54 protein-coding genes (1 of these 54 cut by a window edge) are annotated in these 56,548 nt (G+C 62.3%); 16 read left to right on the forward strand and 38 right to left on the reverse strand.

Features of this window, described 5'->3' with window-relative positions:
* Positions 1-1,254, reverse strand: a 1,254-nt coding sequence (locus VEZ38_RS13640; RefSeq protein ID WP_324894269.1) for a DEAD/DEAH box helicase, incomplete at its 3' end; no start/stop codon positions are given.
* A 112-nt stretch (positions 1,255-1,366) separates the two neighbouring features.
* Between VEZ38_RS13640 and VEZ38_RS13645 the strand changes: the two genes are divergently transcribed.
* Positions 1,367-1,648, forward strand: a complete 282-nt coding sequence (locus tag VEZ38_RS13645; protein ID WP_324894271.1) for a YusU family protein — start codon at positions 1,367-1,369, stop codon at positions 1,646-1,648.
* On the opposite strand, the gene VEZ38_RS13650 is transcribed toward VEZ38_RS13645, so the two are convergent.
* Entirely contained in the window at positions 1,635-2,423 is a 789-nt protein-coding gene (locus VEZ38_RS13650; RefSeq protein WP_324894273.1) for an SDR family oxidoreductase, read from the reverse strand. The genes VEZ38_RS13645 and VEZ38_RS13650 overlap by 14 nt on opposite strands.
* Before the next feature lie 58 nt (positions 2,424-2,481).
* Positions 2,482-2,940 (reverse strand): chemotaxis protein CheX, encoded by a 459-nt coding sequence (locus VEZ38_RS13655; RefSeq protein ID WP_324894275.1) that lies wholly within the window; start codon positions 2,938-2,940, stop codon positions 2,482-2,484.
* An 88-nt stretch (positions 2,941-3,028) separates the two neighbouring features.
* Here VEZ38_RS13655 and VEZ38_RS13660 point away from each other — a divergent pair, with 88 nt between their 5' ends.
* On the forward strand, positions 3,029-3,976 hold the full coding sequence (locus VEZ38_RS13660) for a hypothetical protein (protein ID WP_324894277.1): 948 nt from the start codon (positions 3,029-3,031) through the stop codon (positions 3,974-3,976).
* On the opposite strand, the gene VEZ38_RS13665 is transcribed toward VEZ38_RS13660, so the two are convergent.
* Positions 3,973-5,262: an MFS transporter gene (locus VEZ38_RS13665; RefSeq protein ID WP_324894279.1), complete on the reverse strand. Its 1,290-nt coding sequence runs from the start codon at positions 5,260-5,262 to the stop codon at positions 3,973-3,975. The genes VEZ38_RS13660 and VEZ38_RS13665 overlap by 4 nt on opposite strands.
* Before the next feature lie 125 nt (positions 5,263-5,387).
* On the opposite strand from VEZ38_RS13665, the gene VEZ38_RS13670 reads away from it, so the two are divergent.
* Positions 5,388-6,290, forward strand: coding sequence for a LysR family transcriptional regulator (locus tag VEZ38_RS13670; RefSeq protein ID WP_324894281.1), 903 nt, complete (start codon positions 5,388-5,390; stop codon positions 6,288-6,290).
* 16 nt (positions 6,291-6,306) lie between these two features.
* A complete protein-coding gene (locus tag VEZ38_RS13675; RefSeq protein WP_324894283.1) occupies positions 6,307-7,113 on the forward strand; it encodes a histidinol-phosphatase in 807 nt (268 codons plus the stop codon).
* A 1,283-nt stretch (positions 7,114-8,396) separates the two neighbouring features.
* Here the strand turns inward: VEZ38_RS13675 and VEZ38_RS13680 are convergent.
* The 13 genes from VEZ38_RS13680 to VEZ38_RS13740 form a co-directional block, all read right to left on the reverse strand.
* Complete coding sequence (locus VEZ38_RS13680) at positions 8,397-9,239, reverse strand: sugar phosphate isomerase/epimerase family protein (RefSeq protein ID WP_324894285.1); 843 nt, start codon at positions 9,237-9,239, stop codon at positions 8,397-8,399.
* 24 nt (positions 9,240-9,263) lie between these two features.
* The gene (locus VEZ38_RS13685) at positions 9,264-10,343 is read right to left on the reverse strand and encodes a Gfo/Idh/MocA family oxidoreductase (RefSeq protein WP_324894287.1); all 1,080 of its coding nucleotides are present in this window, start codon (positions 10,341-10,343) and stop codon (positions 9,264-9,266) included.
* 144 nt (positions 10,344-10,487) lie between these two features.
* Positions 10,488-11,816 (reverse strand): MFS transporter, encoded by a 1,329-nt coding sequence (locus VEZ38_RS13690; protein ID WP_324894289.1) that lies wholly within the window; start codon positions 11,814-11,816, stop codon positions 10,488-10,490.
* Positions 11,817-11,898: 82 nt separating this feature from the next.
* The gene (locus VEZ38_RS13695) at positions 11,899-13,884 is read right to left on the reverse strand and encodes an alpha-galactosidase (RefSeq protein ID WP_324894291.1); all 1,986 of its coding nucleotides are present in this window, start codon (positions 13,882-13,884) and stop codon (positions 11,899-11,901) included.
* A 27-nt stretch (positions 13,885-13,911) separates the two neighbouring features.
* Complete coding sequence (locus VEZ38_RS13700) at positions 13,912-14,817, reverse strand: carbohydrate ABC transporter permease (protein ID WP_324894293.1); 906 nt, start codon at positions 14,815-14,817, stop codon at positions 13,912-13,914.
* 20 nt (positions 14,818-14,837) lie between these two features.
* Positions 14,838-15,725 (reverse strand): ABC transporter permease, encoded by an 888-nt coding sequence (locus VEZ38_RS13705; RefSeq protein WP_324894295.1) that lies wholly within the window; start codon positions 15,723-15,725, stop codon positions 14,838-14,840.
* A gap of 90 nt (positions 15,726-15,815) precedes the next feature.
* Positions 15,816-17,510, reverse strand: a complete 1,695-nt coding sequence (locus tag VEZ38_RS13710) for a hypothetical protein (RefSeq protein ID WP_324894297.1) — start codon at positions 17,508-17,510, stop codon at positions 15,816-15,818.
* Positions 17,511-17,747: 237 nt separating this feature from the next.
* Positions 17,748-19,172 (reverse strand): response regulator, encoded by a 1,425-nt coding sequence (locus tag VEZ38_RS13715; RefSeq protein WP_324894299.1) that lies wholly within the window; start codon positions 19,170-19,172, stop codon positions 17,748-17,750.
* Positions 19,169-20,878, reverse strand: a complete 1,710-nt coding sequence (locus VEZ38_RS13720; protein WP_324894301.1) for a sensor histidine kinase — start codon at positions 20,876-20,878, stop codon at positions 19,169-19,171. The genes VEZ38_RS13715 and VEZ38_RS13720 overlap by 4 nt, the downstream gene beginning before the upstream one ends.
* A gap of 105 nt (positions 20,879-20,983) precedes the next feature.
* Positions 20,984-22,282 carry a DUF4038 domain-containing protein gene (locus VEZ38_RS13725; RefSeq protein WP_324894303.1) on the reverse strand — a complete coding sequence of 433 codons (1,299 nt, stop codon included), beginning with the start codon at positions 22,280-22,282 and terminating at the stop codon, positions 20,984-20,986.
* A gap of 173 nt (positions 22,283-22,455) precedes the next feature.
* Positions 22,456-23,223 carry a succinate dehydrogenase iron-sulfur subunit gene (sdhB, locus tag VEZ38_RS13730; protein WP_324894305.1) on the reverse strand — a complete coding sequence of 256 codons (768 nt, stop codon included), beginning with the start codon at positions 23,221-23,223 and terminating at the stop codon, positions 22,456-22,458.
* Between the two features lie 21 nt (positions 23,224-23,244).
* Entirely contained in the window at positions 23,245-24,999 is a 1,755-nt protein-coding gene (sdhA, locus tag VEZ38_RS13735; RefSeq protein ID WP_324894307.1) for a succinate dehydrogenase flavoprotein subunit, read from the reverse strand.
* 33 nt (positions 25,000-25,032) lie between these two features.
* Entirely contained in the window at positions 25,033-25,692 is a 660-nt protein-coding gene (locus VEZ38_RS13740; RefSeq protein ID WP_324894309.1) for a succinate dehydrogenase cytochrome b558 subunit, read from the reverse strand.
* 234 nt (positions 25,693-25,926) lie between these two features.
* Here VEZ38_RS13740 and VEZ38_RS13745 point away from each other — a divergent pair, with 234 nt between their 5' ends.
* Complete coding sequence (locus VEZ38_RS13745; RefSeq protein WP_324894311.1) at positions 25,927-26,826, forward strand: LysR family transcriptional regulator; 900 nt, start codon at positions 25,927-25,929, stop codon at positions 26,824-26,826.
* Positions 26,827-26,940: 114 nt separating this feature from the next.
* Positions 26,941-28,632, forward strand: a complete 1,692-nt coding sequence (locus VEZ38_RS13750) for a CPBP family intramembrane glutamic endopeptidase (RefSeq protein WP_324894313.1) — start codon at positions 26,941-26,943, stop codon at positions 28,630-28,632.
* Between the two features lie 86 nt (positions 28,633-28,718).
* Here the strand turns inward: VEZ38_RS13750 and uvrC are convergent, their stop codons facing one another.
* Both uvrC and trxA read right to left on the reverse strand, forming a co-directional pair.
* A complete protein-coding gene (uvrC, locus tag VEZ38_RS13755; RefSeq protein ID WP_324894315.1) occupies positions 28,719-30,686 on the reverse strand; it encodes an excinuclease ABC subunit UvrC in 1,968 nt (655 codons plus the stop codon).
* 151 nt (positions 30,687-30,837) lie between these two features.
* Positions 30,838-31,152 (reverse strand): thioredoxin, encoded by a 315-nt coding sequence (gene trxA / locus VEZ38_RS13760; RefSeq protein ID WP_324894317.1) that lies wholly within the window; start codon positions 31,150-31,152, stop codon positions 30,838-30,840.
* 188 nt (positions 31,153-31,340) lie between these two features.
* On the opposite strand from trxA, the gene VEZ38_RS13765 reads away from it, so the two are divergent.
* Positions 31,341-31,478, forward strand: coding sequence for a YqzM family protein (locus VEZ38_RS13765; protein ID WP_324894319.1), 138 nt, complete (start codon positions 31,341-31,343; stop codon positions 31,476-31,478).
* Positions 31,479-31,576: 98 nt separating this feature from the next.
* Here the strand turns inward: VEZ38_RS13765 and zapE are convergent, their stop codons facing one another.
* From zapE to VEZ38_RS13785, 4 genes are all read right to left on the reverse strand, one after another.
* A complete protein-coding gene (zapE, locus tag VEZ38_RS13770; protein WP_324894321.1) occupies positions 31,577-32,527 on the reverse strand; it encodes an AFG1/ZapE family ATPase in 951 nt (316 codons plus the stop codon).
* 75 nt (positions 32,528-32,602) lie between these two features.
* Complete coding sequence (locus tag VEZ38_RS13775) at positions 32,603-34,123, reverse strand: hypothetical protein (protein ID WP_324894323.1); 1,521 nt, start codon at positions 34,121-34,123, stop codon at positions 32,603-32,605.
* 116 nt (positions 34,124-34,239) lie between these two features.
* Positions 34,240-35,124 carry an alpha/beta hydrolase gene (locus tag VEZ38_RS13780; RefSeq protein WP_324894325.1) on the reverse strand — a complete coding sequence of 295 codons (885 nt, stop codon included), beginning with the start codon at positions 35,122-35,124 and terminating at the stop codon, positions 34,240-34,242.
* Between the two features lie 124 nt (positions 35,125-35,248).
* A complete protein-coding gene (locus tag VEZ38_RS13785) occupies positions 35,249-35,545 on the reverse strand; it encodes a YuiB family protein (RefSeq protein WP_324894327.1) in 297 nt (98 codons plus the stop codon).
* A gap of 141 nt (positions 35,546-35,686) precedes the next feature.
* On the opposite strand from VEZ38_RS13785, the gene hemQ reads away from it, so the two are divergent.
* Positions 35,687-36,430: a hydrogen peroxide-dependent heme synthase gene (gene hemQ, locus VEZ38_RS13790; protein WP_324894329.1), complete on the forward strand. Its 744-nt coding sequence runs from the start codon at positions 35,687-35,689 to the stop codon at positions 36,428-36,430.
* 71 nt (positions 36,431-36,501) lie between these two features.
* On the opposite strand, the gene VEZ38_RS13795 is transcribed toward hemQ, so the two are convergent.
* Together VEZ38_RS13795 and VEZ38_RS13800 are read right to left on the reverse strand one after the other, a co-directional pair.
* Positions 36,502-36,765 carry a hypothetical protein gene (locus VEZ38_RS13795; protein ID WP_324894331.1) on the reverse strand — a complete coding sequence of 88 codons (264 nt, stop codon included), beginning with the start codon at positions 36,763-36,765 and terminating at the stop codon, positions 36,502-36,504.
* A gap of 3 nt (positions 36,766-36,768) precedes the next feature.
* Complete coding sequence (locus VEZ38_RS13800) at positions 36,769-37,962, reverse strand: NAD(P)/FAD-dependent oxidoreductase (RefSeq protein WP_324894333.1); 1,194 nt, start codon at positions 37,960-37,962, stop codon at positions 36,769-36,771.
* A 357-nt stretch (positions 37,963-38,319) separates the two neighbouring features.
* Between VEZ38_RS13800 and VEZ38_RS13805 the strand changes: the two genes are divergently transcribed.
* Together VEZ38_RS13805 and VEZ38_RS13810 are read left to right on the forward strand one after the other, a co-directional pair.
* On the forward strand, positions 38,320-39,318 hold the full coding sequence (locus VEZ38_RS13805; protein ID WP_324894335.1) for an NAD(P)/FAD-dependent oxidoreductase: 999 nt from the start codon (positions 38,320-38,322) through the stop codon (positions 39,316-39,318).
* A gap of 51 nt (positions 39,319-39,369) precedes the next feature.
* A complete protein-coding gene (locus VEZ38_RS13810) occupies positions 39,370-39,630 on the forward strand; it encodes a hypothetical protein (protein WP_414694721.1) in 261 nt (86 codons plus the stop codon).
* Positions 39,631-39,672: 42 nt separating this feature from the next.
* On the opposite strand, the gene VEZ38_RS13815 is transcribed toward VEZ38_RS13810, so the two are convergent.
* Positions 39,673-39,816, reverse strand: a complete 144-nt coding sequence (locus tag VEZ38_RS13815; protein WP_324894337.1) for a sporulation histidine kinase inhibitor Sda — start codon at positions 39,814-39,816, stop codon at positions 39,673-39,675.
* Between the two features lie 303 nt (positions 39,817-40,119).
* Between VEZ38_RS13815 and VEZ38_RS13820 the strand changes: the two genes are divergently transcribed.
* Positions 40,120-40,347, forward strand: coding sequence for a hypothetical protein (locus tag VEZ38_RS13820; protein WP_324894339.1), 228 nt, complete (start codon positions 40,120-40,122; stop codon positions 40,345-40,347).
* 114 nt (positions 40,348-40,461) lie between these two features.
* Here the strand turns inward: VEZ38_RS13820 and VEZ38_RS13825 are convergent, their stop codons facing one another.
* Entirely contained in the window at positions 40,462-40,815 is a 354-nt protein-coding gene (locus VEZ38_RS13825; protein WP_324894341.1) for an iron-sulfur cluster assembly accessory protein, read from the reverse strand.
* Between the two features lie 188 nt (positions 40,816-41,003).
* On the opposite strand from VEZ38_RS13825, the gene mqnE reads away from it, so the two are divergent.
* Both mqnE and VEZ38_RS13835 read left to right on the forward strand, forming a co-directional pair.
* The gene (gene mqnE, locus VEZ38_RS13830; RefSeq protein ID WP_324894343.1) at positions 41,004-42,104 is read left to right on the forward strand and encodes an aminofutalosine synthase MqnE; all 1,101 of its coding nucleotides are present in this window, start codon (positions 41,004-41,006) and stop codon (positions 42,102-42,104) included.
* Between the two features lie 81 nt (positions 42,105-42,185).
* Positions 42,186-43,247, forward strand: coding sequence for an NAD(P)/FAD-dependent oxidoreductase (locus VEZ38_RS13835; protein ID WP_324894345.1), 1,062 nt, complete (start codon positions 42,186-42,188; stop codon positions 43,245-43,247).
* A 1-nt stretch (position 43,248) separates the two neighbouring features.
* On the opposite strand, the gene VEZ38_RS13840 is transcribed toward VEZ38_RS13835, so the two are convergent.
* Complete coding sequence (locus VEZ38_RS13840; protein ID WP_324894347.1) at positions 43,249-43,512, reverse strand: YuzB family protein; 264 nt, start codon at positions 43,510-43,512, stop codon at positions 43,249-43,251.
* A 73-nt stretch (positions 43,513-43,585) separates the two neighbouring features.
* Between VEZ38_RS13840 and VEZ38_RS13845 the strand changes: the two genes are divergently transcribed.
* Complete coding sequence (locus VEZ38_RS13845; RefSeq protein WP_138193078.1) at positions 43,586-43,831, forward strand: NifU family protein; 246 nt, start codon at positions 43,586-43,588, stop codon at positions 43,829-43,831.
* A 71-nt stretch (positions 43,832-43,902) separates the two neighbouring features.
* Here VEZ38_RS13845 and VEZ38_RS13850 read toward each other — a convergent pair whose 3' ends face one another.
* From VEZ38_RS13850 to VEZ38_RS13875, 6 genes are all read right to left on the reverse strand, one after another.
* Positions 43,903-44,697: an SDR family oxidoreductase gene (locus VEZ38_RS13850; protein ID WP_324894350.1), complete on the reverse strand. Its 795-nt coding sequence runs from the start codon at positions 44,695-44,697 to the stop codon at positions 43,903-43,905.
* A gap of 35 nt (positions 44,698-44,732) precedes the next feature.
* The gene (locus VEZ38_RS13855; protein WP_324894352.1) at positions 44,733-45,428 is read right to left on the reverse strand and encodes a Cthe_2314 family HEPN domain-containing protein; all 696 of its coding nucleotides are present in this window, start codon (positions 45,426-45,428) and stop codon (positions 44,733-44,735) included.
* Positions 45,429-45,431: 3 nt separating this feature from the next.
* The gene (locus VEZ38_RS13860) at positions 45,432-47,219 is read right to left on the reverse strand and encodes a UbiD family decarboxylase (protein ID WP_324894354.1); all 1,788 of its coding nucleotides are present in this window, start codon (positions 47,217-47,219) and stop codon (positions 45,432-45,434) included.
* A 70-nt stretch (positions 47,220-47,289) separates the two neighbouring features.
* The gene (locus VEZ38_RS13865) at positions 47,290-48,225 is read right to left on the reverse strand and encodes a COX15/CtaA family protein (RefSeq protein ID WP_324894356.1); all 936 of its coding nucleotides are present in this window, start codon (positions 48,223-48,225) and stop codon (positions 47,290-47,292) included.
* Positions 48,226-48,473: 248 nt separating this feature from the next.
* Complete coding sequence (locus VEZ38_RS13870) at positions 48,474-48,827, reverse strand: thioredoxin family protein (RefSeq protein ID WP_324894426.1); 354 nt, start codon at positions 48,825-48,827, stop codon at positions 48,474-48,476.
* 13 nt (positions 48,828-48,840) lie between these two features.
* Positions 48,841-50,373, reverse strand: coding sequence for a copper amine oxidase N-terminal domain-containing protein (locus VEZ38_RS13875; RefSeq protein WP_324894358.1), 1,533 nt, complete (start codon positions 50,371-50,373; stop codon positions 48,841-48,843).
* Positions 50,374-50,524: 151 nt separating this feature from the next.
* Between VEZ38_RS13875 and VEZ38_RS13880 the strand changes: the two genes are divergently transcribed.
* Complete coding sequence (locus VEZ38_RS13880) at positions 50,525-51,733, forward strand: DUF2515 family protein (protein ID WP_324894360.1); 1,209 nt, start codon at positions 50,525-50,527, stop codon at positions 51,731-51,733.
* A gap of 7 nt (positions 51,734-51,740) precedes the next feature.
* On the opposite strand, the gene VEZ38_RS13885 is transcribed toward VEZ38_RS13880, so the two are convergent.
* From VEZ38_RS13885 to VEZ38_RS13900, 4 genes are all read right to left on the reverse strand, one after another.
* Positions 51,741-53,450, reverse strand: a complete 1,710-nt coding sequence (locus tag VEZ38_RS13885; protein ID WP_324894362.1) for a polysaccharide biosynthesis protein — start codon at positions 53,448-53,450, stop codon at positions 51,741-51,743.
* Between the two features lie 73 nt (positions 53,451-53,523).
* On the reverse strand, positions 53,524-54,252 hold the full coding sequence (locus VEZ38_RS13890; RefSeq protein WP_324894364.1) for a ThuA domain-containing protein: 729 nt from the start codon (positions 54,250-54,252) through the stop codon (positions 53,524-53,526).
* Positions 54,253-54,288: 36 nt separating this feature from the next.
* Complete coding sequence (locus tag VEZ38_RS13895; protein ID WP_324894428.1) at positions 54,289-54,774, reverse strand: DUF456 domain-containing protein; 486 nt, start codon at positions 54,772-54,774, stop codon at positions 54,289-54,291.
* Positions 54,774-55,514 (reverse strand): Cof-type HAD-IIB family hydrolase, encoded by a 741-nt coding sequence (locus tag VEZ38_RS13900; protein WP_324894366.1) that lies wholly within the window; start codon positions 55,512-55,514, stop codon positions 54,774-54,776. The genes VEZ38_RS13895 and VEZ38_RS13900 overlap by 1 nt, the downstream gene beginning before the upstream one ends.
* A gap of 159 nt (positions 55,515-55,673) precedes the next feature.
* On the opposite strand from VEZ38_RS13900, the gene VEZ38_RS13905 reads away from it, so the two are divergent.
* A protein-coding gene (locus VEZ38_RS13905; RefSeq protein WP_324894368.1) for a sensor histidine kinase crosses the window boundary here: on the forward strand, positions 55,674-56,548 show its 5' portion. 463 nt of this gene lie beyond the right edge of the window; only the first 875 of its 1,338 coding nucleotides appear in the window; the start codon lies at positions 55,674-55,676; the stop codon falls past the right edge of the window.

Here is a 56,548-nt window from a genome sequence, read left to right on the forward strand (position 1 = left end):
GCCCGCGCCACGCGGCGCTCCCGCGCCTGCGCCTGCGCTGCGCGGCTTCGCCGACGCGACGCGCGCCACCGGCGCCTGCGCCGGACGGCGCTCGCGCAGCTCGCCGGCGCGCAGCCGCTTCTCGGCGATTTCGACGCCGAGCTGCTCGGCGAACTTCGCCGCGATGAACGTTTGCTTCGGCGACAACACGAGCACCGACTCGCCGGGACGGCCCATGCGGCCCGTACGGCCGGCGCGGTGCAAATACCGCTCGGCATCGAGCGGCGGATCGACGTGGATGACGTGCGTCACGTCCGCCGCGTCCAGCCCGCGCGCCGCGACGTCGGTCGCGAGCAGCAGCTTCAGCTTGCCGCTGCGGAACCGCCGCATGACGGCCGTCCGCTCGAGCTTCGGCTGATCGCCGTAAATCGCCTCGACCTCAAGGCCGTGATGGCGCAGCTTCGCTTCCACCTCGGCGATGTCCTCCGTCTGGTTGACGAACAGCATCGCGGCCCGCGGCTGCAGCGTCCGAAGCAGACGCCGCACCGTATCGATCCGGTCGCGCTCGTCGGCGACGACGTACGAATGGCTCACCGTCTTCGGCAAGCGGCTTTCCTCTTCGTCCGCCGATTCCGCCTCGATCCACACCGCGTTCTTCGTCCACTTCGCGACGACCGCCGCGGCCGCCTCCGGCATCGTCGCCGAGCAGAACACCGTCTGCTTCGCCGCCGGCAGCGCCGCCAGAATGCGCTCCGCCTCGCCGCCCGCGCCGACCGCGAACGTCTGGTCCGCCTCGTCGACGACGACATAACGGACGTCCGCGACCTTCAGCTTCTTGATCGACAGCACCTCGAGCAGCCGGCCCGGCGTGCCGACGACGAGCTGCGGATGCGTCTTCAGCTTGTCCAGCTGCCGCTGCAGCGAAGCGCCCCCGATGAGGGCCGCCGCGCGCAGCTTCGTGCCTTCCATCAGCCCCTGCGCCTCGCCGAAAATTTGCATCGCGAGCTCCGCCGTCGGCGTCACGATCAGCGCCTGCAGCTTATCGACCGCCGGATCGATGCGCTCGAGCGCCGGCAGCAGGAAGGCCAGCGTCTTGCCCGTGCCCGTGCGCGAGCGGATGACCGCGTCGCCGCCGCCGAGCAGCGCCGGCACGCCGACCGCCTGAATCGGCGCCGGCGTCGAAATGCCCCGCGCGGCCAGCTTCTCCGGCCAAGGTCCCTTCAATCCGAGCGCGGCGAAGGTCGCGGGCGCGGTGTCGTTTTCCAAATCGTGCATGAAAATACCCCCAAGTTCTAAGAAATCGTCGACTTTGACACCTTTCGCCGCGGTGCGATAGACTGGTTGCAAGTCCGAATCCGAACGCACAAGCGAAAGGAATGAACCGTTCATGAAGCTGCTCGACGACCCCGCGCTGCGGCAATCGTTCGAAGCGTTACTAGAAACCTACTCGGAGCTGCTCGTTGGCGACACATCGCCGGAGACGGTCGAGCAGGTGAAGCTGTGGGCGCTGTATAACCACATCCATAAGACGATGCCCGCGCTGGCGAATCACTGGAACGCCAATCACCCGGAGGCGAAGGCGGCCGTCCGCGAGCTGTTCGAGGACATCAAGGAACGTAACCGCCTGAGACGCGAGCGCCAGCCGAACGATCCGACTACTTCAAATTAAGAAAACGCGCCGCGAACGCATTCACGAGCCCGATCGGCAGCGCCTGCGACGCGCCGGCGGCGACGCCGAGCCAGCTCGGCACGTTCACCTCGGCCTTGCGGCGCGCCAGGCCGCGCAACGTCTCCTGCGCCACGCGCTCCGGCGTCACCATCATCCAGCGCACGCCGTTCACGTAGCCGCCGCTCGGGTCCGCGATGTCGAAGAAGCCGGTGCTCACCGGCCCCGGGTTGACCGCCATGATATGTACCCCGCTGCCGTGAATTTCTTGGCGCAGCGAATTCGTAAAGCCGAGCACCGCATGCTTCGTCGCGGAATAGCCGGCCGACTTCGCGGTGCCCATTTTGCCGGCGATCGACGCGACGTTGACGACGCTCCCGGCCCGGCGCTCGAGCATGCGCGGCAGCACCGCCTTCGTGCAGCGCACGACGCCGAAATAATTGACGTTCATCATCGAGGCGAACGCCTCCGGCGTTGCGTCGACGACGCGCTCGAACAAGCCGAAGCCCGCGTTGTTGACGAGCACGTCGACGTCGCCGAAGCGCGCCCGCGCCTCCGCGAAGAAGCGCCGGACGTCCGCCTCGTCGCCGACGTCCAGCGCCATCGCGTGCGCGCGCGGCCCGATCGACGCCGCCAGCGTCTCCAGCTTGTCGACGGAGCGCGCGGCCAGCACGACGTCCGCGCCGGCCGCGTGCAGCCGCTTGGCGATTTCCGCGCCGATGCCGCCCGACGCGCCGGTCACGACCGCCGTCTTTCCTTCATAGGTTCGTATCGTCATTGGAAAGATATACCTCCCGATAAAAACAAAAAAAGCGAGGAGCCCTCGCTTTGAATGATTACGCGATTAACAGCTGAATGTCAAGTTCGCCGATGCCCTCCATCGTAAGCGGGATCGAAAGCACCTTCGTCGCTTCGATCGCGGCGCCGTCCGTCGAGCTGAAAATTTTCGGCGGCGTGATGTCCACGCGAACGCCTTTATTGTACAGCATCGTGCTGGCGTTGCCGCTGATCATGTTGGACAGTTCGGAGATCGCGCTGTGCCCCATCTCGCCGAGCTCCTCGAGAACGTAGCCGCCCATCATCGCGGATACCATCTTCAGCGCCACCGTCTCGTGCAGTCCGTAGATGATGTCGCCCGTCATCTGCCCGGTAAGTCCGATATGGATCCACAAATATTCGTCTTGCTTCGTGATTTCCTTAATGCCGAACTCGCCCGCGGACGGCTTGACGCCGGCCACTTGCTCGATGACGATGCGCGCAGATTCCAGGAAAGGGTGGACGTATTCGTGGTTCATGCGTTGCGACCTCCATGCGATTCCAAATCCAGGTGATTTCGTTCTATTATAACCGACATTTTCCGACAAGTATAGGAGGAGATTCGAGATGCCTAACGTGTGGACGCATTCGATCTACGGCGAGCTCGTGCTGGAGCGGCTGGGGATTCGGGACCGGATCGAAAAGGACCCCCTCGCCGGCCCCCTGTTCCGCTTCGGCTGCCAAGGGCCGGACCCGCTGTTTTACCATCGCTTCTACCCGTGGACGAAGGCTGCCCGCGCCGCCTCCGACCGGCTCGGCGGCCTGCTGCACCGAAGCCGCTGCGGCGCGTTCCTGCTCGCGATGTTCCGCGCGTGCGAAGGCGCGGCGCCGGACGACCCGAGCGCGGTATACGCGCTCGGCTGGCTCGCGCACCATACGCTCGACCGCGTCGCGCATCCGTACGTGTTCGCGCGGCAAGGTTCGCGCAAATACGACCACCAGCGGCTGGAGACCGCGATCGACACGCATCTGTGCGAGCGGCTGCGCGGCATCGACACGCGCCGCGCGCCGGTGCGGCCGACGCTCGACGCCGGACGCCGGCTGCCCGCCGCGGTCGCGTCGCTCGTCGAGGACGCCATCCGCGCCGCCTATCCCGAGGAGGACACGCCGCTCCTGCGCGGCCTGTGGCAGCAAAGCTACGCCGACATGCTGGCGGCATTCTCGCTCTTCCACGACCCGACGGGCGTGAAGCGGAAGCTGCTCGCGGGAGCGATCGAGCCGTTCGTGCCGGGCCGGCGCGACGAGCACGCCGACCCGATGAACGAGCGGCGCGCGACATGGTGCCCGCCCGCTGACAAATCTAAGACGTCCCAAGCCTCGTTCTGGGACGTCTGGGAGCTCGCGCTGGACGACGGCGAGCGCACGATCGGCGCCGCCGTCGCGTGGCTCGACGCGAGCCGCGCCGCGCGTTCGGCCGCCGGCGACGCGTCCGCGCGCGAAGCCGCCGCTTGGCGCGCGTTCGCGGACGCGCTCGGCGACCTCTCCTACGAGACGGGGCTCGCCGCGGAGCGCTAAGCGCCCGCGACCGACGCCGCTTCGCGTTCGCCCTTTTCCAAATTCGTGATCCGCAGCATGACGATGCCCGCGACGAAGAAGAAGATCAACGCGAGAATGCCGAGCCGGCTGTTGCCGATCATGTTCACGTAGCCGAACACGGCCGGGCCGACGACGCCGGCGAATTTGCTCCAGACGCTCATGAAGCCGAAGTATTCCGCCTCCCGTCCGACCGGGATGAGCCGCATGTAAATCGACCGCGCGAGCGCTTGGCTGCCGCCCTGGACGAGGCCGACCATGACCGCAAGCAAGTAGAAATGAAGCGCCGACGTCATGAAGTAGCCTAGAATCGTAATTACGACATAAACGAGCAGCGTCGCGTATAAAGACGACTTCGCGCCGAACCGCCCGGCGAGCCGGCCGAACAGAATCGCGCAGGGGAAGCCGACGAACTGCGTAATGAGCAGCGCCCCGATCAGGTGCGCCGTGCCGATGCCGATCGTCTCCCCGTATACGGTCGCCATGCGGATGATCGTGCCGATGCCGTCGCTGAAAAACCAATACGCGATCAAATATTTGAGGAGCTCCGGATACTTACGCAGGTTGCGCAGCGTCCCGCCGAGGCGGACGAACGCGCGCTTCACCGCTTCGCCGGCCGCGACCGCCTGCGCCGGGCGCCGCTCCGGCACGCGGCGGAACAGCGGGATCGAGAACAGCGCCCACCAGACGGCCACCGACAGGAACGAGAGCCGAATGCCGGTCAGCTCCGTGATGCCGAACCATTCCGGCTGTTGGATCATCATCAGATTGACCGCGAGCAAAATGCCCCCGCCGAGATAGCCGTACGCATAGCCTTGCGCCGAAACGCGGTCCCGCTCCTCCGCCTTCGTAATGCCCGGCAGCAGCGCATCATAGAAATTTAGCGAGCCGCTGTGGCCGAGCACGCCGAGCAGCGTGAGCGCCATGGCGAACCAAAGCTGGCCTTCCCCGACGAGCGCGTACAAGGCGGTCGCCGCGACGCCGAGCGCGAGGAATGCGCCGAGCAGCCTCTTTTTCGAACCGGAGACGTCCGCGATCGCCCCAAGAATCGGGGATAGCAGCACGAGCAGCAGCATCGCCGCCGATTGCGTGTACCCCCAATACGAAGCCGCGTCGTCTCCGACGAATTTGCCAGGCACGCTCATGAAGAAAATCGGCAGCACCGCCGCGACCATCGTCGTCGAGAACGCCGAATTCGCCCAATCGTACATCACCCAAGCCCGTATCGTCTTTTTCCGTCCCGCGTCCTGCTCTTGCGTCTGTGCCATGGGTACCCTCCGCCGACCGATTTGATAATGCTTACATTGTACAATGCCCCGCGCGGACCGGACCATCTTTTTCTTTATTAATCTTTTGTAATATAATTGTGATTGGCCGAGAGGGGGCGTTCCGCATGAATTTAAACCAATTGGAAACGCTGATTACGATATCCAAGACGATGAGCTTCCGGAAAGCCGGCGAGGTGCTCAATCTGACCCAGCCGGCCGTCTCCGCCCAGATCAAGAGCCTCGAGGACGAATTCGGCGCCGTGCTCGTCGACCGGAATCAGCCGGTGACGCTGACCGACGCGGGCGTGCTCTTCCTCGAGCAAGCGGAGAAAATTCTCGCCATCGTCGACGAGCTGAAGATGAAGCTGAGCGATATTAACGCGACCCCGCAGGGGCATATCCGCCTCGGCACGACGACGTCGATCGCCATGCAAATCTTGCCTCGCGTGCTGTCCTATTTTAAAAATCAATACCCGCTCATCCAGACGTCCATCCATACGATGCCGTCGCTCCAAATCATGACCAGCGTCGAAAACGGCGCCGTCGACATCGGCATCGCCTACCTCGTCGAGAAGACTCCTAGCCTCGTCACGTCGACGCTGTACTACGACACGTTCGAGCTCGTCGTCTCGCCGGAGCATCAGTTCGCGAAGCATAAGCATCTGCCGATGTCGGCGCTCGCCGACGTCCCGTTCATCATGCTTTCGCCCGACACCGTCGGCCGGCGCTTCCTCGACGGCGTGTTCGAGAAGCACGGCATCGTGCCGAAGATCGTGATGGAGCTGTCGAGCGGCGAGGAAATCAAGCGGATGGTCGAGTTGAACATGGGAGCGGCTGTCATTTCGAAAATGGCGATCGCCACCGAGCTGCGCCTCGGCACGCTGAAGATGATCCAGGTGAACGAGCTGGAAATTTCCCACCCCGTCGGCGTCATTACGAAGACGGGCCGGTATTTGAACTCCGCGATGAAGCAATTTCTCAGCGATTTGAAGGGAATGCCGGAGACGCAGTTCGTCGGTTCCGAATAAGGAGGATTTTTGCGGCATGATGTTCGACTTGCATACCCATCACGAGCGTTGCGGCCACGCGGCCGGGACGATCGAAAACTATATCGAGGCCGCGCTCGAGAAGGGCCTCTCCGCCATCGGCATCTCGGACCATTCGCCGTACTTCGGGGAGAAGCACGACCACCCGAACCCGGGCATCGCGATGGCGGCGAGCGAGTTTCCGAACTACGTCGCCGAGGTGCTGCGGCTGAAGGAGAAGTACGCGGGGCGCATCGAGGTGCTGCTCGGCGTCGAATCCGACTTTTTCCCGGAGCATGCAGAGGCATATAGACGCGTATACGAGAAGTACCCGTTCGATTATATTATCGGGTCCGTGCATCAGGTCGAAGGCGTATCGATCTTCAACCGGAACCGGTGGAAGAAGCTGACCGCGGCGCAAAAGCAGAAGACGAAGGAGCGGTACTACGAGCTCATCGGCTGGTCGGCGAAAAGCGGCATGTTCGACATCCTCGGCCACATCGACGCGATGAAGGGGTATTATCCGGCGTTTTCGGACATCAAGACGGAAATGGTGGACGCGACGCTGAAGCTGATCGGCGAATACGACATCGCCATCGAAATCAACACGTCCGGCAAGACGAAGGACGTCGGCGGCTGGTATCCGGCCGACGACATGCTCGAGCGCGCGAAGTTTTTCGGCGTCATGCCGACGTTCGGCTCCGACGCCCACGTCCCGGAGCGGGTCGCCGACGACTGGGAGCAGGTGCGTGCGAAGCTGAAGGACATCGGCTTCCGCCAATGGTGCTGCTTCCGCCGCCGCGAGCGCGTCCTCGTGGACCTATAGCCATCGCCTCGCAGCCCCCGCAGGAGCGCACTTGCCTCCGCGGGGGCCTTTTCGTTTGCGCTCATCCGCCCCCGCCCGCCTCGCGCGCTTGCGCACCTAATACCCGCCTCGCGCCCAGCCGCGCTTTACCGCTGCCCGCCGAACCCGCCGCAGATCCGCCCTCCGCCAAACCACCCGCAGTTCCGCCCCCGCCTGTCAACCGCCTAGCCACGCCTTACCGCTGCCCTCTCCGCCTGCTGCCCCGCGCCTGTCCCGCGCTACCAATAGCCAACCGCTCCCTGTCCCGCGCTTGTTCGCTATTCGCAAGACCCGCCGCAGGTCCGCCTTTCGCACAAACTGGTAACACCCTTCCCTCTTTTGCGGTACTCGCTTCCCTCTTTCCGGGTACACCGTTCTCACTTTGCAGCGATGCTGGCCGGAGCGCCATTGGCAACGCTGCGCACTACTACCGCAACCCGCCCGCACTTGTCCGCTGTCCGCCAGACCCGCCGCAGATCCGCCTTTCGCGCAAACTGGGAACACCCTTCCCTCTTTCGCGGTACTCGCTTCCCTCTTTCCGGGTACAGCGTTCCCTCCTCGCAGCACCGGTGACCGTCCCCCCCGCGCCCGACCGACCCGAACTAACGCCGCAAAGCCGCACGTGCCTACCGAACGTCAACTGCCCCGTACCCTGCCAACCACCACCTGCCCGCACTTGTCCGCTGTCCGCTAGATCCGCCGTAGAACCGCCCTCCGCCCAAACTGGGAACACCCTTCCCTCTTTTGCGGTACTCGCTTCCCTCTTTCCGGGTACACTGTTCCCACTTTGCAGCGATGCTGGCCGGAGCGCCACTGGCAACGCCGCGCACTACTACCGCAACCCGCCCACACTTGTCCGCTGTCCGCTAGATCCGCCGTAGAACCGCCCCCCGCCCAAACTGGGAACACCCTTCCCTCTTTTGCGGTACTCGCTTCCTTCTTTCCGGGTACAGCGTTCCCTCTTCGCAGCACCGGCGGCCGCCGGCCGTTGCCCCGCGCCCAACCACCGTAAAGCCGGACAGTTCGGCTTAGAGTCGATGGGACATCGGGATCGGCCCGCCGCACGACGGCGAATACGTCCGGATAAAAAAAAGGGGACCTGGCCGCCGAAGCGTCAGGTCCAAAAAATATATTTCAAAAAGGGGGTCTTGCCATTTATAATACAGCCTCTATATTAGAGCCCCGTAACGGCAATGTTACGCTTTGATGACAAATGTCAAAATCCAAGCCCCCGCCGGGACAATTACCGGTTGTAGGCGCCTACGTTACCGCAGCCCCGCCGCGGCGAAGGCGCGCTCGAAGCCGGCCTTCGATCGCTCGAGGATCGACTCGACCGGATCGGTCGGCGGAGACTGCGTCAGCACCTCCTGCGTCACCGCGCCGGCATAACCGGTCGCGGCGAGCGCGCGGAGGAAGCCGGGCAAGTCGATGACGCCCTCGCCGGGCAGCGCGCGGTCGTTATCGAGCGCTTCCGCCGGCGAGGAGCGCGCGTCGTTCAAGTGCACATGCACGATCTGGTGCGCCTGCAACGAAGCGATGTCTTGGACGGACAGCTCCGTCGTGTACCAATGGTACGAGTCTAGCAGCAGACCGACGTTCGGCAGCTGCAACGCGTCGATCAGCTCGAGCGTCTCCTGCTGCGTCCAGATAAACGGATTCGCCCAACGCGTTCGGAGGTGATGCGGCCCGACGTACTCGAGGCCGAGCCGAATGCCGTACGCGCCCAATATTTGCGCGCACAGCCGCAGCCGGCTGACGGCCAGCGCCATGAAGCGGGCGGACGGCAGGTCCGTCGACGGCAAAATGTACGTGCAGCAAGCCGTGCAGCCGAGCAGCGACGCCGCTTCCGCTTGCTCGCGCAGCTTCGCGAGGCCGGCGCGGAACGCCTCGTCCGTCGTCCGCCATTCGACCGGCAAACCGAACGAGGATAGGGCGAGGCCATGCTTCTCCAGCAGCGCGCGCGCGCCGTCGAGGCCGTACGCCGACGCGAATTGGTACGGTTCCAGCAGATCTACCGTCTCGAAGCCGTATTTCGCCGCGAGCGCGAGGAACGCTTGATCGTCCCCGACGTTGCCGAGGCCGGCGCGGGTGAGGCCCATTTTGATCATTGTGTCCAGCTCCTGTCGGTTGTCTTAATAGTTCCAGTCCAGCTTCACTTCGTTGCCCGTGCGGGACGACTCGTAGATCGCCTCGAGGATCAGGCTGTTCGTAAAGCCGCTCAGCGCCGACGTAATCGGCTCCTTGCCTTCGCGCACGCACTCGAGGAAGTGGCGGCTGAGCCGCTGCCGCGCGCCTTCGTCGTTCTCCGGCACCGACAGCTCCGTCTCGAGCGGACGATCGAATTTCTCCGTCAGCAGCTTGCCGCGCGAGCCGCGGTAAGACGCCCCGCCCTCGCTGCCCATGAGATGAAGGAACGGCGTGCTGTCGGTGTCCATATGGACCGCCCAGCTCACTTCGAGCGTGAGCGACGAGCCGTCCTCCATCTTGATCATCGCCGTGGCGAGGTCCTCGACGTCGTAGACGCCGTTCCAGTCCGGCTTGCCCCACGTGCCGATGCCTTTCTTCTTCGGGCCGAACTCCGCGTACGTCGCGCCGTAGACGGACACCGGCTTCGGGTTGCCCATCAGGTACAACGCCAGGTCCAGCATATGGACGCCGATATCGATGAGCGGGCCGCCGCCGGATTGGTCCATGCGCGTAAACCACGTACCCCAGCCCGGAATGCCCTTGCGTCGGTACCATCCGGTCTTCGCCGTATAGATGCGCCCGAGCTCGCCGCGGTCCGCCTGCGCTTTAATTTGCATCGGAACGGACTCCCAACGCATCTGGTGCGACATCATCAGCGTCTTGTCCGAATCGCGGGCCGCCCGCATAATTTGTCTCGCCGCTTCGGCGTTGATCGCCATCGGCTTCTCGAGCAGCACGTGCTTGCCGGCCTCGAGCGCCTGAACCGCGATGGGCGCGTGGAACTGATTCGGCACGCAGACGACGACCGCGTCCACGTCGGTTCGCGCGATCAGCTCCTCCGGCGACGCGGCAACCGCCGCGATGCCGTGCTCCTTCGCCCGCGCCTCCGCGAGCGGGAGGTACGCGTCGGTCACCGCCGTAATTTCGCACAAGTCGCCGAGCTTCGAAAATTCCTGCATATGTACGTTGCCGATATTGCCCGCGCCGATGATGCCGAGCCTGATTTTGTTCGAGCCGCTGCTCATTCGTATTCCCCCTGGGTGAATTTGTCGCTATCATCATGGTAACCGAGCCTTCGCGAAATCGCTACCGTTCGTTTCGCGAAACGTCTCATTTTTTCGGAGAAAACCGCCGCCCGCCTATCTCTTACAAGACGTTCGTCCGTACGTTCAAAGTGACGAAGGGCGTCTCCCCTTCGGCGTACCGGCAGGCGAAGCGTCGGGGGGAACGGCGGCGGCCGCCCGCCCGGTCGGCTCGCCCCCCGGGTCCCGCTTAATGATCCAGGCGAAGTTGAACTGCAGCAGCGCCGCGCCAAGCAGGACGACCGCGATCCACGGGCTCCGCAAATCCGATGCGAACGCGAGGATCATGCCGAGCGCGGCGACGCGCCCGGCGTTGAGGAACGTCTCGCGGGCGACGATCGATTCGACGCGCAGATGCCCCCGAAGCGGAAGCCTGCCGACTAAGCGGTAGCTGTACGCGGAGAACGAATTGACGAGCAGCGGGATGAACGCGTAGTACGATATCGCGAAAACGCCGACGGTCCACAGGCGGATGCCGAAGAGCAGCATCGTGCCCGCGCCGGCGACGAAAGCCGCCGCGCCGAACACCGCATACCGCCGGGCAAGCTCCGGCACGCCGCGCCGGGTCAGCGCGTAGCTCGTGCCGATCGTCAGCCCGAGCAGCCCTACGCCTGCGTAGCCGACCCAATCCTCGCGCCCCAGCACGGAGAACAGCAGCAAATTCGGCAAAAACAACAGCAACCCTTGATAGGTCCCCATAAAAAACCAACCGTACAAGCTATGCCGGAACGGCCGATCCTTGCGGAAAAGCAGCGGCAGCATGCGAAGGTAATACGCACGATGATGGCTGGCGGCCTCCTTCAATCGGAAGCTGCCGATCGCCGCCGCGACGAACATGACGAACGCGGTCGTAAAGACGAGCATGTAGCCCTGCAGTCCGTCCGCCAGCCCGATCAAGAAGCCGGCCGCCGCAGGGCCGGCGAGACCGGCCAAGTTAAACATGATCGAATTGAACCCCAAGTACCGGATGCGGTTCGCATCGGTCGAGACGTCGTTCATCAGCGTCAAGTATCCGAGCCAATATAAAGCGCCCGCGGTGCCGCCGAGCAGCGCGAACGCGTAATAATAGTCGGCGACGCGGGCGCCTGCGACGATGACGAGCAAGTAAAATAACGCCGTCAGCCCGATGCCAAGGCGATAGGTAAACAACCGGTCGCGCGTCTTCGCGAATTTGCCCGCGACAGCGAACGCGAGCGGGCCGACGGCGAACGAGAGGAGCGAGTACAGCGCGTTGACGGCGAGGCTCTCCGTCAGCCGCCACAAATACAGCGTTAAGAAGACGCCCGACATCGAGGCGCCCAGTTGGAAAAAGCTATGCAAGGCGATCGTCGTCGCGGCTTCCCTCGACAATCGCTTCTCCGGCGGCACGGCGAGCCGCATCGCGCGAAGCCGAGTCCATCCATTCAGGTAACCCATTGCAGGCGAACACCTCGGTTTCTAACGGGGTCGGGAAACGACTCCCATTATAACAGAAAGAGGCGCCTTGCGGCGCCCCGTCTTACGCTCCGACGTCGATTCTCTCGAACCAAAACAAATCGCAAGCTTCTTCCGGGAGCCCCTCGAACGAAAGCCCTTCGTCCATCAGCTCGGCTCCCGTCCGTTCGCCGATCGCCCCGCGGTCCTCGCTGCGCACGGCGTACGTCGCGTCGGTCCGCAGCCCCGCGAACCGGATCGTCCGCGTCGGCTCTCCGCCGTTCAGCCGGAAGACGAACGCGAGCGCGCGGCCTCGGGACCGCTCCGTATATTGGAACGCGTTCCAGCGATCGCCCTGCCCCGTGCGGAGCGTCTGGCCGGTCAAGCGGCGCATCTCGGCGTTCGCGACGAACGGGCGTACCGCCGACTTGTACCGTTCGATGTGATGCCCGAGCCGCTCGCGCGCCCAGGGCTCCAGCTCCGGCAGCCGGTACGACACGCCGAACGCGTTCAACATGTTCGCGCGAATGAGGTAGTCGAACTTGTGCAGCGGCATCTCCGGCTTGATCGGATCCTTGTCGACGAAATTGTCGTAAAACACCAAATTTTGCGACCAAGTGAAGTGAAAGATCGCGGAAGGATGCAGCAAGGACGCGGCTCCCCAAAACAGCTGAAGGTGATGCTGCGTATAGTCCGGGTCGCTCAAAAACGCCAGGTGCGTATGCTTGGCGAGCCCGAGGTCGATCCGCAGGCCGCCGGAAGAACAGTTCTCGAGGATGACGCGCGGGTATTTCTCGCGCACGCGCTCCAGCAGCCGGTAATACCCGCGGACGTGCTCGTACAGGCCGTCCCCTTCGCCGTGCCCGTGGTCCGTCCGGTCGCAGCCCGCGCCGGGGTCGAGATTGAAGTCGAGCTTGATCCAATCGGCCCGATAGTCGCGGATGAGCGTCTCCAGCACGCCGAACGCCCACTCCGTCGACGCCGGACACCCCATGCACACGTACCCCGCCGGCTCGCCGTCGCGCATGGCCGCCAGCTCGGGCCGCTGCGCCGCCAAATCGGACTTCGCGCCGAGCGCTTCGATTTCGCACCAGATGCCGAATTTGAGGCCCTTGGCATGTACGTAATCGGATAGCGCCGCGATGCCGGACGGGAAACGCTTCGTGTTGATTTTGTGCCAGTCCCCGCGCTTGAGGTACCAATCCACGGGCTGCGTATCGCTCCAGCCGACATGCGCGTTGCACGACTCGTCGGGCTCCCCGAACCACCCGGCGTCCAACGTGCACACCTCGATCCCGAGCGCGGCGGCTTCGTCGACGTTGGCTTTGAACACGTCCTCGGTAATCGCGGTGTCCTCGTACGGCCACCAGTGGTTCCAGGCGACGGGCAAGCTTCGCGCCGTCTCGCCGGACGGATACCAATACCGCTTCCCCCAAGCCCCGAGCTCGGCCCGCACGTCCTCCAAAGTCCCCTGCTCCCATACGGAATAAATCGCCGGCGCGCTCTCCATCGATTGCCCGGGTTCAAGCGTCTTATGGAACGCCCAATCGCTGAGGCCGCCGCTGACGCGATACGCCCCGCCGACGGCCGGCTCGAACCGGGCGATCCAATTGCCCGACCAGGCGAACGCCGCGATCGCCGCCATGCCGCCCTCGCCGGTCAGACCGAACCAAGGCGACATGCCGCGCGCCGAACGCCCCGACGTCGACTCCAAAATTTTCGTGCCCGCCAGCCGGCCGCGCGCCGGGGTGAATTCGTTCCCGCCGGTAGACAGGAAGTACGAAAGCTCGTACGCGCCCGGGAGCAGCACGCCGCGGATGGAGTCGAACCGGGACAACGTAATCGGGGCGTCGGAGCCGTTTTCCAAAATCGCGTATTGCCGAACGACGTTCATCCCCGGATACCGCACGCGGACGAGCCGGACGTCGACGCGCCCTTCTTCGTCGACGTACCGCCGAATTTCCTCGATTCCCCCGTCCGCCCCTAACGCTTCCTCGGTTTCCCGCAAACGAAAGCCGTCGAGATCGGACCGCAGCCGGCCGTCGAGCTCCACCGTAAACCCTTGCCACATCGCGGATCTCTCCTCTGCACGTACCCGTTATTCTTTGACCGAACCGAGCGTGAGCCCCGTAATGAAATATTTTTGAAGAAGCGGATAGACGAGAAGGATCGGCACCATGCTGACGAGAATTTTCGCCGAGCTGACCGTCTTGTCCGACAGCTTCGCCAGCTGCTCGATATCCTCCTTCGTCATGTTCGGGTCCATCATGCCCATCTGGACGACGATTTGGTTCAGATACGTTTGCAACGGGTAATTTTCTTGGCTGTTCATGAGGATGAGCCCGTCGAAAAACGAGTTCCAATGAAAGACGACGCCGAACAGCGTCACCGTGGCGAGCGAGGGCAGCGACATCGGCAGGCTGACGAGCGCCAGCGTCTGCCACGGCCCCGCGCCGTCGACCTCGGCCGCTTCGTCCAGTTCTCTCGGCAGGTTGCGAAGAAAGTTCATCAGGATGATAATGTTGAAAATTTGGACTGCGGACGGAAGCACCAGCGCCCAGATCGTATTGATCAGATGCAGATCCCGGATGGTGAGATACCAGGGAATCATCCCTCCGCTGAACATCATCGAAAACACCAAAATCCAGACGTATACGGCGCGAGCGCGAAAATGCTCGGGCCTTCGCGACAACGCGAAGGCGGCTAAGACGGTCAGCGTCAGGCTGATCGCCACGCCGAGCGCGACCCGCTTCACCGACACGAGGAACGCGGCGTAGAAATCTTTATCCCCGGTCACAGCGTCGTAGGCCGCCCCGGAAAACTGCACCGGCCACAAAAACACCTTGCCCGCCGCGACGGCCGTCTTGTCGCTGAACGAAATGGCGACGATGTGGACGAGCGGCAGCAGCGTACAGAACGTTAAAGCGAGCAGGACGACGAAAATCGCGGCCTGGGCGACGTCCGGGCGGGAGCGCCGGACGCCGGCGGTTTGCAAACGCATCATGACGGCTCTCTCCCTCCGAATTAAAAGATGCGGTAATTGGCGAATTTGGAAGCTAAGACGTACGAGATCGAGATCAGGATAAAGCCGACGACGGACTTCAGCAGACCGACCGCGGTCGCAAGTTCGTATTGAAAATCCTTAAAACCTGCCCGGTAAACATAGGTATCGATAATATCGCTCGAGTCGTATACCAGCGGATTGTACATGTTTAAAATCTGCTCGAAGCCCGCGTTCAGCACGTTCTGAAGGTCGAGCGTCAGGAGCAGCACGATCGTGGCGGCGAGCGACGGCAGCGTAATATGCAGCAGCTTTCTCCATCGCGTCGCGCCGTCCATATCGGCCGCTTCGTACAACGTCGGGTCGATCGCCGTCAACGCGGCCAGATAGATGATGGCCGAGAAGCCGAATTCCTGCCAGACGTGCGTGCCGACGAGGATGCCGGGGAACCAGGCGTTGCTGCCGAGGAAAAACACCGGGTCGACGCCCATGGAGGCGAGAAGATGGTTCAGCGCCCCGTCGAGCGCGAAAATGTTTTTGAAGATGCCGGCGAGCAGCACCCAAGAGATGAAGTGGGGCAAATAAACGATCGTTTGCACGGACCGTTTGAAAAATCGGCCGGTCCACTCGTTCAGGAGGAGCGCGAAGCCGAGCGCGAACAATTGGGTGAGCGCGATCTTCATGACGGCGATCGACAGCGTATTCGCGAAGATGCGTTTCACTTCCGGAATTTGAAACATGTATTCGAAATTTTCCCACCCGACGTATTCGGAGCCCCAGATGCCCTTCCCGGGGTTGAAGTCTTGGAACGCGATCAACACGCCGAACATCGGATAGATGCTGAACACGGCGAGCAGCGCCATCGTAGGAAACAGCATCAGATGATAATGGAACGAAGCTTTGCGTTTCATGCCGGATCCCGCCCCCTCTTCTCCGCGAGAACGGGGAAAGCGCCGCGCTGGGCGGGCGGCGCTTTCCGTACGTTCCCGTAACGGGCAAACTTACTTCATCGTCTCGGCGATTTCGTTCAAGATGTCCTCGCCGCCCATGCGTTTCCATTCCTCGGCGAACGTCTCGAAATAATCGAGCGGCTGCTCGCCGGTAATGATTTTCAGGAACGCGTCGGTTTCCAGCTTGTCGAGGTTCGTTTTCTTCTTCTCCATCGCGCTCGTCGTGCCGAAGAAATCCCCGTACACCGGCTGGATGTCTTTCTCGACGATTTCGCCCGCGCCGAGCATCCGGGACACCGGCTCGCCGTACAAGTCCGGCGTTTGTTTGAGCGCCTCGACGCCCTTCTTCCAGTTGTCCGCGACGACTTTATAGTTATCGAGGGTCGCCTTGCCCACCTTCGGCGGCTCCGTCCCTTCGAGCACCGCCTTGATGCCGATGTGGTCGAGCACGACCGAGTCGGCGCGCCACAGCGGAATCGGAATCGGCACGGATTGCCAGCTCGGCAGCTGCAAGCCCGCGTACGGGTCGCCCCCGAGCGGCGTCGGATCGTCCAGCTGCATCGCGTAATACGCGTTCATCGTCTTTACGAGCGCCTCCGGGTATTTGAAGCCCTTCTTCAGCACGGCGATCGAGCCGATCGGCGTCATCTGCTTCGCCCGGTATTCTCCGTCGACGTTCTGGATCGCGTACGCCTGCCAATCGCCGGACGGGTCGTTCTTCACGGCGTCGGAGAGCGGCCACCAGCCGGACCACCACGGGCCGAAGAAGAGGCCCGCTTGGCCGGAGACGATCTGCTCTACGGCCTTATCCGCCGTTAAAATCGCGAAGTCCTTCGGAATGAGCCCGTCGGCGTACATCTGACGCAGCAGCGACAGCGCGTTCTTCGCCTCCGGCGTGATGGAGCCGTACGTGTACGAGCCGTCTTCTTGCTTCAGCCAAAGCTTCATGTACGCTTTGTGGGCGTCGAAGATGCCGTCGAAGGCGAACGGGGACGAGCTTTCGTTCACGAAGCCCTCGACCCCCGGCAGCCCGATCGTATCGGCCTGGCCGTCGCCGTCCGGATCGCGCTCCTTGAAGGCGCGGGCGATGTCGACCATGTCCGCGAGCGTCTCGGGCTCCGGCAGGCCGAGCTTGTCGAGCCAATCTTTGCGCACCCACAGGAGCGGGTCCTGGTCGTGCAGCGTGCCCATGGACGGAATGCCGTACAGCTTGCCGTCGACCGTCACGAGTCCGAGCGCCTTGCCTCCGTCCGTCTGGAGCACTTCTTTCAGCGCGGGGCTGGCGTAATCTTCGAACGCTTGCGTCAAATCCTGCAGCATGTCGGACTTTACCATCTGGAGGAACATGTTGTATCCGACCGACATCCCGTCGGGAATGTCGTTGCTTGCGATCAGCATCTTCATCTTGTCGACCGCGGCGGGTCCCGCCTTGATCGTGATGGGGAATTCGTAATCGATGTTCAGCTTCTCTTCGAACACCTGGATGTATCGGTTCTCCGTCGCCGTCTCCCCTTCCGGAAGCAGCAGCTCGTCGGTCAGCTCGCGGAAGATCGTCATTTTGGTTTTTTCCGGCAGCGGCCCGAACGGATCTTTAGCGACGGCCGGCGTCGCGGCGGCGTTATCGGCGGGCGCGGCTCCGGCTTCGGCGGTTCCGCCGCCGTCGGTTGCCGCAGGGCTGCCGCCGCCGCTGCAAGCGGTTGCAGTCAACAACGCGCCGACGGACAACGCGGCGACCCATCTGTTCATCGATCTCCCCTTCATGAGACCCATCCTCTCGAATCTTAATATTAAGCGCTTACAGGGGAATCATACCGCGCCGACCGCGCCCGCCGATATGCCTCCTTGCTTCACTTCGGTAGAAAACCGTTCGACCGTCTCGTGACAGTTTTCGCACGAACCGGACGTTTTTCGCACGAACCGGACGTTTTACGCACGTCCCGGCGCCGCCGCATTCGCGGCGCTTGCCTGCGGCGGCGCGAAGCGCTACCGCTTTCCCGCGCCGCCGCTCTTGCGGTATTCGTTCGGCAGCATGCCCGTATATTCGCGAAAGACGCGGCTGAAATAACGGTAGTCTCGGAAACCGCATTTCTCGGCCGTCAACGTGATCGAATCGTCCGTGCGGAGAATGAGCAGGCGCGCCTTCTCCAGCTTGACCTGTTTCAGGTAGTCCCCGAACGATTGTCCGGTCACCTTCTTAAAGCACGTACTGAAGTAGCCTCGACTCATGCTGACCTGCCTCGCGACCTCCGCTTCGTTCAAATCGAGGTCCTCCGCTTGGCGAACGAAGGCCACCGCTCGCATGATCGCGTCGTGGATGCCGCCCGTCGCGTTGCGGCTGAGCTTGCCTCGCAGCGCTTCCCGGAAGCCCCGGAGCCAGCGCTCCCAGTCGACCCAAAACAAAAACTCCTCGGACGCGTCCATCAGCTTCGGCAGCTCCGCCAGCGCAAGCAGCCGATCCCACTCGAGCGCGATGTGGTAAAACAAATTTTTCAGCCCCGTCGGATCGACCGCGCCGCCTCCGGTCGCGCGAAGCAGCCGCTCGAACGCCGCGTCGTCGTTCACCCATGTCGGGTCCTCCCACGCCTCCGGCGCCGGGCAAGGCTCCTCCGGCGCAAGCGCCGGAAGCCGGTCCGCATCTACCGGCGCGACGGGCGCGTCTTCCCGATACGCATAAAACAAATACCTCCAGCGGTAACGCCGCAGCTTCCCCGCCAGCTCCTCGTCGATCGCGCCCGGAATGCCCCGGACGCGAACGACGACCCATTCCCGGGGGCTCAGCACCCTCGACGCTTCCTCGTGCCCGCGCTCCCCTTCGGCCGCGCTCGGGTACGCCAAAAGCCACGTACGCCGGTCGATTTCGAGCGCCCCGTCGGCGCCGGCGAGCGCGTGCGGCAGCCGCCCGGCGCCGGAGGCCGGATCGCGTCGTTCGGTGCGGCGGCAGAGCAGAAGCCCCTCCTCCGCATGCGCTTCCCCGACCCCTGCGCCCCGATCGCCGTCCGGCCGCCTCGCGGCGGCGCCGGCGTCCGTGCCGAGCTTCTCCGCGATGCGCAGCAGCGTCGCGTCGATCAGCTCGTCCACGATTTCGGTCTTCACGATATAATCGACGACGCCGAGCCGCATCGACGTTTGGATATAGTCGAAGCTATCGTGGCACGTCAAGACGACGGCCGGCAAATGCGGACGCGCTTCCCGCGCGCGTCGGATCAATTCGAGGCCGGACATGCCCGGCATCGTGACGTCGGTGACGAGCAAATCGACCTCCGCGTCCTCCATGCGCTCGAGCGCCTGCTCGCCGGAAGACGCTTCGCCGACCACTTGGAAGCCATATTTGCTCCACGGGAACGTCGTAATAATGCCTTGCCGCACGAGCTTTTCGTCGTCCACGACGAACACCTGCTTCAGCTTCATGCCGAATCCCTCCTTCTCGCCGGAAGGGCGAACCGATATGCCGTGCCTTCGCCCGGCCGGCTTTCGATCGCGAGCCTCGTCGCCTCTCCGTAATGCACTTCCAGCATCTTGTCGACGTAATGAATACCGATGCCGAGTCCGTATTTTCGCTCCTCGCCGGCCCCGTCGGCTCCGCCCCCGCGGAGCGCTCGGTCCGCGTCCATCCCTTCCCCGTCGTCCCGAATCTCGACGCGAACCGTATCGTCCGGTCCGCACTCGATCGCGACGAGAATCGTGCCCTTGCCGTCCCGGAGGCCGTGGTAGATCGAATTTTCCACCAAGGGCTGCAATAAGAACCGGGGAATGAAGACGTCGAGCGCGCGGTCGTCGACTCGAAAGTCGACATGGAACTGATAATCGTTGCGGATGAGCTGCAGGGACACATAATTCCGCAGCGCTTCGACCTCCCGCTCGATGCGGACGACGGAGCCTTCTTTGCCGAGATTGTACCGGAGCAGCTGCGTCAAGTTGGCGATCAGCTTAACGATCGTATGCTGGCCCTCCGAACGGGCGATCCATTGCACCGTGTTTAACGTGTTATACAAGAAGTGAGGATTGATTTGCGCCAGCAGCTTGTCGACCTCCAGATGCCGCTTGTCCCGCTCCTTCTGCCGCACTTCCTCGAGGAGGAAACGAATGTGCTCTTTCATCCGCGTGAATTGATGCATCGTCTTGTCGAACTCGACGACGCCCGTCGGCTGTCCCGGCGATTGAAAATTGCTGCCCGCCAGCATGCCGATTTCGCTGCGAAATACGCGGATCGGGCCGTACACCGCTCTCCAGACGAGCGCGCCGGCGGCCAAGCTGGCCAGCATGACCCCGACGCCGACCGCCGCCATGCGGCTCATCCAGGCGTTAATTTCCCGGGTGAACGCGCTTCCGTCCACGGACGCCAGCAGCGTCCAGCCGTACGCCCCCGTCTTCGCGTACAGCCGCTCCGCGTCGGACGAATCGTATCGGCTCCCCGCCGGTACGCCCGGAATTTCGCTGTACGCGACGACGCCGTCCGATCCGACGAGCATGTATTCGGCCTTCATCCCGAGCCGGTTCGGCTCCAAAATATTGCGCAGCGTCTCCGCATGCGTCTCGAGATACAGCCATAGGTTCCCCACCCCGTTCCAGTCGACGGGGCGGACGAGCGAGAAGACGAGAGCGTCCCTCTCGGGCCCCGCCGAAGGATGCGGGCCGTGGAAGTCGTAGACGGCATGGGTGGCGAGCGGGGGGAGCCCCTCGAGGTCGGAAGCGATCGCGCCGCGTTGATTGGCGAACAGCCGCTCCCCCGTCTCGGCGTCCATGTAGAAATGCAGTCCTACGTTCGGATTCGTATTGTCGATCAGAAATAAATACTCGTTGATCGCGTCGTAATGCCGACGCTTGGCCGCATAGCTGTCGCTCGTCAGGAAGCCGTCCAAATCGCCCGCCAGCAAACCGCCGTAGCTTAGCTGGTGCGAGACGCGGGTCATGTTGTCGAGCGACATGTTCAAATCTTTGACGAGCTGTTCCATCGCGAGGTCGATGCCTTCTTCCACCTGGCGGTAGACGATTGTATAGATGGTGTAATACGAGGCCGATCCGACGAGCAGGAAGGTGATAATCGAGCTGACCAAGAACGCTGCCGTCACTCGGCTCTTGAACGAATACGCTTTCCGTAGTTTTCGCGTGCGCATGGCATCCCCTCGTCCCGAACTTCGATGCTGTCATTATACCAGAGGGGAGCCGCCTTCGCCGAAAATTTTCGACAACTTTCGACAAGCTTGCCCCTTCCGATTCGTCTAGGCCCGCGTCGCGATGAATACCACGTCCGCGTTGCCTTCGTACATGCGCACGGTCGTCGCGCGCCGATCCGGCGACGCCGCAAGGCTCGGCCGAACCGCGCGCTTCGCGGCGAGGTCGATCATCTCCGTCCGGTATCCGCTAAGGTCCGCCGTCAACGTGACGTCGTTGCTGTACGGAATATACACGACGATCTTGTCAAGCGACGGCGTCGCGGCCGTCCGGATTTGCTCGTAAGGCGTCGCCTGCAGCCGCTGCGCCGGTTCGAGCGTATGGAGTTCGTACCGCTCGAAGAGCCACTTGCAAAAGCCGGCGTCCCAGGCGCCGTCCATGCGCAGCGCCGTCCGCCAATCGAACGGAATTTTCGACCACGATTCGCTCGTAAAGGCGGCGCCGCTGCGATGCCAGGAAAACAAGCCGTGGGCGCCGTACGCGAAGCCCGCCTTCGCCCCGGACAAGACGCTCCACCAGAACGCTTTCCGAACGTCGAAGGCGTGAAATCGCCCGTACTTATTCCCGTGCCCGTGTCCCTCGTACAGCGGCTCGCTGTTTACGATCGGCCGCTTGATCGGCTTCGCCAGGAACGCTTCGGCGAACGTCCAGCATTGATATTGCCGCTCCTCGAAGTGGCAAGACTGATACGCGTAAAAATCGAGCTCCGGCGCGTTCGCGATCCGCTCCGGGCTGAGCGTCTCCTCCCCGTTCAGGTGCATCGAGGCGAGCGCCTCCGGCGCGACGCGCTTAAGCGTCCGCAAGCAAGTCATATAATAATCGATCGTCCGCTCCGACCCGAAGTCGGTGTCGCCGCTGACGTAATACATCGGCTCGTACGGGGCGAACCGCTTAGCCACGTATTCGGTATATGGCGCCACCGCCTCGAACGGCAGGAGCCGCTCCAGATTGCCCTTGGAAAACGTCGTATCCGGCACGAAGTTGGACCACAGCAGCACGAGCGCGCACGTAAAGCCGTGCGCCTTCGCCGCCCGCACCATCGCCTCCGCCCGGTCGAAATACGCTTCGTCGATACGGTCGAAGTCCCATCGCCCGTTCTCGTCGACGGCGAACGGAAGCAGCCCGGTGAACGTGTCGCTCGTGTCGTGCAGGAGGGGCAGCACGCTGATTTGCAGCACGTTGAAGCCCTGCTGCGCGCGGTATCGCAAGTACTCCTCCCATTCGTGAGGCGGCGTATTCGTAAAGACGCTCCACACCGTATCCGCAAAATAGAAAAAGGGCGCTCCATCCCGTACGAAGCCGTCTTTCGTTGCGTTGATCGTCAGCGGTCCCGTCATGTCGATCATCCTCTCTTCGCGCTCCTCCGGCTGGCGGAAGCGCATTCACTCGCTTTATTGTTTACTGTACCACCTCGCGGCGCCGGCGGATGGCGAAATCGGTTGCTTCCGGTGTGAAAACGGTTGATTCCCCAAAACAAAAGCAAGCCGTCCCGGTAACCGGAACGGCTTGGTACGTTGCATTATTGTCCGAGCCACTTCTTAAACAACAGCTTCGTCGTGTCGCGGTTGATCGCCGCGATCGACGTCGTGAGCGGAATGCCTTTCGGGCACGACTGCACGCAGTTTTGCGAGTTGCCGCAGCCTTCGATGCCGCCGTCGGTCATAAGCGTCTCGAGACGCTCCTCGGCGTTCATCTCGCCCGTCGGATGGGCGTTAAACAGCCGCACCTGCGAGATCGGCGCCGGTCCGATGAAGTCGTTCCGGTCGTTGACGTTCGGGCACGCTTCGAGGCAGACGCCGCACGTCATGCACTTGGACAGCTCGTACGCCCACTGGCGCTTCGCCTCCGCCATGCGCGGACCCGGGCCGAGATCGTACGTGCCGTCGATCGGAATCCACGCCTTCACGCGCTTGAGCGCGTTGAACATGCGGCCGCGATCGATGACGAGGTCCCGCATGACCGGGAACGTCTTCATCGGCGCGAGGCGCACCGGCTGCTCGAGCTTGTCGACGAGCGCCGTGCACGCTTGGCGCGGCTTGCCGTTAATGACCATCGAGCAGGCGCCGCACACTTCCTCGAGGCAGTTCGACTCCCAGCAAACCGGAGCCGTCTTCTCGCCCTTCGCGTTCACCGGATTGCGCTGCACTTCCATGAGCGCGCTGATGACGTTCATGTTCGGGCGGTAAGGAATCTCGAACTCTTCCGTATACGAAGGAGCTTCCGGCGTATCCTGACGCGTTACGATAAATTTGACCGTCTTCTTGTCGTTCGCCACTGTCGTAGACATCGCTTCTGTTTCCCTCCCTTATTATTTCTTCTTATCCGAAGTATAGTCGCGCTTGCGCGGCGGGATGAGCGACACGTCGATGTCCTCGTACGAGATGCTCGGGCCGTCCGCCGTGTACTTCGCGACCGTCGTCTTCATGAAGTTTTCGTCGTCGCGCTCCGGGAATTCCGGCTTGTAATGCGCGCCGCGGCTTTCGTTCCGCATGAGGGCGCCGATCGTCATGACGCGCGCGAGCTCGAACATGTTCCACAGCTGCCGCGTGAACGACGCCGCCTGGTTGCTCCATTTCGCCGTGTCGTTAATGTTAATGTTCTTGTAGCGCTCCATCAGCTCTTGGATCTTGTTGTCCGTCTCCTGGAGCTTCTTGTTGTACCGAACGACCGTCATGTTGTCGATCATCCACTCGCCGAGCTCTTTATGCAGCACGTACGGGTTTTCGTTGCCCTTCGTGAGGCCGAGGATCGACTCGTACTTCTCCGTCTGGCGCTTCTTCTCCGAGCTGAATACGCGCTCGTCGACGTCCGCCGCGGATTTCTTGAGCCCCTTGATATATTCGACCGCCTTCGGGCCGGCCACCATGCCGCCGAAGATCGCCGACAGGAGCGAGTTCGCGCCGAGGCGGTTCGCGCCGTGGAACTGGTACTCGCACTCGCCCGCCGCGAAGAGGCCCGGCACGTTCGTCATTTGGTTGTAATCGACGTACATGCCGCCCATCGAATAGTGGACCGCCGGGAAAATTTTCATCGGAATTTTCCGCGGATCGTCGCCCATGAACTTCTCGTAAATTTCGATGATGCCGCCAAGCTTGACGTCCAGCTCTTTCGGATCCTTGTGCGACAAATCGAGGTACACCATGTTCTCGCCGTTAATGCCGAGCTTCTGGTCGACGCAGACGGAGAAAATTTCGCGCGTCGCGATATCGCGGGGCACGAGGTTGCCGTACGCCGGGTATTTTTCCTCGAGGAAGTACCATGGCTTGCCGTCCTTGTACGTCCAGATGCGCCCGCCTTCGCCGCGCGCCGACTCGGACATCAGCCGCAGCTTGTCGTCGCCCGGAATCGCCGTCGGGTGAATTTGAATGAACTCGCCGTTCGCGTAATAGACGCCTTGCTGGTATACGGCGCTCGCCGCCGTACCCGTATTAATGACGGAGTTCGTAGACTTTCCGAAAATGATCCCCGGTCCGCCCGTCGCGAGAATCGTCGCGTCCGCGCGGAACGTATGCACTTCCATCGAGCGCAAGTCCTGCGCGGAGATGCCGCGGCAGACGCCTTCGTCGTCCAGCACCGCGCCGAGGAATTCCCAATGCTCGTACTTCGTGACGAGGCCCGCCACTTCCCAGCGGCGCACCTGCTCGTCGAGCGCGTACAGCAGCTGTTGGCCGGTCGTCGCGCCCGCGAACGCCGTCCGGTGATGCTTCGTGCCGCCGAAGCGGCGGAAGTCGAGCAGACCTTCCGGCGTCCGGTTGAACATGACGCCCATCCGGTCCATCAAGTGGATAATGCCCGGCGCCGCCTCGCACATCGCCTTGACCGGCGGCTGGTTCGCGAGGAAGTCGCCGCCGTAGATCGTATCGTCGAAGTGCTCCCACGGGGAGTCGCCCTCGCCCTTCGTATTGACCGCGCCGTTGATGCCGCCTTGCGCGCACACGGAGTGCGAACGCTTGACGGGCACGAGCGAAAACAGGTCGACGTGCATGCCCGCTTCGGCCGCTTTGATAGTTGCCATCAGGCCGGCGAGACCGCCGCCGACGACGATGATTTTTTGATTCGCCATAATGGTACCGTTCACTCCTCGCTCGATAAATTATTATTGTAGGAACGCAGAGGCTAGCGGCTCCGCGAAAGATTCGTCCAGGAATGCGTTAAGGGACATAATAAACATGATCGTCATAATGACGAAGAGGCCCATCGTCGCGTACGACGCGAAGCGCTGCGCGCGCGGCCCGACGGTGATGCCCCAAGATACGAGGAACGACCACAATCCGTTGGCGAAGTGGAACACCGCCGCGATAATGCAAACGATATAAATCCAGTAGTATACAGGATTCGACGCGATCTCGTGCATATGAACGCCGATCGCGTCCTGCTCCACGTGCCCGAGCGCGATCTGTACGCGCGTATTCCAAATATGCCAGACGACGAACACGAACGTAATGACGCCGGTCACCCGCTGCGCCGCGAACGCCCAGTTGCGCACGTAGCCGTAATTGTTTACGTTATTGCGGGATTGGTAGGCGACATATAATCCGTATACGCCGTGGTACAACAGCGGAAGCCAAATTAAGAAAATTTCGAGCGCCAGGACGAGCGGCAAGCTGTGAATCCAGTGCACGTGCTCCAAGAACCGCTCCTGACCGCCTTGGTACGCGGAGTAGTTCGTAAGCAAGTGCTCGACGAAGAAACCGCCGAGCGGAAGCACGCCCAATAAGGAATGGAGCTTCCGGTGCAAATACGTATTTCCTTTCATGATCCTTGTTCCTCCCTGTTTGGAATCCCGTTTCGTTCCGTCCCCTGTGACAAACCGTACACAATTCTACCCCCGCGGGGGATGTCCGTCAATAACGGAAGCCCGATCGTATCGAAAAACTTTTACAACGTAAATCATACAACTGTCCCGCTTATAATGGAAGTGCCGATTTATTATAATGAATAATAACTAAAGCGCATATATAAACAAAATTCTTAAGCAGGAGGTGTCGCTATGTACGACCAAATGCAGGCGCTTGCCGCCGTCGTGGAGCACCGCAGCGTCAACCGCGCTGCTCAGGCGCTCAACATCAGCCAGCCGGCGCTGTCTCGCAAAATTTCGTCGCTCGAGGAGGAGCTCGGGGTCAAGCTGTTCCATCGCCGCGGCAAGCGGCTCGAATTGACGCGCGTCGGGCAAATCAGCTACGAATACGCCGTCGAGATGCGGCAGCTGCACGGACGGTTCTTAAGCGCGCTGTCCGAGTTCAAGTCGGCCAACCGCGGCCGCCTCACGATCGCCGCGAGCTTGACGACGCTCCAATCGACGCTGCCCGATCTGATCGCCGCCTTCACGAAGCACGCTCCCGACGTCGACATTCATGCCGTCACCGGCAAGACGCACGAAATCGTGTCGCTCGTCATGGAGAAGAAATGCGACATCGGCCTCGTCGCTTCCCTCGTCGATACGCCCGATACGGTGTGCGTGCCGCTGTTCGACGACCATCTCGCGCTCGTGTTGCCTTCTTTCCACCCGCTGGGCGGGAAAGCCGATCTCGGGGTCGCCGATCTGGAGCGGCTGCCCATGATTTTATTTTCTCAGGGCACCTGGTATCGCGTGTTGACGGACGAGCTGCTCGCGGCGTCCGGCGTCGTCCCCGACGTCAAGATGGAAATCGATTCGTTCGAGGTGATCGTGCGCCTCGTTTCCGCATGCAATCTCGCCACGCTGCTGCCGCAATCGTATTTGCGAAGCAGCGTCATCGACGACAATGCCGTCGTCGTGCGCCAAATTCCCGACATCGCGCACGTCACCCGAACGACGTCCTTGCTGTTCGCCAAGCACGGCACGCTGACGCCGGCGGCCGCCCAGCTCGTCGAGCTCGCGAAGCAGACGAAGCTGTGGGGCGCCACGTAAACCGTCCGCCCCGCCGGACTCGCGCGCCGGCCGCGTGAATCGGATCGGCGGGGTGTGATACAATAGGAAGACGCATTCTTCATTATTATGTACATAAACGTTAGGAGCGAAATCATGACGAAGGAGAAAATCACGAAGGCGCTATGGCTCGGCGCGGCGGTCGGACTCGTCTTCTTCCTGATCACGAGCGTAGCGCCGATGTTCGCCGGGGAAGAGCCCGGCGCGGCGGGCTACGCCGTCGACCGGGACGCGGCGGCCGAGGCGGCCGAACGGTACGTGCGCGAACGACTCGGGGACGAGACGCTCGAGCTGCGCGCGTTCGCCATGTACGCCGCGGACCGCGAGGCGCTCGGTTACCTGTACCGGGAAGGGACGTACCCCGACGTGCAGGAACGGTTCCGCGAGACGCTGCCGCTCGAGGCGTACCGCGTCGAAGTGAAAGAAGCCGACGGCGCCGTCCACTTCGTGGATATCAATCCGTATACCGGACGACCGACGGAATGGGATCTATCGCGATCGGGCGAGCCGGTCGCCGCCGACAAGCTGGAGGCGATCGGCCGCGAGACGTTGGCCGAGCTCGGCTGGACGGGGGCGGCGCCTAAGCTGCTGTCGGTCGACGAGGCGTACGGGGAAGTCGCGTTCGAGCTGTCCGATCCGGCGTTCCGGGAAGCCGCCGCCGAAATTCGGGTGCGCGCGGACGATCTCGGGGCGACGTCGTTCGTCGTGAACTGGATCGCGCCAGAGGCTTATACCGCGCACGTCGAGGACCAAGACCGCTGGTCGTCCGCGCTCGGCGCGATCGGGATGACGCTTAGCGGGCTGCTCCAATTCGCCGCGTTCGTCTATGCGCTCGCCCGGCTGAAGGACGTGCGTTGGAGCCGCGGCGTCTGGATGGCGATCGTCTTCGGCGCCTTCTATTGCGTGCTGAACGTAAACATGTACCCGGGCCTGAAGGCGACGCTGCTCGACATGATGAACGGTGGGGAGTACGCGTCCATGAGCGCCGACGATCCGGCCGCGGCGATCGCCGGCATGATCGCCGCGCTGCTGCTGACCAACGCCTACACGCTGGCGCTCGCGATCGGCATGTACTTCAGCGCCGTCGCCGGCGACACGCTTGCAGCCCGCCAAGGATATCGGGTTTGGCCGCTGCCGGAGGAGCCCGGCTACGCCTCCCGCCTCGCGTCGGCCGCGGCCAAAGGGTACTTATTCGCGCCCGTCCTGCTCGGCGTACAATCGGTCTTGTTTCTGGCGGCGGAACGCAGCCTCGGCTCTTGGTATACGGTCGACGCGCTCACCTCGCCGATGAATATGGTCGTCCCGGCGCTCATGCCGTTGCTCGCTTGGTGCGCCGCCGTCGAAGAAGAAGCCGTCTACCGGCTGTTCGCCATTCCGGCCTTGACGGCCGCGTTCGGCGTTCCCGGCGCTTGGCTGGCGGCGAAGCTCGGCTTTCGCGTCACCCCCGCATCCCGCGTCTTTCTTTACGCGGCGGTGGCCGTCAGCAGCATGATATGGGCGCTGGGCCACGTGCAATACCCGATCTATCCGTTCTACACCCGATTCGCGGAGGTGTCCGCGCTCGGATTGCTGTTCGCGTACATCTTTCTGCGGCACGGCTTCTTGACGGCCGTCTTCGCGCATGCGGTCGTCGACCTGATCTGGACGGGCATCGCCGTCGTATCCGGCGAGCCGACCGCCGCGAACGCCGCGATCTTCGCCGTCTACCTCGCGACCCCGGCGCTCGTCGCGCTCGCCGTCCGCCTTCGCCGGAGCCGGACGCTTCCGCCGGCGCCGACCCCGGGCTGATTCCGGAACATTGAAGGGGCATGCTCCCGACAGCGAAATCCTTGCTGTCGAGCGAGCATGCCCCTTTTCTCTTTCGCCGGAAGTCCCTACTCCTCTTGTTCGACGCCGTCGGCCGCTTCCGCTTCGTCGCGCGGCTCCGCGGCGTCGGGCGCCGGACCGCGCAGCGCCTCCACGATTTGCCTCGCGAGCTTGTCGCCGAAGCCGAGCGGTCGGAACGCCTCCACGTCGGCCTCCCGCATCGCCTTGACGCTGCCGAAGTGCTTCAGCAGCTGCTTCTTCCGCTTCTCGCCGATGCCCGGAATGTCGTCGAGCTGCGAGGCGAACGACCGCTTCGATCGCGTGTCCCGATGGAACGAAATCGCGAAGCGATGCACTTCCTCCTGAATGCGCTGCAGCAAGTAAAACTCCTGGCTGTCGCGGCGCATCGGCACCGGCGTCGGCGGATCGCCGACCATGAGCTGCGCGGTCTTGTGCTTCGCGTCCTTCACAAGGCCGCATACGGGCACGAACAAGCCAAGCTCGTTTTCGAGTACGTCGACGGCGGCCGCGATTTGGCCTTTGCCTCCGTCGACGACGATCAGATCGGGCAGCGTCAGCCCTTCGCGCAGCACGCGTTCGTAGCGGCGGCGGATGACCTCGCGCATCGTCGCGTAATCGTCCGGTCCGACGACCGTCTTGATCTTATATTTCCGATATTCCTTGCGCTCCGGCTTGCCGTCGATAAAGACGACCATGGCGGATACCGGGTCGGCGCCTTGGATATTCGAGTTGTCGAACGCCTCGATGCGATGGATCGACTCGGCGCCCAGCCACTCGGCGAGCCCTTCGACCGCCTTGACGGTCCGTTCCTCGTCGCGTTCGATCAGCCGAAATTTTTCCTCGAGCGTCACCCGGGCGTTATCGGCGGCCATCTCGATCATTTTCTTCTTGTCGCCCCGCTGCGGGATTTGCACCTTCACCTTCAACCACGACTCGAACGCGGCCACGAGATCGCCCGCTTCCGCCGACCCCGGCGCTTCGGCGTCGTAAGCCGCCCCGGCCTCCCGGACGGCAGCCTTCGCGTCGACGCCCGGGTCAGGCTCCGGCGTCGGCGCCGCCGGCAGCAAAATTTCCTTCGGCAGCGCCGGGTTATCGCTGTAATACTGCGTTACGTACGTCATGAAATCCTCGTACGCCTCCCCGTAATACGGGAACGCCGAGGCGCGGCGCTCGATCATTTTCCCTTGTCGCACGTACATAATCTGCACGCACATCCAGCCCTTGTCGACCGCGTAACCGAACACGTCGCGATCGACGCCGGCGGCGGCGGTGATCGTCTGCTTCTCCATCAGCGCGTCGATCGCCGCGATCATATCGCGCAGCTCCCGCGCCCGCTCGAAGTTGAGCTCCTCCGCGGCCGCCGCCATTCGCTGCTCGAGCTCGCCGCGGATCGCGTCGTGCCCGCCGTTCAGAAAGCGCGTGATCTCGCCGATCATCCGCTCGTATTCCGCCTTCTCCACCGGATACGCGCAAGGCGCCACGCATTGGCCGATATGGTAGTAAAGGCACACCTTGTCGGGCAGCGTCTTGCACTTGCGCAGCGGGTACAGCCGGTCGAGCAGCTTCTTCGTCTGCTGCGCGGCGAAGGCGTTCGGATACGGGCCGAAATATTTCGCCTTGTCCTTGTACACCCGTCGCGTCACCTCGAGCCGCGGATGCGCCTCGTTCGTAATTTTCAAATACGGGAACGACTTGTCGTCCTTGAGCAGGACGTTATATTTCGGGCTGTGCTGCTTGATCAGATTGCATTCGAGCAGCAGCGCCTCGATGTTGTTCGCGGTCACGATATATTCGAAGTCGACGATATCCATGACGAGGCGGTGCGTCTTCGCCGAATGGCTGCCCGTAAAATACGAGCGGACCCGGTTTTTCAGCACCTTCGCCTTGCCGACATAGATGATCGTACCCTCGATGTTTTTCATCAAATAACAGCCGGGTTTGTCCGGAAGCAGCGCCAGCTTGCGGCGTATCGCCTCCAGCTCCTTCTCCCGATCCCGGCCCGTCGCCGTGTCCATGCTCGCTCTCCCTCTCCCGCCGAAGCATTTTCCCCAATACTACGATTGTACTTCGAAAACGCCCCCCGCACAAACGTTCCCAAGAGGAAATTCCAACCGCCCGCGCACGAAAAAACCCTCCCCCGCATAAACGGGAGAGGGTTGTAGGATCTTACATATGACGGCTGACGACATTCTTGAGCGCGTCCTTCGATTGGAAGCCGACGACCTTGTCGACCGGCTCGCCGTCCTTGAAGACGATGAGCGTCGGAATGCTCATGACGCCGAAGCGCCCCGCGGATTCCGGATTGTCGTCGACGTTCACCTTTGCGATCTTCAGCGTGCCGAGCTCTTTATCGAGTTCCTCGAGCACCGGCGCGATCATCTTGCAAGGCCCGCACCAAGGCGCCCAAAAGTCGACCAATACGGTGCCCGTCGCTTCCACCTCGGTCTTGAAGGAACTGTCGCTTACGTTCACGATTGCCATAACGGTTAGTACCTCCCTCATGTCGAAAATAAAGTCAACAAGCAAAGTATACCACATTTTATGTTCGACACCTAACGGCGGCGCACGAACCTTCTTAGTATTGTCACAACCTCGGTAACCTTGACGCTTTACAAGGACGGTATGTTTTTCTATACTGATGACATGGATCTTTTAAGGGGGACTTACCTATGAACGACCCGAGACAGCACGTGAACGAAGAACCGCGCAACGACTTGCTCGACGTCGGCGTCGGCTTCCTCGGCATGTTCGGACTCATGCTCGTCATCGCCGTCGTCGCGACGGTCATTGAAGTGATGACGCGCTAATTCGACCTCGACAAACACGAACGCCTGACGACTCGCGGGAATGCCGCGAAGCGTCAGGCGTTTTTTCATGGAGCGGACGAGCCGCCCCCCCGCGCGGCTCATCGCCCGCGCTGGTTGCGTCCCCCCACCTCGATCACTTCGACGAACGGTCGAATGCGGTCCATCAGCCGCTGTCCGCGATACTCGTCCTCGCCCTCGCGCGTCGTAAAGCTCAGATGCCGCTGGAGCCCGTCCAGATCGTGATTCGACGTATAGAACGTCGGCTTGCGGTTCATCCGATAATTGAGAATCGCGCCGAGCACATGGTCGCGCGTCCAGGCGTTCAGATGCTCCGCGCCGATGTCGTCGAACACGAGCAAGTCGGTGTCCTTCAGAAGCTCGATCGTTTCCTTCAGCTTCTGCGGCTCGCCGAACATCGACTTCAAATCCTCGACGAAGTCCGGCGTATAGACGATCACGCCCGTGAAGCCCGACTTGGCGAGCTCGTACAGCAGGTAGCTCGCGAGGAACGTCTTGCCGGTGCCGAAGTCGCCTTGAAGATACAAGCCGTTCGGCTGCAGACCGTCATCCCGCGTGCGGAGCACGTACTTGATGACCGCTTCGACCGCGCCGGCCCGCTGCATATCCCGCGAGATGATCTCCGCCGGCGAATACTCCTTGTTGAGCGCCTTCTCGTCGACATAGAAGCTCTTGATCCTCGCGCGAACGGAATCCTGCGACGACTTGGCTCGCTGCAAATCGCACGGCACCTTGTAATCCGCGACGTTCGGCTCGACGCCGTCGCCGCCGGTAACGACCAATTTCGTGTAATGCCCCGCCATGTCGTTCGGGCATCGCTCGAGGCCCGGACACTTCGCGCATTCCTTCTTTTCTTTCGCATATTGGTAAAGCCGCGTGACGTTTTTGGTTAGCGCCTCGCGGCTTACTTCCGGGTGCGCCGCGATCCATTCGGCGACGACCGCGTCGTTCAGCACCTTCATCGTCTGGCGCTTCCAATCCGCTTCCCCGACGCCCGCCGCGGCGCCGAGCCATCTCCCCATGGACTCCATGCCGTCTTCTCCCCTCGACAACCGTATTCCTTCCCTGCCGCGTTCGCGCTGCGACCGACCGAACCGAATTCGGCTTTACGTTCCGCCGTTCGTCAGCCGCTTCGCCATCTCGAGAATGCGCTGAATATCTTCTTCCGTCGCTTCCGGCTGACCCGAAGGCTTCGCGACCGGGATGACCGGCCGTTCGACGGCCGGCGGCCGCCCCCGGCGCACGGGCGGGCGCGGGGACGCGGCGGGCCGGCCGCGGGCCGCGTCGTTCCGCTGCGCCTCCGCGCCCCCGGCCCGCGATTGCTCCGCCTTGCGGAAGTACGTCACCGCGTTTTCGAACGAACGGATGCGCTTGCCCGCGACGTTCGCGGCGATCGCATCCAGGTACTTCCGCTTCCAATCCAGATCGTTCGCGCGAATGTAGTGAATCATGACGTTGATGACCTCGTCGGGCAGTTGGTAGTTCACCTTCATGGTCAGGAACGCCTCCTCCACGGCGGGCGGCACGGCCGATGGCTCGAAGAACAGCTTCAGCACGCGCGTATACGGCGAATTGGCCAGCAGCGCGTTATACTGTCCGATGTCGCATTGCCCCGCGAATTGCTCCGGCACCTCGAGCCAATACGGCGCCGCGACGTCCCGCTCCTGTCCGGGCGCCGCGACTGCCGGCTCGTCGGCCCGCGCGAGCTGCTGTTTGTGCTCCGTCCGTTCCTTGCGTCTCGCATGCTCGTTCGCGCCGCGGTACATCTCCGCGGCGCGCGCCTCGAAGCGGCTCTCCGCCCACTCGCCGCTTGCGCCGAACATCCCGCTCTCGTCCAGCAGCGACACCGCTTGCTTCAGCGTCAGCTCGAACCGTCCGGCATGGTAGTTCAGCGCCGCGAGGCGCGCCGGATCGGCGACGAGCCGTTCGACGGCGCGGCGATGCGGCGAGGAGCGCGGGAACCGCCGCAGCAGTTCGTCCCCGCGGAAGCCGTCGCGTCCGAACTCCCCGGCGGGGGTCGCCGCCGCGGCCGGATCGGCGGCGGGCGCGGACTCCTCGGCGGTGCCGGGCGCGACGGTCAGGCGGAACACCTCGTAGAACGGCGCCGAGATGTCCTCAAGCCGTTCCTCGTCGGTGCCGGCGGCGCCGAGAAGCCCCTCCGCGTCGCGGGCGAACGACCGGCGAATCGACTCGGCGACGCCCGGCCCGACCTTCTCCTGCAGCAGCAGCCACAGATGGTGCACGCCGAAAAACCGGTCCGGCGTCAGCGGCGGCGCCAGTCGAAATTCGTAAGCGGCGATGTCGTCGCCGTCCATCAGGCGGTACGTACGGAGCAGCCCGACCGCCTCCAGCTTCGCCGTCTCTTCCACCAGCCGCTTGCGCCCTTGCTCGTTCGGCGGAAGGCCGCAAGCGAGAAACAGCCGCCCGAGCGTGGTCGGCTCGGAAAGGCCGGCGGCGTCGGACGGCAGCGCGGCGCAGAGGGTGCTGTACAGCGCCGCGGCGCCTCCGCCGACCAGCGGCTGATAGGCCGACCACAGCATGCGCGTATCCAAGGGGCTCAGACCGAAGCGGCGCGCGACGTAACACCGATGGTGCTCCGTCAGCTGCAGCAGATTCGATACCTTCAACGCCAAGCGCCTCTCTCTCTTCGACAACTTTCGATACGCACCATTGTAGCATAATTTCGGCCGCATCGGACGGAAAATACGAAAGGCCCGCCGAATGAATCGGCAGGCCCTCCGCATTACCGCGTCAATCCGTGATCCGCGAGCACCTCGTCGGGGATGCGCAGATCGTAATCCATCGCTTTCCGGATCAAATCTTTGTCCACATGCGATTCCCCGTTCGAGGCCGCGATCAGCTCATGCTGCATGACCCACTTCGTGACGAGATCGTGGAACGTCTCGATCCCTTTCGTCGGCACGTAGTGGGTCACCCCTGGAATGCGGGCCAGCGTCGAGTTCGGCAGCATCTCATGCAGCCGCTTGCCGTGCCGAACGTGCCGGTGATCTTGCGCGCCGTACACCAGCAGCGTCGGAGCTTCGATGGAGGCGAGCCGTTCCATCGGGCTGAACTGGGAGCTCGCCTCGAAGTATTGCTGCCAGTTTCGGACGTCCCCTCGCATCGCCTCGTAAAACAAATTATGAAACGTCTCTCGCATGTCCGCGTTTCGCTTGGCGATCATCAGCGCGAGGCTTGTCTTCATCCCGAGCTTCGCGAGGCCGTTCGCCAGCGAAAGCTCGCTCTTGACGAGCCAGCTGTTCGGATCGGCCATCGCGCCGACGAGAATCGAGCCCCGGATCCGGTCCGGATACGTCAGCATCGTCTGCAGCGCGACGCCGGCCCCGGACGAATATCCGCATAAGTACGCTTTGCGGATATTTAGATGATCGAGCAGCGCCTTGATATCCTCCGCAATGAGCGGATAGGTGACCGGCGCTTCGGACGGCGGGCTGAAGCCGTGCCCGCGAATATCGAAGGTGACGACCTGGAACGGATCGGCCAATTGAACTTCTTGATAACGAAACACGGCCCGATTCAGCAGCGGCGGATGAATAAAGACGATCGGCGTGCCGCGGCCGTGCACATGATAATGCAAGATCGTGCCGTTGACGCTTGCCTTCGGCATGAGTCCACTTCCTTCCTTAAGGACGTAACTGTCCATCCAAGATGGTTTACCGTTACGTTGTCCTCGGCGAAGGGGGGCCATACGAGACACATTTTCCCGGTCCGGATCCGGCCAAGCGTCCGTCTTAGAACATCTTAAAGCCGCGCACGCGCAGCGTGCGAATCGTGACGCCGCTGACGTACGCGCCCGCGAGCCCTCCCGCGACCGCCAGCCAGTCGATGAACCCGTATTCCGACAAATTCGCGAGCATATCGTCGGCGCCCCATTCGAAATACAAGAACAAGCCGATCATTAGCGCCATATACCCGTAAATCGGAAACCAGGTCGTCTTCAGCAGCATGTTCAAAATAAAGCCGACGCCGAACATCAGCACGAACGCCAGCAACGCGATGACAAGCACTTGAAATACATTCGTTACCATGTGTTTCCCTTCCGCCTCCCGCAGGACTAGATCTCGATCCTAGTGTACCCCCGGCGCTCCCCGCGCGTCAAACCGCTCCGGTTTGCCCCGTCCCCCTCGATTCGGTAAAATAAGGACAAACCTTAAGGAGTGTGACATCCCATGAGCGAAGCCGCCCAAACGTTGGAAGGCTGGTACGCCCTCCACGATTTTCGCCATATCGACTGGACCGTCTGGAAATCGCTGACCCCGCAGGAGCAACGACAAGCGGAGGACGATTTACGAAGCTACATCGCGGAATGCGCGCAAGCGGACGAAGCGAAGACGGGAAGCTTCGCCTTCTATTCGATCGTCGGGCAGAAGGCCGACTTCGTCTTCGTCCATCTGCGCGAGACGCTGGAGGAATTGAACGAACTGGAGACGCGCTTCAACAAGACGACGTTCGCGGACGTGACCATCCCGGCGCACAGCTACGTATCGGTCGTCGAGCTTAGCAACTATATGGCGAAGCCCGGCACGGACCCGCTGGAAAACCCGGAGATCGTTGCGCGCCTCAAGCCTTCGATGCCGAAAGCGAAGCACTTATGCTTCTATCCGATGAACAAGCGCCGCGCCGGCGGCGATAACTGGTATATGCTCTCGATGGAACAACGCCGCGAGATGATGCGCAGCCACGGACTGATCGGCCGCTCGTACGCCGGCAAGGTAAAGCAAATCATTACCGGCTCCGTCGGCTTCGACGATTGGGAGTGGGGCGTGACGCTGTTCGCGGACGACGCCCTGCAATTCAAGAAGCTTGTGTACGAGATGCGCTTCGACGAGGTATCGGCGCGCTTCGGCGAGTTCGGCGACTTCTACGTCGGCAACTTGACCGATGCGGACAAGTTCATGAACATGCTGCGATAATTATCGGAAAAGGATACAAAAAGGGCGTCCCGCTTCGGGACGCCCTTACCTTTTTGGATATATCGCCGATCTTACTCGTCGTCCTCGTCCTCGCCGGCGCGCAGCCGCTCGATCTCCCGTAGGAACGCTTCGTCCCGCCGGTCCCGCTCCCGGCTCTTCTCCTTCAGCCGCTCGATGGCCGGCAGAATGAGCCGATCGATTTCCTTCTGCACCGTCTGGGCGAGCTCGTACTGCTTCTGTGACTCGAGGTAATGCCCGACGTCCATCAGCGCGTTATAGCGATCCAGCTCGTCTCTCGTCAAGAGTCCGCGCACCTGTACGCTGCAATGACGCATGGACTAGTTGAAATAGCCCTTCCGCAGAACGAGCGGAATGCCGCCGATAATATACAAGTAGCGAAGGTCGATGAGTTTCTTCATCATCGCCGCGCTCGTTCCCTTCAGCTTGCGATTGAACGCGATGCCGATCGCTTCGTTCTTGCCGAGGGACGCAACGGTACCCTTGCTCTCGTATTTGAACGTCCTCAGCGCGGTGCCTCGAATCGAAGCGACTAGGTTGTGGGCGAGGACGTCGGCCTGTTGGATCGCCATCTGCGCCGTCGGCGGGTACGGGCGGCCCTCTTCGTTCATGACGATCGAGCAGTCGCCGATGACGTAGGTGTCTTCGTGTCCCGGAATGCGGAGATGCTCGTCGACCTTAATGCGGCCGCGCATCGCTTCGAAGCCGGCTTCCTCGACCAGTCGGTTGCCGCGCACGCCGCCCGTCCAGATGACGGTCTGCGTCTTGATCTCCTCGCCGTCGGCCAGCGTGATGCTGTCCGGCGTGCACTCTTTGAGCGCGATGCCGATCTTGAACGTTACGCCTTTCTTCTGAAGCACTTCCATCGCGTATTGGACAAGCTCCGGATCGAAGCCCGGCAGCGCCGTAGGGGCCGCCTCGACGTTATAAATTTTCACGAGGCTCGGATCGACGTCGAACTCCTTGCACAGCTTCGGAATGCGGTCGGCCAGCTCGCCGATGAACTCGATGCCGGTGAAGCCCGCGCCGCCGACGACGAACGTCAAGTAGTCCTTGCGATGCGGCTCCTTCTTGAAGCGCGCGAATTGGTATTCGATATGCTCCCGAATCAGGCGCACGCTGTTGATGCTTCGAATGAAGTGCGCATGCTCCTTCAATCCGGGAATGCCGAACGTCTCCGGTTCGCCGCCGAGGCCGATGACCAAATAATCGTACGAAAGCGTGCCGTCCTCCAGAATGACCTTCTTATCGTTCGGCCGAATTTGAACGACCGTCGATTTCACGAAGTCGATCTTAAACTCGTCGATGAGCTTTAAAATGCTGACGCGCGCGTTTTGCGGATCGTCCGTTCCCGCAGCCGGCATATGAAGATGCGTCGTGATATAGTGATAATCATGCTTATTGACCAACGTCACGTCCGCTTCGTTGTAATTGAGCTCCTTCTGCAGACGCAATGCCGTGACGATGCCGCCGTAACCTGCTCCCAGGATAACGATCCGTGGTATTCTGCTCATGCTTGTTCTCCAATCCTTCCGGTGGGTGTTGTTTTATCTATATTGTTTGTGAAAAAATACACAAAGTAAACCAAAAACGAAAGTTGCATGGTAGGATGCCCGAATGGGGTACACTTTATGGTGCGATCCTACGATAAAAACCGAAACTCAAACTGTCAATATCTTGCCATAAGTTTGATGAAAGTTCAAGCCTAAAATCATTGGACATTCCTACGTATTTTTTTATAACATCCACCTCGAAAACATAAATTTTTCGCTTCCAAAACGCGAAACAGGGTTTCATTCCATAGAACATCGTGTGTATAATGGTAACAAATTCTAACGACGTTAAGAACATCTCACGGAGGTGCAACTCGGTTGACGACAACGAACGAGAACGGCCTCGTCGACATCGCGGTCATCGGCGGCGGTCCCGCCGGACTATTCGCAGCGTTTTATGCGGGAATGCGGCAAGCTAGCTGCAAAATTATTGAAAGCATGCCCCAATTGGGCGGACAGCTTGCCGCGCTTTACCCGGAAAAATACATTTACGATGTCGCGGGTTTCCCGAAAGTGCGCGCACAGGAGCTCGTCGACAATTTGTTGAAGCAAATGACGCACTTCCCGATCGAGCAATGCCTGGAGGAGAAGGTCGTCAGGCTCGAGAAGAAGGCCGAGCGGCACTTCGTCATCCAGACGACGAAGCGCACGCATGAAGCGAAGGCGGTCGTCATCACGGCCGGCGTCGGCGCGTTCGAGCCGCGCAAGCTGGACCTGCCGGAAGCGGCCGCGTTCGAAGGGAAAAACCTTCATTACTTCGTAAGCAATCTCGAGCGGTTCCGCGGACGCAAAGTGCTCGTCAGCGGGGGAGGAGACTCCGCCGTCGACTGGTCGCTCATGCTCGAGCCGATCGCCGATCAGGTGACGCTCATTCATCGCCGCGACAAGTTCCGGGCGCACGAGCACAGCGTCGAGCTGCTAATGAAATCGAAGGTGAACGTGCTGACCCCGAAAGAAATCGCGAAGCTTAACGGCGACGAGACGATCCGCAGCGCTACGCTCCGCGACGTGAAGAGCGGCGCCGAGATGGATTTGGAGGTCGACGACGTGATCGTCAACTTCGGGTTTATTTCCTCGCTCGGCCCGATCGCCGAGTGGGGGTTCGACATCCAAGACGGCTCCATCGTCGTCGACACGCGCATGGAGACGTCGATTCCGGGCATCTTCGCCGCCGGAGATGTTACGACATATCCGGGCAAGCTGAAGCTGATCGCGGTGGGCTTCGGCGAAGCGCCGACGGCGATCAACAACGCGAAGGTGTACATCGACCCGACCGCGAAGCTTTCCCCCGGTCACAGCAGCAACATGAAGTTATAAAACGAAGGGCATCCTACCGTAAGCGAAATCAGCTTAAGGAGGATGCCCTTCTTGTCTATGCATTCGATTTGCCCGGTGTGCAACGGGTTCCATGCGCTGCGGGCGGCTTGTCCGACCTGCGGACGCGCGGCGGAGGACGACGGTCGGCTCGGAGATTTTTACGACCCTTATTCGGCCTACCGCCCTATCGACGACGTCAGGCGGACGAACGGCTATCCCGACTTGGAAAACGGCGAATGCCTGCACGCGGCGCATTGCGAAGGTTGCGGGCGCACCTTCCTCGCTTCGGTTCCGGAGCGAAGAAACCAATAGCGCAAAGCGGCTTCGCGGAAACGCCGCCGTTCCGCGCTCCTATTAATGGATTGGGTAAACGGCCTCGACGCTCAAGTTCCGGCGGGCGATCTCCTGCTCCAGCAACCGGATAAACTCCTGCTCGAGCTCGAGGTCGATCGCCTTAAAGTACGTTTCGATCAGGCTCTCGTTGCTTAAACCTCGCACTTTGCATCCCTCCCATGGCTGTTTTTTCATATGCTACCAGACCCGAACGATCCGAACAACCGTTCGTTATCCACAGGATTTTGTGGATTTCCTGTGTACAAGCTGTGATTATAGGCCCCGCAGCGCAGGGATACGTTGTGTTTTATGTGGGTAAAAAAAACGGTGGATATGTGGATAGATTACTGATAAATAAATTTAATCAGGCCGTCCGCCTAAATCCCGGGAAATGGGTGGATGCACAGGGCGAATGCGCCTCCTCCTCATAGGATAGATGGAATCTCAAGACGAGGAGGTTGTTCCCTCTTGGCTGAATATTTCGTTACTCCGAACGTCGCGCCGGCGGCAAACATGAACATGGCCGCTCCGGCGGCGAACGCGGCGCCCGCCCATGTCGCGCCTGCGATGACGGCCCCGATGTTCGCGGCTCCCGCGGCGGCTCCGGTCGCGCCTTACGGCCGAACGTTGTCCGCCGAAGCGATTCTCGTGCTGTTCATTCTGTTGGTCATCGTAACCCGCCTCTGCCGTGTATGAATGGAAGGGCGCCGGGCGTATTGCCGCCCGGCGCCCGGAGGCGCAATTCCCCGAATAAAAAAAGCGGCTCCGCCGCAGCGAAACCGCCCCTATTCCTTCCTCGGTAAAGCTCCCTCAGCACTCGCTCGGTACGCCCGCCTCATCCTTCGTCCGGAAGCTCGAGCCGCAGCCGCACGTCGCGACCGCGTTCGGGTTGTGGATCGTAAAACCGCCGCCCATGGCGGATTCTTTATAGTCGATCTGCAGGCCGCGGAGATATTTCGCGCTGTCCTTCTCCATAACGACCTTCAAGCCGTTCAGCACGAGCGTCTCGTCGGCTTCGGTCACCTCTTCGTCGATGCCCATGCCGTAAGTGAAGCCGCTGCAGCCGCCGCTCTTCACGCCGAGGCGCAAATACGCGTCGGTCATGCCGTCCGCCGCCATTAATTCCTTGATCTTCTCCGATGCCAATGCGGAAATGTCGATCATCAAACATGCACCTCCTTGCCTTATAGTATACAACTCCGGTTCGAAACGCTCAAGGGAAGCACAAATTTGTGAATTTTGTCACAACAACCGATCCTTCCCGCGCTCTCGATATTGCCCGCCATCTGGAACAGGTTTATAATAGACGGAGCCTTTACTAGAGTAGCGGACACAGAGGAGGAGAGGAATCCATGAGCACGCTCGTGGCGGGTATGGATAAGCGCATGGCCGAGATCGCCGAGAAAGTGCATAACGGCGTGCGACTTTCCATCGAGGACGGCCTTTATTTATATGAAACGAACGATCTGTTGACCTTGGGTCAACTGGCAAACCAGGTCAATCAGCGCAAGAACGGCAATAAAGTCTACTTTATTGAAAATATGACGCTCTATTTCACGAACGTGTGCGAAGCGCATTGCGCGTTTTGCAACTTCCGCCGCGATCCCGGCGAAGAAGGCGCGTATACGCTGAAGCCGGAAGAGGTCATTGCGTTCGCGGAGCAGCATTACCATCCGGGCGTCCGCGAATTTCACATTACGGGCGGCCACAACAACACCGTGCCGTTCCAATATTACGTGGATTCGATCCGGGCGCTCAAGACGCGCTTCCCGGACGTTACGATCAAGGCGTACACCGGCGCGGAAATCGAGTTTTTCTCTCGGCTCAGCGGGACGAGCTACAAGGACGTGCTGCTTGCGCTGAAGGAAGCGGGCCTCGGCACGCTGACCGGCGGCGGGGCGGAAATATTGTCCGAGCGGTACCGCAAGAAGATGTCCGTCGACAAAGCGACGACCGACCAGTGGCTGGAGGTGCACCGCACCGCGCATATGATCGGCATGAAAACCCACGCTACGATGCTGTACGGGTCGATCGAGACGATCGAGGAACGGCTGCAGCATATGGCGTATCTGCGCGAGGTACAGGACGAGACGAACGGTTTTATGGTGTTTATTCCGCTCGCGGTGCAGCCGAAGTCGCGTACGGCCGGCATCAAGCGCCGGACGTCGGCGTTCGAGGATATGCGCACCATCGCCATCTCGCGCCTGATGCTCGATAACTTCCCGCATATTAAAGCGTATTTCATTAATATCGGCACGCAGCTAACGCAGCTGGCGCTCACGTTCGGCGCTTCCGACGTGCACGGCACGCTCGTGAAGGAGCGGATCAGCCACGCCGCCGGCGCGACGACGGAAGAAGGGCTGACGCGGGACGAGTTGATCTGGCTCATTCAAGGCGCGGGCCGCGTCGCCGTCGAACGAGATACGTTTTACAACGAAATCAAGGTGTATTAATCGACCGAACATCGAAATCTATAAATACTTGCCTAAGAGGCGTCCAAGGCGCCTCTTCGATGTGTGGAAAGGACCTTCACTATGCGAAATATCGTTATTCTCGGCGGCGGCTACGGCGGCTTGACGGTCGCGTCGGAGCTGCTGTCCGACCGCCTCCCGGACGACTGCCGGCTCACGCTGATCGACCGAATGCCGTTCCAAGGGCTGAAAACCGAATATTACGCTCTTGCGGCGGGCACCGTCTCGGACATCGACCTTCGGGTCGCGTTCCCGGTCGATCCGCGCCTTCTTCTGAGATACGGCGAAGTGCTTTCCGTCGACCTCGAAGCGAAGCGCGTCCTGATGGAAGCGGCGGACCCGGTCGAATACGACTTGCTCGTCATCGCGCTCGGCTGCGTAGACAAATACCACGGCATCCCCGGCGCGCCGGAATTTTCCTGCAGCATTCAGACGTTCTCGTCGAGCCGACGAACGTACCAGCAGGTGAACGACGTGAAGCCGTACGGCCAAGTGACGATCGTCGGCGGCGGCTTAAGCGGCGTAGAGGTCGCCTCCGAGCTGCGCGAAAGCCGGCCCGATCTCAATATCCGCATTCTCGATCGCGGACCCAGCGTGCTCTCGGCGTTCCCCGGCAAGGCGCAGGAATACGTGCGTTCTTGGTTTTTGGAGCACGACGTCGAGATGCGGGGGCATGTCGCGTTGTCCAGGCTCGAGCAAGGCGTGCTGTACGACCGCGACGACGTGATCGAGACCGACGTTACGGTGTGGACGGCGGGCATTCAATCGAGCCCCATCGTCCAAGCGATCAACGGCGAGAAGGATTCGATGGGCCGGCTGCTGCTGACCGAGCATTACTGCTTGCCGTCGGACGACAGCGTGTACGTCGTCGGCGATTGCGCCAGCCTGCCGTTCGCCCCGAGCGGTCAAGCCGCCGAAGCGCAAGGCAAGCAGGTGGCGGAGGTCATACGCGCCCGGCTTCGCGGCGAAACCGTTCGCCTGAAGCAGATCAAGCTGAAAGGCGTCCTCGGTTCGCTCGGCAAGAAAGCGGGCTTCGGCGTCATGGGGCGCACGACGCTGATGGGCCGCGTGCCTCGCCTCCTCAAGAGCGGCGTCCTCTGGATGTCGAAGTCGCATCTAGGGTAATTTAATCGAGCGGCAGGTCGGCGAACGGGTCGACGTCCGCTTCGTTCAACTTCGCGACGACGGCGTCGTACAACGCCTCGACGGTTTCGGCGGCGACGATCTCGCCGTCGACGAGCACATAGGGCTCGAGGTAGCATTGCCCGCAATTGCCGAGACAACCGTATTCGATCGTCTCGACGTCGGGCCGCTCCGCTTCGAGTCGTTGAAGCAGACGATCGGTGCCGTGATGCATGTTGTTGGTGCAAAATTCTACTAGACGGTTCATCTCGGTACGGTCACCCCGTTTAACTTTCTGTGCGTTTTGTTATATAATAGTAGAGCAAAGGAGATGATTTCAAATGACGACGAACACCGACGAAAAGATGTACGACGAAGTGCTTGAGGTGTTGGATAAATTACGGCCGTTCCTTCAGCGCGACGGCGGCGACGTGGAGCTCGTAGAAATCGAGGACGGCATCGTGAAGCTTCGCTTGATGGGCGCTTGCGGCAGCTGCCCGAGCTCGACCATTACGCTCAAAGCCGGCATCGAGCGCGCGCTTACGGAGGAAATCGAAGGCGTGAAGGAAGTCATGCAAGTTTTCTAATTCCCTCGCCCTCATGACGTTGAAAAACCTGACGACCGCGGCCCAAGCCGAGGCGTCAGGTTTTTTTTCGTTCACGGCAGATGATTGCGGATCGGATCGAGGCCGCCCGACACTTCGATGATGTTCCCCGTCACATAATCGGAAGCCGGATCGCATAGGAACGCGACGACCCGGGCCACGTCCTCCCCCGCCCCGGGACGTCCCCTAGGCGACTCGGGATCGATCAGGTGGCGCACGTCGGCGATGCGCTTTTCCTTCAACTCTCCGCGAATATCCCCGGGGCACACCATGTTCACCGTAATGCCGAACGGCGCCTCTTCGGTCGACAGCGTCTTCGTGAACGAGACGAGGCCGACCTTCGCCGCCGCGTACGCCGCGCGGTGCGGCCAGCCTCGCGCCTCGGCGGACCGCCCGAAGCCGAAGTGCACGATTCTTCCCCAGCCGCGAGATCGCATGCCGGGGATGACCAGCCGGTCCAGCCGCATCGCGCCGAGCAGATTGCCCTGTATCATCGCTTCGAGCTCGTCCTCCGGCGCGTCGGCGAACCGGCGGCGCTCGCGGACGAACGGTCCGGCGTTATTGACGAGGATGTCGATGCCGGCGCCGAGCTCCCGTTCGACCTCGCCGACAAGGCGCCTCGGCGTCGCCGGATCTCCGACGTCTCCCTGCACCGCGGCGGCGCGCCCGCCTGCCGCTCGAATCCGGTCGACCAGCTCGACCGCCGCGGCTTCGCTCCGCACGTAATTGACCGCTACGGCGCAGCCGAGCGACGCGAGCAGCTCCGCCGTCATGCGGCCGAGCCCCCGCGCCCCCCCGGTGACGAGCGCCGTCCTTCCTTCGAGCGGCAGCGCGCGTTCAATCGACATGCCGCTTCCCTCCTTCCGCACCGTTGCTCGGAGCTTTACCCTTGCCGGATGCAGTATGCCAGCGCCGCGTGCAGCGATTCGCCGACCATCGCGAAGCCGCCCTGCAGCGTCTCCATGTTTTGCCGCAAATCCTCGACCGGCTGCCGCCGGTCCCGCGGTCGAAGCCGCAGCCGTCCGTCCTCGTCGAGCAGCTCCGTGTTGATGGCGTGCACCTCGTGGTTTCGCATCAGCCTCAGGTCCTGCACTTGCTCCCGATATCGGCGCTTCACATCGTCAAGACGGTCCAGCAGCTCGGGATGCGCCCGAGTTTCGCGCATGCAGCGCAGCACGGTAAAATACGAATAACGCGCCTTGACCTGTTCCGCGCGAAGCGAGAAGCCGTCGTTCAGGAACGAGCCCAGCTTATCCAATACGGAGAACACCCGGATAAAACCGTTCTTGTAAAAGTACAAATGTCTGCGATAATCGGCCCGTTCCTCGGGACCCATCTCCTCGACGTAGGCGGTGCGCACCCGTTCGGCGTATTTCGCCGCGCAATACACGCTCTGCTCCAGCTCGTCGAACGACGAGGCAATGCTCTTCGTCCAGGCGACCAGCCGCTGCGCTTCCATCGCGAGCTCCCCGCTTCTTCGCTGCCTGTACCGCTCCGCCAGCTCCTCCGCGAGCGTCAGCACGTCGCGCACGCGCCCTTCGTCCGTTCGTCCCGGTTCGCCAAACATCGTTCGCAGCATGCGTTACTTCACCCCGTTCGGAAAATAGTCCCGCCACCGCTCGTTCACCTTGCGGACGATATCTTCCCGAGGGAACAGCTCGTCGGGGTAACCCGGCTTCATGCGCGCGTCGATCACGATCGGCAGCCGATAGCCGAGGTGATGCCGCTCGACGGCCGTCTCGGCGTACATATCCGCCGCCGGGTTGAAGCGCGTGAACACCGTCCAGAGGAAAGCCGTCTGGCTGCTTGCCGCGGCGCCGGCGTCGTCGACGAGAACGATGAGCGGCCACGCCTCGCCGAGCGTCGCTCGCGCGGCCGGCAGCAGCCGCTCCGCATAGGCCGGCTCCTCGCGGTACGACGGACCGGAGACGACGAGGCACCCCGGCGAATACGCCGTCGCCCGCGTCGCGCCCGCCAGCGCGACGGGATCGCCGTCGTACCCGCGCGGCAGCTCCCGGATCGGCTCGCCGACGCCCATCATGACGGCCTTGCTGCCGTGATTGAGTCGATCCCCCGTATAGTCGAGCGTGTCGTGGGACGTCTTGTTGAACACGTACAAGTCGGTGCTCGGGTTAAACCGCTCGAGGAGCGCCGTCAGCAGCTCTGGGAAGTTGTCGAGCGACACCGGCCGATCGGTCAGCATCAGCACCTTCGTCAGCGTCAGCTGGCCTTCGCCGAGGATGCGGAACGCGGTGCCGAGCGCCTCGCGCGAATAGCTTTCGCGAACGACCGCCGCCGCGAGCGAATGGAATCCCGTCTCGCCGTACGTCCACAACGACTTGACGCCGGACATGACGACGGGAAACATCGGCGACAGCAGCGATTGCAAATAATCGCCGAGGTAATAATCCTCTTGCCGCGGCTTGCCGACGACCGTCGCCGGATATATCGCGTCATGGCGATGCCAAACGCGCTTCACGTCGAAGACGGGGAAGTCGTGCGCCAGCGAATAGTAGCCGTAATGATCGCCGAACGGTCCCTCCGAACGTCGTACGTGCGGCGGAACCGCCCCCTCGATCGCGAACTCGGCTTCGGCGACGAGGCGGTGGCCCCCGTACGGATTGTCCGCGAGCGGCAGCTTGTCCCCCATCAGGAGCGAGGCGAGCAGCAGCTCCGGCACGTTCTCCGGCACCGGCGCGATCGCGGATGCGATGAGCGACGGCGGTCCGCCGAGGAATACCGTCACCGGCAGCGCCTCGCCGCGCTGCTCTGCGGCGTAGTAATGAAAGCCGCCGCCCTTGTGGATTTGCCAATGCATGCCCGTCGTTGCGCCGTCGTATACGTGCATGCGATACATCCCGAGATTATGTTCCTTCGTCTCCGGATGCTCCGTATAGACGAGCGGCAGCGTGACGAACGGCCCGCCGTCCTCTTGCCACGACGTAATGACGGGAAGGCGCTTCATCGGCTCGCGCTCGGCCTCCATGACCGAGGCGAGCACCGGGGCGTCGGCGCGGGGCACCCGCTTCGTGCCGACCTTCCACAGGCCGAGCAGCAAATCCCGCTCGTTCCAAAGCGCTTTCGGCGTCGGCGGCACGAGCGTATGCATCGCTCCGACCGCGCGGCGGACGAGCTCCTCCGGCCTCGGACCGAAGGCGAGCTGCACGCGGCGCAGCGTGCCGAACAAATTCGTCACGACCGGGAAGGAGCTGCCGATGACGTTCGTAAACAGCAGCGCCGGACCTTCCTCCTCGATGACGCGGCGGTGAATTTCCGCGAGCTCCAAATAAGGGTCTACCGGAGCCGATATTTCGATGAGATCCCGCTCTTTGCGAAGCGTTTGCAAAAATTGGCGCAAATTCGTATGCATAAGTCGTATCCTTCCTCCGTTCTTCCGACGCGCGGCGAGCGGCGCCGTACAGGCGCCGCCGCCGGCGGGCTCATCGGTAGCGCGACTCGCGCCCCGCGCGCCAAACCGCGATACTCAGGTAGCTCAGCACCGCGAACAGCACCGAGATAATCATGGTGTGCAGCAGCGTGCCGATGACATAGCTTCCGGTTCCCATCAACGCCATCAACAGCCCGCCGCTCAGCACCTGCGCCGTGACCAGCACGAGCGCCCACGCCGCGCCGCCGGCGAGTTCGCGATATTCCGCGTACGCCCGCCGCGTCGCGAGCGCGAGCAGCAGCACGACGGCGAGCAGCAGATAGGCGGCAGTCCGGTGCGTGAAGGCGACCGCGGTGGCCCCCTCCAGCGCCGACGGCACGAGCGCGCCGTTGCACAGCGGGAACCCCGCACAGCCGCCGCCCGAATCGGTGTGGCTCGTATACGCGCCCGTATATACGACGAGATAAGCGTACAACGTGGTCAGCCAGACGGCGGCTCGGTAACGCGCGGATACCGGCCGAGCCGGCAAGGCGAACGTCTCGCTGCGGTAGTACTCCCGCACGGACGTCACCGTCAATAACGTCAACGTGAAGGCGAGCAGCGAGATGCCGAAGTGCAGCGCGAGAATTTCGTCGGATTGCGGATTTTTCACCTGCGCGGCGCCGAGTCCGGCCTGGACGATCGTAAAAAACAACGCGCCGCCCGCGTACAGCCTCGGCGCCCGCCGAGGCACCCGCAAAAACACCGCGACCGCCGCCGCGAGAATGACGAGCCCCACGGCGCCGCTGACGACGCGATGGCTGTATTCGATAATGGACGTGATCGTATAATCCGGCACGAATTTGCCGTTGCACAACGGCCAGTCGTCGCCGCAGCCTCTGCCCGATTCCGTCTGCGTCACCGTCGCCCCCATCAGCAGCACGAGGAACATCCCGATGCAAGCCGCGAGCGCCAGCGCTTGCACTCCTCTACCCTTACGCATGGACATAAACAAAACTCCCAAGTTCGATAAAATGGCATTGCCTTTCCGTTAACGCTTGTCTCTGCTCATTATATCGATATCCGCGGGGAAACGCCATTTCGCGACTCTGAACATTGTTTGAACGCGGCCGGCTTCGGCGCCGGCCCAGAGCAAACGAAAAAAACCTCCCCTCCGTCGCCCGACGACCCGGGGAGCCGGGCGGCGGGGAACGGAGGAGAGGTTCGTCGGTCGTCGTCGGGAGCGCCGCGACGCGGCTACTCTCCCGCCTTCGCGAGCGCTTCGGACACTTGCAGCACCCGATCGAAGAAGCCTTCGATTTCTTCTCGCGTCTTCCGAAGCTTGCTAATAAACGAGATCGTCTCCTTGCCTTCGCGGAACGCGATAAAGCTCGGAATGCCGAGCACGCCGTACCGCTCGCCGAGCTCCGGCAACGCGTCCCGATCCACGACGAGCAGCGTCAACCGATCCGCGTATTTCGCCGCGACATCCGGCATGAACGGGTCGATATAGACGCAATCCTTGCACCAGTCCGCCTTAAACAGCGCCACCGTCGGCTTGCTCGATCGTATCGCTTCGTCGAACGCCGCGACGCTTTCCACCTTCGCCATGCTCATCTTCGCATCAAAACTCCTTCGTAATCGTGACGATGCCGAGCGAACCGTTCCATTCCGCCTTGCCCCCGAGCGCTTTCGTGATGAAGGCGATCGGGACGAACGTCGACTGGTTAATAATTTCCGGCGCCTCCGGGAGGGCCGTCTCCTGCCCGTTCACCGTCGCCGTCGTCTTGCCGACGACCATCTCGATCGTGATGCCCTCTTCCGCGTCCGCGATCGTGATCGTCTGCGTCGCGCCGTCCCAGCCGACCGTCGCGTCGAGCTGCTCGCTGACGTAACGGACCGGAACCATCGTCGTGCCCGCCCCCTTAATATACGGAGAAACGCCGTCCGGTACGCTCGCGTTTTCGCCCATATACATGTCGAACGCATGCCGCGTCGCGCGCAGGTCGTTCTTCAGGATGTCATACAGCAGCGAATCCTTCTCGATGTTGTCGAGACGGTCGCGCGGCTTCGCGTCCAGCGGGAAGTCGGCCGCCGCGCCGACGTACGTCTTCGCGTCGACGTCGCCGTTCACGTTCCACCAACGGCTCTCCAATTCGATGCGGATCGACTCGAGCCCGTCCGCTTCCCCTTCGGCCGGCTCCAGCACCAGGCCTACGTTCATGCCGGCCGGCTGGGCGCCGTCGAGCAGCAGCTCGACCTTAAGGCCGCTGTCCGCCGAGAACGGCAGCTCCATCTCCTCCGTCGCCGAGCTTTGCAGCTCCTCCGCGAGCGATTGCAGCTCCGGCGCCAGCGACGTATAAATCAACTCGACCATCAATGTCTTGTTGTCCATGAGCTGCGACATGAACGGGTCTTCCGACGCGCCCGTCAGCTCCCCGAGCACCGGCTTCAACGTATCGTACAACGAGCCGATCAGTTCCTTGAGCCCGGCTTCGTCTGAGGCGACGTTCCCGATCGCCGTCGCCAGCATGCCGAGAAGCTCCTCGAAGTCGGCTTCCATGGTCACCTTCGCGAGCGTCTTCGTCGCGCCGTCGATCGTCTCGGTCGTCGTGCCGACCGTCGTCGACGCCGGATTCGGCACGTGACTCGCGACGTACGCGATAAGCTTCTTCACCGCCTCGCGGCCGGCGTCCTGCTGAAGCACGTCGGACAGCTGCGACGCGTCGAAAGGCAGATCGGCGGACGCTTCGGCGCCGAACGTCGACGTCAAATCGAGCTTGAACGGCTTCACCGCGCCTTCGACGTCGACGACGAGTTCGTCCTCGTTCATATAAAACGAGAAAGGCAGATTTCCCTTCGGGAGCTGAAGCTCCCCTTCCATCGACACCGTCTGCTCGTCCTCCTGCAGCATCTCGGTCACGACGATCGCGCCGCTGCCGAATGCTTGAAGGATTCTGTCGCCTTCCGCGTCGGCGGCGTCGCCGGCGATGTCCCAACGCAAATTCATCGTGCCTTCGCTCGATTGCACGTCGTACATCGATGCGACCGCCCCGTTCAAATCCACCCCGCCGACCGCTTCGCAGCCGACGGCTGCGATCATCGACCCTGCGGCGACGGCCGACAGCAGCCAACGTTTCCCCTTAACCTTCACCATGTTTCCTCCGTTCTTCTCCCGGCTTTCGCTTCTTTCCCACGCTATAATTATAGCTCGTTGCCGGCGGAAATGCATGATTTCTTTGCTAGACTTGGGAAAAGGTTCATGCCGCCGCCGTTCCTTGGATACACTGAAGCAGGAGGCGAATCGGATGCACACCAAGGAGCGAACGGTATGGGAGCGATGGCGATCGAGGCTGGCGGCGTGGTTCGGGGCGGGAGCGGCGGAAGCGGCTCCCTCCGCCGAGATCCGCATCGACCCGCGAGAGCGGAACCGGCTGTTGGCGCGGCTGCGCCGGCCGGACGAACCCGCGTCCGGCCTCGGCGCGGAGGCGGCGCGCACGATCGAAAGCATTCTTGCGCAGACGAGAGCGAACAACCGGGACAACGTGACCCGGACGAACGCGTACCGGGAGTTTTACATCCGGCATCCGGAGGTGCACTGGGCGTTCCTGGCCCACATGGTGTCCCGCAACGGCGGCTGGAATATGACGGATTTGCAGGGCGAGCTGCTGCCGAGACTGCTCGCCGCGTCCACGCGGGATCGGCTGTTCGACATGCTGGAAGACGCCAACGCGTTCATTTTCGGGGACGCCTATCCGCAGCTGCTCCTATACGAGGAAAGCCGACGGGTCGGCAAGCCCCTCTTCTCGCTGCTGCCGGCGTTCGGCGTCTCGCGGTTTATGCGCCCCGTGTGGGAACGGTTTTGGGAGACGGGGAACGCCGCGCTGCTGACGGTCGCCCTCATCGTCAACGAGCAGCATTACATCGAAGGACGCGTCGTGCGGGACCCCGGCGTGCAAGCCCATGTGCTGGCATCTCTGCCGTTCCAGGCGCAAGCGGCGCTGCAGCTGAATCAAGTGTATTTTCCGTACGGCGGGCGGGACGAGGCGGGCCGTCAGCGGTTGGCGGGGCTCATCTTGGCGAATTTCGGGGATCTGAAGGAGCGCATTGACGTCGGCAAGCGGCTGTACGCGCTCTTGTTCGGCGCGCCGGACGTCGCGGCGGGCGCGGAGGCGTTCGCGTCGCGGACGCCCCATACCGGTTCCCGGGCCGACTACTGGCCGGAGCTGTTCGCCCCGCTGCGCGCGTCTCCGCCGAGCGAAGACTATAAGCCGCGTCTCGACGGCGCGAAGCTGCGGCCGGGCGCGGAGCGCCTATTCAGCCCGCGCCTCGCGGCCGCGTGGAAAGCAAGACCGCTCCGGGAGCCGGAGCGGTACGATTGGCTGCGCGACCCGAGGGAGGCCTGCGCGTATGTCGCGGATGCGAAGGTGCATCCGCCGTACGAGATGGGCGCCGAAGCGTGCTACGGCATCAACAAGCTCGAGCTGGCCGCGGCGGCGAAGAGCGCCCTGCTGTAGCTCCGCCTCAGCGGACGAGGCGGGCTTTGCGCAGCCACGGCTCCGCGCGATCCCACAGCTTGCGGGCTTTCGGCGGCAGCGACGCGGCGTCCGCCGCCGCGAAGGCGCCGGTGCGAAGCAGCAGCGCCGGATAAAGCGACGCCGTCAGCCCCGCCGCGAGCGCGGTTTGCAGGAACGCGTCCCAGAACGAGACGCCGAACGGGCGCACGAACGCGTACGCCGCCCAGCCGACAGCGGCGCCGACGAGCGCTTGGATGAGGATCGTCGCCGCGAATCGGCTGCCCCGGCCGTCGAAGAAGGAGAAACGGACCAAGCGGCGCAGCGCGCGCAAATTGAGCGCCGTCGTTACCGCGAAGCAGAGCGCCGTCGCCGCCGCGACGCCGTAGACGCCGAGGAACGGCGCCAGCGCGAACGTCGCGGCGAGCTTGACCGCCACGCCGATCGCGATGTGCCGCATCGGCAGCTCCGGGCGGCCGAGCCCGAGCAAGATCGAGCCGGACGTCATCATGACGACCTGGAACAGCACCGAGACTACCATCGCGATAATAATCCACGAGCCTTCCGCATCCTGAAAAATCATTGTATTGAGCGAAAACGCGGCCGTCGCCAGCACGACGACGGCCGGCGCCCCGGAAAGCAGCGTCATGCGCAGCGCGAGCGACGTCTGCCGCTCCGTCTCCGCCTCGTCCCGCCTCGCGAACGCCGCCGAGACGATCGGCAGGATCGACTGGCTGAGCGCGATCGCAAAGATGACCGGAATGCCGGCGATCGCCTGCGCGCGCCCGGTGAGCAGTCCCTGAAGATGCTGCGCGAGCGCGTCGCCGTATTGCGCGAGCAGCAGCGGCTTCGTAGCGAGCGAATCGATCAAATAGACGGTCGGCACCGCGAGCGCCGTAATCGACACCGGGACGGAGAGCCGCAGGATCGCGCGGAAGATCGATCGAAACGACGAGACGTCGGCCGTCTCCCGCGCCGTCGGCGCCGCGGCGCCGACCTCGGGCGACAGCGTCGTCGCGACCGGCACGGCGACGGCGCCGCCGTCGCCCCCGGCCGCCGCGACGGCCCGTACGGCCGCCGCATCCCGTCGCAGCTTCCGCCCGTAATACAGCATGACGACCGCCGCGGCGACGGCCCCGAGCACGCCGCCGAACGAAGCGCCGGCCGCCGCCCAAGCGCCGCCCCATCCGAGCGCGAGCAGCCAATAGGCGAGCAGCACCGAGGAGACGACGCGCAAGATTTGCTCCCAAATTTGGGACAAGCCGTTGGCGCCCATGCGCTGCAGACCGTGGAAATATCCGCGTTCCACGGCGATCCACGGAAACACGATCAAAGCAGGCGCGAGCGCGCGGATCGCGAGCGTCGCGCTCGGATCCTTGTTGAGCGCCGCGAGCGCCGGCGCAAGCGCGTACACGAGGGCGGCGGCGACGATCCCGGCGCCCCAAGCGTACCGGTTCGCCGCGCGGCGGATCGCCTCGCCCTCCTCCGGCCGGCCGAGCGCCCGTTTCTCCGCGACCAGCTTCGCGATCGCGCTCGGAAAGCCCGCCGTCGCGAGCACGAGCAGCCACATATATACGTTATACGACGTCACGTAGGTCGACATGCCCGCGTCGTCGAGCAGCCGCTGCAGCGGGATCCGCTGCACGACGCCGAGCACTCGCGCGACGAGCGCGGCCCCGGCCAAAATCAAGGTGCCTCTCAGCAGCATTTTCCCGCTCAAATCCGCAATACCCCGTTTCTTATAAGCGAAGACGGCCCGAACGGGCCGCCTCGACGCCTTGCGTATTCGTTAGTTATTCCTTCGGCCGAATCGGCTCGAGCGGCTTCGCGTTGCCGTAGACCGGCTTCGCGCCGCGCGCCTGCGCCGCCCAACGAACGCCGTTGCGGATGACCTTCAGCACGTTCTCGTTATAGTACGTCGGATACGTCTCGTGCCCCGGACGGAAGTAGAATACCTTCCCTTGGCCGCGCCGGTACGTACAGCCGCTCCGGAACACTTCGCCGCCCTCGAACCAAGACACGAAGACGAGCTCGTCCGGCGCCGGAATGTCGAAATGCTCGCCGTACATCTCTTCCTGCGGCAATTCGAAATACTCGCCGAGGCCCGCGGCGATCGGGTGCGACGGATCGACGACCCAAATCCGCTCCTTCTCGTCCGCCTCGCGCCATTTCAAATCGCACGACGTACCCATCAGCCTCTTGAAAATTTTCGAGAAATGGCCGGAATGAAGCACGATAAGTCCCATACCTTCCCAAACGCGCCGTTGCACGCGGGCGACGATGTCGTCCTGCACCTGATCGTGCGCCATATGACCCCACCAAATCAGGACGTCGGTGTCCGCCAGGACGGCTTCCGTCAGCCCGTGCTCCGGCTCGTCGAGCGTCGCCGTGCGCGTCGCGATTCCTTCCTCCGAAAGGCCTTCCGCCAGCGCCCCGTGAATCCCTTTCGGATACACCGCGCGAACCTTTTCGTTCGTCTGCTCATGCCTGCCCTCGTTCCAAATCGTCACTCGAATGCTCACGTCGAATGCCCCTTCGTTCATAGAGTTGTAACTAGATTAAATGATCCAAACCAGAAATACAACAATCATGCCCGCCTGCAAAACGAACTTCGCCACGGTGCTCGCGAGCAGCCCGACCAGGGAGCCTACGCCCGCCTTCACGGCCGGCATCGGCTTCGAGCCGGCGATCAACTCGCCGACGACCGCGCCGGCGAACGGGCCGACGAGCAGCCCGAGGAAGGGGATCGGAATGACGAACGGCCCGACGATCAAGCCGACGACGCTGCCGATCACCGAGGCGCGCCCGCCCCCGAACCGTTTGACGCCGAGCGCGCTGACGGCGTAATCCGCGACGAAAATCACGACGACGATCGCCGTTTGAATCGTCCAAAACCAAAGGCCGAACTCCGACCAGCCGAAGAAGAATCCGTAGACGAAGAAGGCGCCGTAAATCGCCAGCGCGCCCGGCAGCACCGGGTACACGGCGCCGGCCATGCCGACGGCGAACAATAAGACGACGAGCGTCCAGCCGAGTATGTCCATCATAGCAAATACGTCCGGATGACGTGCGCGACGCCGTCTTCCTCGTTCGTCAGCGTCACCGCGTCGGCGATGCGCTTGACGGCGTCTTGCGCGTTGCCCATGGCGACGCCGAGCCCGGCCTCCCGGATCATGGCCGCGTCGTTCAAGCTGTCGCCGCAGGCGACGACCTCCCGCATGTCGCAGCCGAGCATCGCGCACACCTGGCGAAGCCCGGACGCCTTCGAAACGCCGAGCGGGTTCAGCTCGAGATTGTTCGGATGCGAATTGGTCGTCTCGAACGGTCGAGGCAGCGCGAGCACGTCCGCCGCGACGGCCGCGAGCGCGGCTTCGTCCTCCGTAAAGAAGCCGAACTTCAGCCATTCGGTCGAGAACGGATCCTCGAGCCAGTCGTTCTTGTTAAACACGCGATCGACCGAGTAGCCCCAGTACCACGTATCGTAGCGCAGCGCGATGTCCCGAAGCGAGACGATGTCCTCCGCCGGCATCGTCTCGCGCGAATGCAAGCGATCCGGCGACGCCCAAACTTCTCCGCCGTTCACGAGCACCATCGGCGACGTCAGCGCGAGCCGCTGCGCGAACGGCAACGCGCTGGCGTAGCCGCGCCCCGTCGCGAAGCACACCGCGATGCCGGCATCGATCGCCTCGCGAATCCATCGCTCGTTCGCGTCGCTGATCTCGCTCTTCTCGTTCAACAACGTGCCGTCCATATCCAATGCCAGCAGCTTATACGGCTTCCCCATTCCGTTCGCTCCTCCGCTCTCTGATCTATAATCGTACTAATTGTATATGATGACGGCGGGAAATCCAAAAAAAAGGTAGGCAAGCCCGCCAAAAAGAGGTAAAGTATTGATAAGTGTTATTTCGACATATTACGACATTTTTCAATGAAGGTGTATTCGATGGATGAGAAATACCTCATCGCGCTGGAAGTCGCTCTGACCTCGACGTTTCCGCAGTCCTTCGTCACGTTGCTGTTCGCCCTGAAGTTCTGGGGGTTCTGTTTGACGCGCCCTTGGCGGACGATTACGTTGTACTCGATTTTCGGATCGGCCTGCTTTTTCGTCATGTTGCTGCTCCCCGAGTCAGTGCGTCCCTTCAGCTTTATCGGGTATGGCAGCTTGATCTTAATTCTTCTGCGCGAGCTGCCCCTACGGGATCGAATCTTGACGATCGCCACGTTGACGATCCTGTTCATCTCCGTTGAAATTACGGTCATTTTCACGACGGTCAGCCTTAGGCTCGCCAATCAGGAAGTGCTGGCGGCCGACCCGCGAAGCGTGTTGAAATACATATGGATTGGCAACGCGGCACTCGGTGTGGCGGCCTTCTTCATGACCCGGTATCGGCTGGCTCCCGGCAAGCGAATTCACGCCTTCCTCCGTCAGCAGCACAACCGCCTCTTGTCCGGATTGGTGCTCCTGTTCGTGGGTAACATCATCGTCTCGTCCGCCGTGTTCTACTATGTTATGCAAAATCATCCCTTCGCAGCTTCCTATACGCTTGTCGTCGCGGCGATCGTCAGCGTGCTCATCCTGCTTTTCACGATTCGTTCCATCACGACCGTGAAAAACCAAGCGATTTTGACCACCCAAGAGACGTATGTCGACGAAATCCACAACTTGTTCACGACCATCCGCGGCCAACGCCACGATTTCTTAAACCATGTGCAGGTCATTCAAGCGTTCGTACGCAAAGGGAAAATGGACGAGCTGGAGCGTTACGTCTCCGAGCTCGTCGGCGAAATCGTCGAAATCAACGATCTGCTGCAAATCGG

The sequence above is a fragment of the Paenibacillus sp. genome, from assembly GCF_035645235.1.
In the GTDB taxonomy this organism is placed as follows: domain Bacteria; phylum Bacillota; class Bacilli; order Paenibacillales; family YIM-B00363; genus Paenibacillus_AE.

Coding starts and splice junctions, on each gene's coding strand:
- VEZ38_RS13645 (WP_324894271.1), top strand. CDS start 1,367: ATGAAGCTGCTCGACGACCCCGCGCTGCGGCAATCGTTCGAAGCGTTA.
- VEZ38_RS13650 (WP_324894273.1), bottom strand. CDS start 2,423: ATGACGATACGAACCTATGAAGGAAAGACGGCGGTCGTGACCGGCGCG.
- VEZ38_RS13655 (WP_324894275.1), bottom strand. CDS start 2,940: ATGAACCACGAATACGTCCACCCTTTCCTGGAATCTGCGCGCATCGTC.
- VEZ38_RS13660 (WP_324894277.1), top strand. CDS start 3,029: ATGCCTAACGTGTGGACGCATTCGATCTACGGCGAGCTCGTGCTGGAG.
- VEZ38_RS13665 (WP_324894279.1), bottom strand. CDS start 5,262: ATGGCACAGACGCAAGAGCAGGACGCGGGACGGAAAAAGACGATACGG.
- VEZ38_RS13670 (WP_324894281.1), top strand. CDS start 5,388: ATGAATTTAAACCAATTGGAAACGCTGATTACGATATCCAAGACGATG.
- VEZ38_RS13675 (WP_324894283.1), top strand. CDS start 6,307: ATGATGTTCGACTTGCATACCCATCACGAGCGTTGCGGCCACGCGGCC.
- VEZ38_RS13680 (WP_324894285.1), bottom strand. CDS start 9,239: ATGATCAAAATGGGCCTCACCCGCGCCGGCCTCGGCAACGTCGGGGAC.
- VEZ38_RS13685 (WP_324894287.1), bottom strand. CDS start 10,343: ATGAGCAGCGGCTCGAACAAAATCAGGCTCGGCATCATCGGCGCGGGC.
- VEZ38_RS13690 (WP_324894289.1), bottom strand. CDS start 11,816: ATGGGTTACCTGAATGGATGGACTCGGCTTCGCGCGATGCGGCTCGCC.
- VEZ38_RS13695 (WP_324894291.1), bottom strand. CDS start 13,884: ATGTGGCAAGGGTTTACGGTGGAGCTCGACGGCCGGCTGCGGTCCGAT.
- VEZ38_RS13700 (WP_324894293.1), bottom strand. CDS start 14,817: ATGATGCGTTTGCAAACCGCCGGCGTCCGGCGCTCCCGCCCGGACGTC.
- VEZ38_RS13705 (WP_324894295.1), bottom strand. CDS start 15,725: ATGAAACGCAAAGCTTCGTTCCATTATCATCTGATGCTGTTTCCTACG.
- VEZ38_RS13710 (WP_324894297.1), bottom strand. CDS start 17,510: ATGAACAGATGGGTCGCCGCGTTGTCCGTCGGCGCGTTGTTGACTGCA.
- VEZ38_RS13715 (WP_324894299.1), bottom strand. CDS start 19,172: ATGAAGCTGAAGCAGGTGTTCGTCGTGGACGACGAAAAGCTCGTGCGG.
- VEZ38_RS13720 (WP_324894301.1), bottom strand. CDS start 20,878: ATGCGCACGCGAAAACTACGGAAAGCGTATTCGTTCAAGAGCCGAGTG.
- VEZ38_RS13725 (WP_324894303.1), bottom strand. CDS start 22,282: ATGATCGACATGACGGGACCGCTGACGATCAACGCAACGAAAGACGGC.
- sdhB (WP_324894305.1), bottom strand. CDS start 23,223: ATGTCTACGACAGTGGCGAACGACAAGAAGACGGTCAAATTTATCGTA.
- sdhA (WP_324894307.1), bottom strand. CDS start 24,999: ATGGCGAATCAAAAAATCATCGTCGTCGGCGGCGGTCTCGCCGGCCTG.
- VEZ38_RS13740 (WP_324894309.1), bottom strand. CDS start 25,692: ATGAAAGGAAATACGTATTTGCACCGGAAGCTCCATTCCTTATTGGGC.
- VEZ38_RS13745 (WP_324894311.1), top strand. CDS start 25,927: ATGTACGACCAAATGCAGGCGCTTGCCGCCGTCGTGGAGCACCGCAGC.
- VEZ38_RS13750 (WP_324894313.1), top strand. CDS start 26,941: ATGACGAAGGAGAAAATCACGAAGGCGCTATGGCTCGGCGCGGCGGTC.
- uvrC (WP_324894315.1), bottom strand. CDS start 30,686: ATGGACACGGCGACGGGCCGGGATCGGGAGAAGGAGCTGGAGGCGATA.
- trxA (WP_324894317.1), bottom strand. CDS start 31,152: ATGGCAATCGTGAACGTAAGCGACAGTTCCTTCAAGACCGAGGTGGAA.
- VEZ38_RS13765 (WP_324894319.1), top strand. CDS start 31,341: ATGAACGACCCGAGACAGCACGTGAACGAAGAACCGCGCAACGACTTG.
- zapE (WP_324894321.1), bottom strand. CDS start 32,527: ATGGAGTCCATGGGGAGATGGCTCGGCGCCGCGGCGGGCGTCGGGGAA.
- VEZ38_RS13780 (WP_324894325.1), bottom strand. CDS start 35,124: ATGCCGAAGGCAAGCGTCAACGGCACGATCTTGCATTATCATGTGCAC.
- VEZ38_RS13785 (WP_324894327.1), bottom strand. CDS start 35,545: ATGGTAACGAATGTATTTCAAGTGCTTGTCATCGCGTTGCTGGCGTTC.
- hemQ (WP_324894329.1), top strand. CDS start 35,687: ATGAGCGAAGCCGCCCAAACGTTGGAAGGCTGGTACGCCCTCCACGAT.
- VEZ38_RS13795 (WP_324894331.1), bottom strand. CDS start 36,765: ATGCGTCATTGCAGCGTACAGGTGCGCGGACTCTTGACGAGAGACGAG.
- VEZ38_RS13800 (WP_324894333.1), bottom strand. CDS start 37,962: ATGAGCAGAATACCACGGATCGTTATCCTGGGAGCAGGTTACGGCGGC.
- VEZ38_RS13825 (WP_324894341.1), bottom strand. CDS start 40,815: ATGATCGACATTTCCGCATTGGCATCGGAGAAGATCAAGGAATTAATG.
- mqnE (WP_324894343.1), top strand. CDS start 41,004: ATGAGCACGCTCGTGGCGGGTATGGATAAGCGCATGGCCGAGATCGCC.
- VEZ38_RS13835 (WP_324894345.1), top strand. CDS start 42,186: ATGCGAAATATCGTTATTCTCGGCGGCGGCTACGGCGGCTTGACGGTC.
- VEZ38_RS13840 (WP_324894347.1), bottom strand. CDS start 43,512: ATGAACCGTCTAGTAGAATTTTGCACCAACAACATGCATCACGGCACC.
- VEZ38_RS13845 (WP_138193078.1), top strand. CDS start 43,586: ATGACGACGAACACCGACGAAAAGATGTACGACGAAGTGCTTGAGGTG.
- VEZ38_RS13850 (WP_324894350.1), bottom strand. CDS start 44,697: ATGTCGATTGAACGCGCGCTGCCGCTCGAAGGAAGGACGGCGCTCGTC.
- VEZ38_RS13855 (WP_324894352.1), bottom strand. CDS start 45,428: ATGCTGCGAACGATGTTTGGCGAACCGGGACGAACGGACGAAGGGCGC.
- VEZ38_RS13860 (WP_324894354.1), bottom strand. CDS start 47,219: ATGCATACGAATTTGCGCCAATTTTTGCAAACGCTTCGCAAAGAGCGG.
- VEZ38_RS13865 (WP_324894356.1), bottom strand. CDS start 48,225: ATGTCCATGCGTAAGGGTAGAGGAGTGCAAGCGCTGGCGCTCGCGGCT.
- VEZ38_RS13870 (WP_324894426.1), bottom strand. CDS start 48,827: ATGGCGAAGGTGGAAAGCGTCGCGGCGTTCGACGAAGCGATACGATCG.
- VEZ38_RS13875 (WP_324894358.1), bottom strand. CDS start 50,373: ATGGTGAAGGTTAAGGGGAAACGTTGGCTGCTGTCGGCCGTCGCCGCA.
- VEZ38_RS13880 (WP_324894360.1), top strand. CDS start 50,525: ATGCACACCAAGGAGCGAACGGTATGGGAGCGATGGCGATCGAGGCTG.
- VEZ38_RS13895 (WP_324894428.1), bottom strand. CDS start 54,774: ATGGACATACTCGGCTGGACGCTCGTCGTCTTATTGTTCGCCGTCGGC.
- VEZ38_RS13900 (WP_324894366.1), bottom strand. CDS start 55,514: ATGGGGAAGCCGTATAAGCTGCTGGCATTGGATATGGACGGCACGTTG.